General features: G+C 70.9%; 53 protein-coding genes (1 of these 53 cut by a window edge). 27 read left to right on the plus strand and 26 right to left on the minus strand.

Annotated features, from left to right (window positions below; genetic code table 11):
• Window positions 1-130 precede the first annotated feature (130 nt).
• Window positions 131-2803: a D-alanyl-D-alanine carboxypeptidase gene (locus ACIBW9_RS23900; protein ID WP_398958147.1), complete on the minus strand. Its 2673-nt coding sequence runs from the start codon at window positions 2801-2803 to the stop codon at window positions 131-133.
• Window positions 2804-3024: 221 nt separating this feature from the next.
• Here ACIBW9_RS23900 and ACIBW9_RS23905 point away from each other — a divergent pair, with 221 nt between their 5' ends.
• From ACIBW9_RS23905 to ACIBW9_RS23915, 3 genes are all read left to right on the plus strand, one after another.
• Entirely contained in the window at window positions 3025-3783 is a 759-nt protein-coding gene (locus tag ACIBW9_RS23905; protein WP_115907564.1) for a GPP34 family phosphoprotein, read from the plus strand.
• A gap of 352 nt (window positions 3784-4135) precedes the next feature.
• A complete protein-coding gene (locus ACIBW9_RS23910) occupies window positions 4136-4993 on the plus strand; it encodes a helix-turn-helix transcriptional regulator (RefSeq protein ID WP_030940853.1) in 858 nt (285 codons plus the stop codon).
• Between the two features lie 214 nt (window positions 4994-5207).
• Window positions 5208-5399, plus strand: coding sequence for a DUF397 domain-containing protein (locus ACIBW9_RS23915; protein WP_078912651.1), 192 nt, complete (start codon window positions 5208-5210; stop codon window positions 5397-5399).
• A gap of 159 nt (window positions 5400-5558) precedes the next feature.
• Here the strand turns inward: ACIBW9_RS23915 and ACIBW9_RS23920 are convergent, their stop codons facing one another.
• The gene (locus ACIBW9_RS23920; RefSeq protein ID WP_398958151.1) at window positions 5559-6398 is read right to left on the minus strand and encodes a hypothetical protein; all 840 of its coding nucleotides are present in this window, start codon (window positions 6396-6398) and stop codon (window positions 5559-5561) included.
• Between the two features lie 79 nt (window positions 6399-6477).
• Between ACIBW9_RS23920 and ACIBW9_RS23925 the strand changes: the two genes are divergently transcribed.
• Together ACIBW9_RS23925 and ACIBW9_RS23930 are read left to right on the plus strand one after the other, a co-directional pair.
• Entirely contained in the window at window positions 6478-7263 is a 786-nt protein-coding gene (locus ACIBW9_RS23925) for an SDR family oxidoreductase (RefSeq protein WP_398958153.1), read from the plus strand.
• 150 nt (window positions 7264-7413) lie between these two features.
• Window positions 7414-8988 (plus strand): sodium:solute symporter family protein, encoded by a 1575-nt coding sequence (locus ACIBW9_RS23930; protein WP_398958155.1) that lies wholly within the window; start codon window positions 7414-7416, stop codon window positions 8986-8988.
• 10 nt (window positions 8989-8998) lie between these two features.
• On the opposite strand, the gene ACIBW9_RS23935 is transcribed toward ACIBW9_RS23930, so the two are convergent.
• On the minus strand, window positions 8999-10114 hold the full coding sequence (locus ACIBW9_RS23935; RefSeq protein WP_398958158.1) for an ADP-ribosylglycohydrolase family protein: 1116 nt from the start codon (window positions 10112-10114) through the stop codon (window positions 8999-9001).
• A gap of 828 nt (window positions 10115-10942) precedes the next feature.
• On the opposite strand from ACIBW9_RS23935, the gene ACIBW9_RS23940 reads away from it, so the two are divergent.
• Window positions 10943-11449: a DUF2165 domain-containing protein gene (locus tag ACIBW9_RS23940; RefSeq protein ID WP_398958160.1), complete on the plus strand. Its 507-nt coding sequence runs from the start codon at window positions 10943-10945 to the stop codon at window positions 11447-11449.
• 15 nt (window positions 11450-11464) lie between these two features.
• On the opposite strand, the gene ACIBW9_RS23945 is transcribed toward ACIBW9_RS23940, so the two are convergent.
• From ACIBW9_RS23945 to ACIBW9_RS23955, 3 genes are read right to left on the minus strand one after another with little or no spacing between them, the layout of a single operon-like run.
• A complete protein-coding gene (locus ACIBW9_RS23945) occupies window positions 11465-12028 on the minus strand; it encodes a hypothetical protein (protein WP_398958163.1) in 564 nt (187 codons plus the stop codon).
• A gap of 54 nt (window positions 12029-12082) precedes the next feature.
• Window positions 12083-14665: a bifunctional FO biosynthesis protein CofGH gene (locus tag ACIBW9_RS23950; RefSeq protein ID WP_398958165.1), complete on the minus strand. Its 2583-nt coding sequence runs from the start codon at window positions 14663-14665 to the stop codon at window positions 12083-12085.
• A 38-nt stretch (window positions 14666-14703) separates the two neighbouring features.
• Window positions 14704-15552 (minus strand): LLM class F420-dependent oxidoreductase, encoded by an 849-nt coding sequence (locus ACIBW9_RS23955; RefSeq protein WP_398958168.1) that lies wholly within the window; start codon window positions 15550-15552, stop codon window positions 14704-14706.
• A gap of 180 nt (window positions 15553-15732) precedes the next feature.
• Here ACIBW9_RS23955 and ACIBW9_RS23960 point away from each other — a divergent pair, with 180 nt between their 5' ends.
• From ACIBW9_RS23960 to ACIBW9_RS23970, 3 genes are all read left to right on the plus strand, one after another.
• Entirely contained in the window at window positions 15733-17226 is a 1494-nt protein-coding gene (locus ACIBW9_RS23960; RefSeq protein WP_398958171.1) for a CehA/McbA family metallohydrolase, read from the plus strand.
• A 38-nt stretch (window positions 17227-17264) separates the two neighbouring features.
• Window positions 17265-17510: a DUF5302 domain-containing protein gene (locus tag ACIBW9_RS23965; protein ID WP_398958173.1), complete on the plus strand. Its 246-nt coding sequence runs from the start codon at window positions 17265-17267 to the stop codon at window positions 17508-17510.
• A 68-nt stretch (window positions 17511-17578) separates the two neighbouring features.
• The gene (locus tag ACIBW9_RS23970) at window positions 17579-17971 is read left to right on the plus strand and encodes a nitroreductase/quinone reductase family protein (protein WP_398958175.1); all 393 of its coding nucleotides are present in this window, start codon (window positions 17579-17581) and stop codon (window positions 17969-17971) included.
• 2 nt (window positions 17972-17973) lie between these two features.
• Here ACIBW9_RS23970 and ACIBW9_RS23975 read toward each other — a convergent pair whose 3' ends face one another.
• On the minus strand, window positions 17974-19554 hold the full coding sequence (locus ACIBW9_RS23975; protein WP_398958707.1) for a helix-turn-helix domain-containing protein: 1581 nt from the start codon (window positions 19552-19554) through the stop codon (window positions 17974-17976).
• A 138-nt stretch (window positions 19555-19692) separates the two neighbouring features.
• Here ACIBW9_RS23975 and ACIBW9_RS23980 point away from each other — a divergent pair, with 138 nt between their 5' ends.
• Complete coding sequence (locus tag ACIBW9_RS23980; RefSeq protein WP_398958177.1) at window positions 19693-19914, plus strand: hypothetical protein; 222 nt, start codon at window positions 19693-19695, stop codon at window positions 19912-19914.
• Between the two features lie 149 nt (window positions 19915-20063).
• On the opposite strand, the gene ACIBW9_RS23985 is transcribed toward ACIBW9_RS23980, so the two are convergent.
• From ACIBW9_RS23985 to ACIBW9_RS24010, 6 genes are all read right to left on the minus strand, one after another.
• The gene (locus tag ACIBW9_RS23985) at window positions 20064-21524 is read right to left on the minus strand and encodes an aldehyde dehydrogenase family protein (RefSeq protein ID WP_398958179.1); all 1461 of its coding nucleotides are present in this window, start codon (window positions 21522-21524) and stop codon (window positions 20064-20066) included.
• Window positions 21521-23338 (minus strand): amidohydrolase family protein, encoded by a 1818-nt coding sequence (locus ACIBW9_RS23990; protein WP_398958181.1) that lies wholly within the window; start codon window positions 23336-23338, stop codon window positions 21521-21523. Before ACIBW9_RS23990 ends, ACIBW9_RS23985 begins: the two co-directional genes overlap by 4 nt.
• A gap of 6 nt (window positions 23339-23344) precedes the next feature.
• Window positions 23345-24463 (minus strand): LLM class flavin-dependent oxidoreductase, encoded by a 1119-nt coding sequence (locus tag ACIBW9_RS23995; RefSeq protein ID WP_398958183.1) that lies wholly within the window; start codon window positions 24461-24463, stop codon window positions 23345-23347.
• Between the two features lie 98 nt (window positions 24464-24561).
• A complete protein-coding gene (locus ACIBW9_RS24000; RefSeq protein WP_398958186.1) occupies window positions 24562-25332 on the minus strand; it encodes an SDR family NAD(P)-dependent oxidoreductase in 771 nt (256 codons plus the stop codon).
• An 11-nt stretch (window positions 25333-25343) separates the two neighbouring features.
• Window positions 25344-26246, minus strand: coding sequence for an LLM class F420-dependent oxidoreductase (locus ACIBW9_RS24005; RefSeq protein ID WP_398958709.1), 903 nt, complete (start codon window positions 26244-26246; stop codon window positions 25344-25346).
• Between the two features lie 17 nt (window positions 26247-26263).
• Window positions 26264-27496: an amidohydrolase family protein gene (locus ACIBW9_RS24010; protein WP_398958188.1), complete on the minus strand. Its 1233-nt coding sequence runs from the start codon at window positions 27494-27496 to the stop codon at window positions 26264-26266.
• A gap of 197 nt (window positions 27497-27693) precedes the next feature.
• On the opposite strand from ACIBW9_RS24010, the gene ACIBW9_RS24015 reads away from it, so the two are divergent.
• Window positions 27694-30645 carry a BTAD domain-containing putative transcriptional regulator gene (locus ACIBW9_RS24015; RefSeq protein ID WP_398958190.1) on the plus strand — a complete coding sequence of 984 codons (2952 nt, stop codon included), beginning with the start codon at window positions 27694-27696 and terminating at the stop codon, window positions 30643-30645.
• A 204-nt stretch (window positions 30646-30849) separates the two neighbouring features.
• Window positions 30850-31056 carry a hypothetical protein gene (locus ACIBW9_RS24020; RefSeq protein ID WP_398958192.1) on the plus strand — a complete coding sequence of 69 codons (207 nt, stop codon included), beginning with the start codon at window positions 30850-30852 and terminating at the stop codon, window positions 31054-31056.
• 77 nt (window positions 31057-31133) lie between these two features.
• Here ACIBW9_RS24020 and ACIBW9_RS24025 read toward each other — a convergent pair whose 3' ends face one another.
• Window positions 31134-32696 carry a FadD3 family acyl-CoA ligase gene (locus ACIBW9_RS24025; RefSeq protein WP_398958193.1) on the minus strand — a complete coding sequence of 521 codons (1563 nt, stop codon included), beginning with the start codon at window positions 32694-32696 and terminating at the stop codon, window positions 31134-31136.
• A gap of 92 nt (window positions 32697-32788) precedes the next feature.
• Between ACIBW9_RS24025 and ACIBW9_RS24030 the strand changes: the two genes are divergently transcribed.
• The 3 genes from ACIBW9_RS24030 to ACIBW9_RS24040 are packed head-to-tail and all read left to right on the plus strand — an operon-like array spanning window position 32789 to window position 35132.
• On the plus strand, window positions 32789-33946 hold the full coding sequence (locus ACIBW9_RS24030; RefSeq protein WP_398958195.1) for a lipid-transfer protein: 1158 nt from the start codon (window positions 32789-32791) through the stop codon (window positions 33944-33946).
• A 2-nt stretch (window positions 33947-33948) separates the two neighbouring features.
• Window positions 33949-34365: a Zn-ribbon domain-containing OB-fold protein gene (locus tag ACIBW9_RS24035; RefSeq protein WP_398958197.1), complete on the plus strand. Its 417-nt coding sequence runs from the start codon at window positions 33949-33951 to the stop codon at window positions 34363-34365.
• Entirely contained in the window at window positions 34362-35132 is a 771-nt protein-coding gene (locus tag ACIBW9_RS24040; protein ID WP_398958199.1) for an enoyl-CoA hydratase/isomerase family protein, read from the plus strand. The genes ACIBW9_RS24035 and ACIBW9_RS24040 overlap by 4 nt, the downstream gene beginning before the upstream one ends.
• 4 nt (window positions 35133-35136) lie before the next feature.
• Here the strand turns inward: ACIBW9_RS24040 and ACIBW9_RS24045 are convergent, their stop codons facing one another.
• The 3 genes from ACIBW9_RS24045 to ACIBW9_RS24055 form a co-directional block, all read right to left on the minus strand.
• On the minus strand, window positions 35137-35628 hold the full coding sequence (locus ACIBW9_RS24045) for a hypothetical protein (RefSeq protein WP_398958201.1): 492 nt from the start codon (window positions 35626-35628) through the stop codon (window positions 35137-35139).
• Between the two features lie 136 nt (window positions 35629-35764).
• Window positions 35765-38113, minus strand: a complete 2349-nt coding sequence (locus ACIBW9_RS24050) for a PQQ-binding-like beta-propeller repeat protein (RefSeq protein ID WP_398958203.1) — start codon at window positions 38111-38113, stop codon at window positions 35765-35767.
• Between the two features lie 210 nt (window positions 38114-38323).
• Window positions 38324-39070: a VOC family protein gene (locus ACIBW9_RS24055; protein WP_398958205.1), complete on the minus strand. Its 747-nt coding sequence runs from the start codon at window positions 39068-39070 to the stop codon at window positions 38324-38326.
• A gap of 123 nt (window positions 39071-39193) precedes the next feature.
• On the opposite strand from ACIBW9_RS24055, the gene ACIBW9_RS24060 reads away from it, so the two are divergent.
• The gene (locus ACIBW9_RS24060; protein WP_398958207.1) at window positions 39194-39841 is read left to right on the plus strand and encodes a TetR family transcriptional regulator; all 648 of its coding nucleotides are present in this window, start codon (window positions 39194-39196) and stop codon (window positions 39839-39841) included.
• A gap of 75 nt (window positions 39842-39916) precedes the next feature.
• Here the strand turns inward: ACIBW9_RS24060 and ACIBW9_RS24065 are convergent, their stop codons facing one another.
• A complete protein-coding gene (locus tag ACIBW9_RS24065) occupies window positions 39917-40369 on the minus strand; it encodes an Lrp/AsnC family transcriptional regulator (RefSeq protein ID WP_398958209.1) in 453 nt (150 codons plus the stop codon).
• A gap of 82 nt (window positions 40370-40451) precedes the next feature.
• On the opposite strand from ACIBW9_RS24065, the gene ACIBW9_RS24070 reads away from it, so the two are divergent.
• Complete coding sequence (locus ACIBW9_RS24070; RefSeq protein ID WP_398958211.1) at window positions 40452-41072, plus strand: LysE family translocator; 621 nt, start codon at window positions 40452-40454, stop codon at window positions 41070-41072.
• A 67-nt stretch (window positions 41073-41139) separates the two neighbouring features.
• Complete coding sequence (locus ACIBW9_RS24075; protein WP_398958215.1) at window positions 41140-41409, plus strand: hypothetical protein; 270 nt, start codon at window positions 41140-41142, stop codon at window positions 41407-41409.
• Between the two features lie 6 nt (window positions 41410-41415).
• On the opposite strand, the gene ACIBW9_RS24080 is transcribed toward ACIBW9_RS24075, so the two are convergent.
• Window positions 41416-41880, minus strand: coding sequence for a nitroreductase family deazaflavin-dependent oxidoreductase (locus ACIBW9_RS24080; protein ID WP_398958217.1), 465 nt, complete (start codon window positions 41878-41880; stop codon window positions 41416-41418).
• Window positions 41877-43067, minus strand: coding sequence for an acyl-CoA dehydrogenase family protein (locus ACIBW9_RS24085; protein WP_398958711.1), 1191 nt, complete (start codon window positions 43065-43067; stop codon window positions 41877-41879). Before ACIBW9_RS24085 ends, ACIBW9_RS24080 begins: the two co-directional genes overlap by 4 nt.
• A 96-nt stretch (window positions 43068-43163) precedes the next feature.
• Between ACIBW9_RS24085 and ACIBW9_RS24090 the strand changes: the two genes are divergently transcribed.
• Window positions 43164-44333, plus strand: a complete 1170-nt coding sequence (locus ACIBW9_RS24090; protein WP_398958713.1) for a thiolase C-terminal domain-containing protein — start codon at window positions 43164-43166, stop codon at window positions 44331-44333.
• Window positions 44334-44347: 14 nt separating this feature from the next.
• Here ACIBW9_RS24090 and ACIBW9_RS24095 read toward each other — a convergent pair whose 3' ends face one another.
• On the minus strand, window positions 44348-44695 hold the full coding sequence (locus tag ACIBW9_RS24095) for a DUF1330 domain-containing protein (protein WP_398958219.1): 348 nt from the start codon (window positions 44693-44695) through the stop codon (window positions 44348-44350).
• A 225-nt stretch (window positions 44696-44920) separates the two neighbouring features.
• On the opposite strand from ACIBW9_RS24095, the gene ACIBW9_RS24100 reads away from it, so the two are divergent.
• The 6 genes from ACIBW9_RS24100 (at window position 44921) to ACIBW9_RS24125 (ending at window position 50728) form a co-directional block, all read left to right on the plus strand.
• Entirely contained in the window at window positions 44921-45253 is a 333-nt protein-coding gene (locus ACIBW9_RS24100; RefSeq protein WP_398958221.1) for a type VII secretion target, read from the plus strand.
• Complete coding sequence (locus tag ACIBW9_RS24105) at window positions 45250-46386, plus strand: WXG100 family type VII secretion target (RefSeq protein ID WP_398958223.1); 1137 nt, start codon at window positions 45250-45252, stop codon at window positions 46384-46386. Before ACIBW9_RS24100 ends, ACIBW9_RS24105 begins: the two co-directional genes overlap by 4 nt.
• 24 nt (window positions 46387-46410) lie before the next feature.
• Complete coding sequence (locus tag ACIBW9_RS24110) at window positions 46411-46641, plus strand: hypothetical protein (RefSeq protein ID WP_398958225.1); 231 nt, start codon at window positions 46411-46413, stop codon at window positions 46639-46641.
• Window positions 46642-46707: 66 nt separating this feature from the next.
• Complete coding sequence (locus ACIBW9_RS24115) at window positions 46708-46953, plus strand: hypothetical protein (protein WP_398958227.1); 246 nt, start codon at window positions 46708-46710, stop codon at window positions 46951-46953.
• A 138-nt stretch (window positions 46954-47091) separates the two neighbouring features.
• Window positions 47092-47334 (plus strand): hypothetical protein, encoded by a 243-nt coding sequence (locus ACIBW9_RS24120; protein WP_398958229.1) that lies wholly within the window; start codon window positions 47092-47094, stop codon window positions 47332-47334.
• Window positions 47335-47536: 202 nt separating this feature from the next.
• Entirely contained in the window at window positions 47537-50728 is a 3192-nt protein-coding gene (locus tag ACIBW9_RS24125) for an FG-GAP-like repeat-containing protein (protein ID WP_398958231.1), read from the plus strand.
• Window positions 50729-50823: 95 nt separating this feature from the next.
• Here the strand turns inward: ACIBW9_RS24125 and ACIBW9_RS24130 are convergent, their stop codons facing one another.
• A complete protein-coding gene (locus tag ACIBW9_RS24130; RefSeq protein WP_398958233.1) occupies window positions 50824-51141 on the minus strand; it encodes a hypothetical protein in 318 nt (105 codons plus the stop codon).
• A 153-nt stretch (window positions 51142-51294) separates the two neighbouring features.
• On the opposite strand from ACIBW9_RS24130, the gene ACIBW9_RS24135 reads away from it, so the two are divergent.
• On the plus strand, window positions 51295-51960 hold the full coding sequence (locus tag ACIBW9_RS24135; protein WP_398958235.1) for a pyridoxal 5'-phosphate synthase: 666 nt from the start codon (window positions 51295-51297) through the stop codon (window positions 51958-51960).
• 11 nt (window positions 51961-51971) lie between these two features.
• On the opposite strand, the gene ACIBW9_RS24140 is transcribed toward ACIBW9_RS24135, so the two are convergent.
• The 4 genes from ACIBW9_RS24140 to ACIBW9_RS24155 all read right to left on the minus strand — a co-directional run bounded on the left by ACIBW9_RS24140 (window position 51972) and on the right by ACIBW9_RS24155 (window position 54408).
• Window positions 51972-52832, minus strand: a complete 861-nt coding sequence (locus ACIBW9_RS24140) for a GNAT family N-acetyltransferase (RefSeq protein ID WP_398958237.1) — start codon at window positions 52830-52832, stop codon at window positions 51972-51974.
• A gap of 60 nt (window positions 52833-52892) precedes the next feature.
• Window positions 52893-53459 carry a GNAT family N-acetyltransferase gene (locus ACIBW9_RS24145; protein WP_398958239.1) on the minus strand — a complete coding sequence of 189 codons (567 nt, stop codon included), beginning with the start codon at window positions 53457-53459 and terminating at the stop codon, window positions 52893-52895.
• Between the two features lie 107 nt (window positions 53460-53566).
• A complete protein-coding gene (locus ACIBW9_RS24150; protein WP_398958241.1) occupies window positions 53567-53959 on the minus strand; it encodes a Zn-ribbon domain-containing OB-fold protein in 393 nt (130 codons plus the stop codon).
• Entirely contained in the window at window positions 53956-54408 is a 453-nt protein-coding gene (locus ACIBW9_RS24155) for a DoxX family protein (protein WP_398958243.1), read from the minus strand. The genes ACIBW9_RS24150 and ACIBW9_RS24155 overlap by 4 nt, the downstream gene beginning before the upstream one ends.
• A 209-nt stretch (window positions 54409-54617) precedes the next feature.
• On the opposite strand from ACIBW9_RS24155, the gene ACIBW9_RS24160 reads away from it, so the two are divergent.
• Window positions 54618-55650 carry the 5' portion of a flavin-containing monooxygenase gene (locus ACIBW9_RS24160; protein ID WP_398958245.1) on the plus strand. The gene runs 161 nt beyond the window's last position, so 1033 of the gene's 1194 nt are visible here — the first part of the coding sequence; its start codon is at window positions 54618-54620; the stop codon falls past the right edge of the window.

The raw sequence follows: 55650 nt of genomic DNA on the forward strand, positions 1-55650 counted from the left end.
CCGCCCGGGGTAGGCCGCGGGCGCGCCCCGTGCGGGGCGCCCCCCCCCGTTCGGGCCCGCCCCCCCCCCCCCGGGGGGGGGCCCCCGGGGGGCCCCCCCCGACGGGGTGCGTGGGCGTCCGCGGCCGCGGTCAGCCGAGGCGCTTGAGCTTCGCCGTGAAGCCGGGTTCCGTGAGGTCCTTCTGCAGCGCCACCGGGACCTTGACCGCGCCGCTGGTGCCGTCGCCCACGGTGAGGGTGCCCACCTTGGTGCCGGCCTTCGCGGTGTGCGGGACGGCGTCGGAGTCGAAGGACAGGTTCACCTTCAGGCCCGCCCAGCCGACGGCGGCGACGTCCTTGGTGAGCACGATCGGCGTGTGGCCTCCGAGCTGGTCGTCCACGTACCCGACGACGTCGCCCTTCTTCAGTATCTTCGTCGAGGTCAGCGCATCCCGGGCGGCGAGCATCGCCGTCCTGCTGGCGTGGACGACGGTGTCGATGATCGGCGCCGTCTGCTGGTCGAGGATCGCGCCGACCACGGTGACCGTCTCCCCGCCGACCTCCTTGGTGGCGGCGAAGAGGAGATTGCCGCCGGCCTTGGTGGTCGTGCCCGTCTTGATGCCGATGGCGCCGTCGAAGGGGACCAGGCCGTTGTAGTTGTCCCACTTCTTGCCGGACGGGTCGATCCAGGAGGGCAGCTTCGTGATGTCCATCAGGGCCGGGATCTTCACCAGCTCGTGGCCGAGCTTCACCTGGTCCTCGGCGGTGGAGACGGTGGACTCCTTGAGACCGGAGGCATCGGTGTAGGTCGTGTTCTTCATGCCGAGTCCCTTGGCGGTGTCGTTCATCTTCTTGATGAACGCCGCCTCGGAGCCCATGTCCCAACGGGCCAGCAGGCGCGCGATGTTGTTGGCCGAGGGGATCATGATGGCCGACAGCGCCTGCTTCTCGGTGAGGACGTCACCCTCCTTGACGGTGTTGAGGGTGGACTCGTGCTGCTTGTAGTAGCCGCCCTCCTTCTCCGCCAGCGCGTCGACCTTGATCTTCTTGCCCTCCTCGCCCGGCTTCAGCGGGTGGTCCTTGAGGACGATGTACGCGGTCATGGCCTTGGCGACGGAGCCGATGGGGACGGGGGTCTGCTTGCCGAAGTTCCCCATCGTGCCGATGCCGTTGACGTCCATCCAGCCCTGGCCCTCGTTCGGCCAGGGGAGGCCGGCCTTGGTGCCGGCGAAGGTGTACGAGTCGTCGGCGGTGAGCGCGAGGGTGGGGGTGGGCAGCGGGCGCACGGACTGCACGATCGCAAAGACGATCGCGAGGAGCAGGACCAGCGGGGTCCAGATCTTGACCCTGCGGATGATCGTGCGGACCGGGGTCTGCGGCGGTGGCGGGGTGTTCGTCAGCTCGGCCAGCAGGTCCAGCGGCGGCTTCGGGGGCAGCGGCTGCTGGGCGGTGCGCTCGGGGCCGACCTGGGGGACGGGCGCGGTCGCGTCCGCGGGCCTGCGGGGCGTGCGGGGTTCGTCCAGGGGCTTGAGCGCCACGAACTTGCTGGTGCGCTCGGCTTCGGACGGCTCCGCGGTCTTGGCGCCGCCCAGTTTGAGCATGGTGGTGGGCTGGTCGACCTGGGGCTTGGGGCGCTTGAAGATGGCGGTGGGCTGGTCGACGGGCTTGTCCTCGCCCCCGGCGCTCCCACTTTCGTCCTCGGGTGCGGGCGGCCCCTTCGGAGCTTCCTCACCGTCGGCGGCACCGGCCGTCTCGGCTGCGCCGCCGGTTTCGGGCTCGTCGCCCGCCTCGGACTCGGACTGGGGCTGGGGGACGGCGTCCTCCGGTCCGTCTTCCGCTTCCGCCACGCGGGAGTCGGCGGGAGCCCCGTCCTCGACATCGCTGTCGGCGCCGGCCCCGGCTTCCGCCTCCGCCTCCGCGGCACCGTCCTCGTCGGCCTCAGCGGCCGTCTCCGCGCTCTCGGGCTCCTCGGAGTCCTTGGAGTCCCCGGAGCGGACCCAGGCCGCCACAGCAGCCCGAAGCCGGGCGTCGCCGGTCGCGTCACCCTTGCTCGTAGCGGTGGCGTCGGCCGAATCACCGCCCGCAGACGCCGCATCGACACGCCCGGCCGCCGCGTGCTCGCCGTCGGAGTCATCCGCCCCCACAGCCCCGGGCTCCTCGTCCGCGGTCCCCGCGACCGCCGACTCCTCACCCTCAGCCACGCCTCCGGCCCCGGGCTTCCCGACACCCGCCTCCGCGGGCCCCGACTCCTCCGCCGCGGGCCCCTCGCCCACGGATTCCTCGCCTTCGGACCCCGCAGCCGCGCCCCGGGCCCCGGCCACAGCCGCCCCGGCACCCGCCTCCGCAGACCCCGGCTCCTCAGCCCCGGCCCCCTCGGCCCTCGGCCGCGTGACCACGGACTCCGCAGGCGCCGCCTTGCCGACTTCGATCTCCGCAGTCCCAGGCTCCCCGGCCTCAGGGCCCTCAGCCGCGCCCCGGGCCCCGGCCTCAGCCGCCCCGGCAGCCATGCCCCCGGCCCCGGCCTCAGCCGCCCCGGCACCCGCCTCCGCGGTCTCCGGCTGCTCAGCCGTGCTCTCCTCAGCCGCGGTCTCCCCGGCCTTCTCGACCGCGGTCTTCAGATCCCGTACGGAGAACACCCGCGTCGCCGTGTCCACGCCGCCGTGTGCCTCGGACGTGTCGGTGGAGTCGGGCTCCCGGGACACCGAGAGACGGGGATCGCGGGCGGGCTCGGGAACCGGGCCCGTGTTCCCCGACGTCGGTTCTGCCGACGACTCGCGCTGCTTCGACCTGTCGGGGGACTCGCCCGCCACCGATGCCTCCTCCATGCCGCACGCGCTCCGTGCGACCTACCGAACCGTGAACCGCCGCCCGCAACACCGCTCAAACGCGCTGTCCGAACCATGTACCAGTGTCCTGTGTGCGGGCTTAACCCCTGCGGTAGACGAGAACGACATACCTACCGGTTCCCTCACAAACAGGTCACGCACCCTCGACAGACCAATGTGAGAGGGGTCACCCTGTCTTTCATCCACGCGGGGAGGCATGGATGGGCAGGAGCCGCAGAACACTTCCGGAGGAGCTTCTGCTGCTGGCGTTGGACCCGGCCACGGGTACCACTGCACAGCCGCAGTCGCTCGACCTCGGTCTGGCCGGAGCACAGCTAGTGGAGCTGGCGCTGGCCGGACGGATAGCCCCAGACGGGGATCGTATCGCCGTGGTAGCCCCACGGCCGACTGGAGATCCAACATTGGACTGTGCGTTGGAGTTGCTGCGCAGGCGTGGCGCTCCGGTACGTGCAGTGAACTGGATTGGCGGGCCCCGGCTGGGACTGCGCCAGACCTATCTCTCGCATCTGGAGCGGTGCGGCATGGTGCATGCCGTGGCGGGCCAGATGTGCGGAGTGCTGCCGACGACTCGCTACCAGGCGACGGACACCGAGATCAGCCGGGAGATCAGATCCCGACTGGATTCCGCGATCCGCACCGGCGTACCGCCGGACCCGCGGACCGCCGCACTCGCCGCACTGGCACACGCGGTCGGCCTCGGCAAGCACCTGTATCCGGGGAACGAGGGGCGGTCCTCTCGGTCCCGGTTGCGGGATCTGATCAGGCACGACCCCATGGGCGGTCTCGTCGCGCACGCCGTGATGGACGTCCAGAACGGCGTGGGCGCACAGCCACGCCGTAATCCGGCCCCGGCCGGCCGTCAGGCCGCCGCCGGACCGGTCAGGTCCGCACCGGAACCCGCTCGTGGCGTTCCGATGCAGCCGCGCCGCGGTTCCATGGCGCGCGTCGTGGCCCACTGAGCCGCAGTCCCACGACGAGCACCACGCACCGCAGCAGCAGCACGCACCGCAGCACCACGCACCGCCGAGCGCCGCACCGAGCCTGCGAAGGCGCAGTCCCCGAGACCCGGTACGGGAGCCGCTGGTCCGCGCGGGGCAGCGGGGCCGTACGCCGTCCGTCCATACGGATGCCGTAACGGTTCCGCTGCCCCGCGCGGCCGTTTTTCCATGAACCCATGAACTGCCGTCGGCGCAGCGCATATACGCCGTTTCCCAGCGGTACCAAGTCCCTTGGTGGCAGTCTGCTCAACAGCAGATACGCAAAGTGGCAAAGTACAGCTAGTGCAGGCACGCAGCCGGAGGTGCACGTCTCGTGGCGTCCAATGTCAATCCCACCGTCAGGCGACGCCGGCTGGGCCAGGAGCTGCGTCGGCTCCGCGAGCTCAAGGGCATGACGGCCGAAGAGGTGGCCGAGCGGCTGCTGGTGTCGCAGTCGAAGATCAGCCGGCTGGAGAACGGGCGGCGCAGCATCAGCCAGCGCGACGTCCGCGACCTGTGCGGGGTGTACGAGGTGGAGGACCACCGGATCGTCGACTCGCTGATGCAGATGGCCAAGGACAGCCGCCAGCAGGGATGGTGGCATTCCTTCGGTGACATCCCGTACAGCGTCTACATCGGGCTGGAGACGGATGCGGCGAGTCTGCGGGTGTACGACCCCCAGGTCGTCCCGGGGCTGCTGCAGACCCGGCAGTACGCTGAGGCGCTGATCGCGGGGGCGTTGCCGGAGACGGCCGCCACCGACGTGGAGAAGCGCGTGCAGGTGCGCCTGCGTCGGCAGGAACGAATCACCGCCCCGGAGAACCCGCTCCGGCTGTGGACGGTGATGGACGAGGCGGCGGTGCGCCGGGTGGTGGGCAATCGTTCCCTCATGCGCGACCAGCTGGAGTACCTCGTCGAGCAGTCCCAACTCCCGCACGTCACCGTGCAGGTGATCCCCTTCGACATGGGGGCCCACCCGGGGCTCAACGGTCAGTACGCGATCCTCGAGTTCCCCGACGCGGCCGACTCCAGCGTCGTCTACATCGAGGGCGTCACCAGCGACCTGTACCTGGAGAAGGCCAACGACGTGCAGAAATACAGCGTGATGTACGAGCACCTGCGCGCCCAGGCCCTGAATCCGGACCAGTCACGGCAGTTCATCGCGGACATCGCGAAGGAGTACGCGCGCTGAAGCGCCGTAAGGTACACCGTCCCCGGGTCGGACTGGAAGACCCATCTGGAATATGCCACCCGGTCGAGTGAATGGTCACTTCGTACGTCGAGGTTGGCGAGTAGCGTCGATCACGCCACCACACACCAAGGGTTGGCGCAAACCGCGCTGTGGGTTCGGAGTCGGATCCGTCGTGCGGTGACAGCAACTCAACAACTGGCATTCCGGAGCAAAAATGGCAATTCGTCAGGGCGCCACGGACACGTGGACCAAGTCCTCGTACTCCACGGGCAACGGCGCGTGCGTCGAGATCAAGTCGCCGGTCCGCGCGGCCATGGCCGTCCGGGACTCCAAGGTCCCCGAGGGCCCCGTACTGGCCTTCCCGGCCGACGCGTGGAACACCTTCGTCGGCTCGATCAAGGCGTAGGGGGGAGGATCTGCTGATCCTCGACCGCGTCCGCCTTACACAATTTCACAAGCAGCACTTGAAGAGCCCTCTCGTCCAGCTCGCCGTCCTTGCCGAGGGGGCTCGGCTGCGCCCACCACCCGAGCCGGTCCACGCACCTACCCGAGCCGGTCCACGCACCTACCTGAGCTTGTCCACGTACTTGTCCGTGCCCGGCACCGTCGGGACGAACGGTGCCACCAGCTCCACCCTGCCCAGCCCCGCCTCCCGCACCGGCGCCTCCAGGTCCGCGAAGTACGCCTCCCAGCAGTCGCGTGGATCCGCCTCCAGGAACCACAGCAGGGTCAGCCGGGTCTCCACGCCCTCTACCTGCTTGACGTAGGTCATGCGATCGCCGGGCAGGGGCGTCGGGCGGAAGACGGTCACCATCGCGGCCGGTGAGCCCGCCACCCGCTTGGGCAGATGCCGGGAGCGCAGCCACTCCAGCAACTCGGCCCGCTGCGCGGCCGATTCGGTGTCGATCACCTCGACGACCAGACCGGCGTAAGGGTGGTCGAGGGCATGGAAGTCGCGGGGCCCGGCGGCCCCGTCCCGGTAGACCGTCACCTCGTGGTCCTGGAACGCCGTGAAGACATGCGTACGGTCCTGGTAGACCCGGGCGTCCCGGTTGAGGCGCTTGTTGATCGAGACGGTCCAGCGCATGTGGTCGTCGTAGCGGCCGTCCGTGATCCAGTACGTGGAGATGTAGCAGCCGGCGGTGACCGGCTGGGCGATCGCCGACTTCTCGGGACAGCGCAGGAGTTGGAGGTCGCGGGTCGCCACCCAGCGGCGCCCGGCGTACATCCAGGGCATGGCCATCGCGCCGGCGTAGTAGTGGTCGTCCTCGTACCAGCGGTTGTACGCGTACTCGTGGCCGGGGTGCGGCTCGACCATGGTGATCAGCGCATGGCCGGGGCGGACTCCGTACGGCCCCACGGCGGCCAGCTCGGCGTACACGTCGCTGCGGGTTTCCTCGCTCATGTCGCTCCCCTTCCGTCCTCCGCCGGTCGCCCATACTCTGACGCCCCGTCAGGTAATCCGCCATACCCGGGAGGCTTAGATGTCACTGCTCACGGGCAAGACCGTCGTCGTGTCGGGGGTCGGCGCCGGGCTCGGTCATCAGGTCGCGGCGGCGGTCGTGCGCGACGGCGGCAACGCGGTGCTCGGGGCGCGCACGGAGGCCAATCTCGCCAAGAGCGCCGGTGAGATCGATCCGGACGGGGCGCACACGGCGTACCGGGCGACCGACATCAGGGACGAGGGGCAGTGCGAGGCGCTGGCGGCGCTCGCGCGGGAGCGGTTCGGACGGATCGACGCGGTCGTCCATGTGGCCGCGATGGACGGCTACTTCGGCGGCCTTCAGGACGCGGACTTCGTGAGCTGGCAGCAGGTGATCGACGTGAACCTGCTGGGCTCGCTGCGGATGACGCGGGCGTGCCTGCCGGCGCTGAAGGCGTGCGGGGGCTCGGTGGTGTTCATCGGGACGCAGTCGGCGGTGGCGGCCCCCACCCAGGTGAAGCAGGCGGCGTACGCGGCCTCCAAGGGGGCGCTGACGAGCGCGATGTACTCCCTGGCCCGGGAGCTGGGGCCGCATCGTATACGTGTCAACACCGTGCTGCCGGGCTGGATGTGGGGGCCGCCGGTGCAGGCGTACGTCCGGTTCACGGCGCAGACGGAGGGGGTGCCCGAGGTCGACGTACTGGAGCGGCTGACGGGACGGATGGCGCTGCCGGAGCTGGCGACGGACGGGGACGTGGCGGACGCGGCGGTGTTCCTGGCCTCGGACCGGGCGCGGGCCATCACGGGGCAGTCGCTGCTGGTCAACGCTGGGGAGCTGATGCGCTGACCACCTCGAGAGACGGTTCATGTGTATGAACGCAGGTCAACACAAGGAACATTTTTGCTGTCCCTTGACCTGACGCTTGCTTGTCGTGCCCATGTGGGCGCGCCCACGATGAGCGAGCCGTTCACAAGGCGGACCCTGCGGAGGGGACACATGAACAGTCTCGACTGGGCCGTGCTCATCGGCTACTTCGGTGTGATGGTCGCGATCGGCGTCTGGTCGCACAAGCGCGTGGACGACGTCAGCGACTTCTTCACGGCCGGCGGGAAGATGCCGTGGTGGCTGTCCGGCATCTCGCACCACATGTCGGGCTACAGCGCGGTGATGTTCACGGGCTACGCGGGCATCGCCTACACCTACGGCGTGACCTCCTTCGTCACCTGGTCCTTCCCGATCGCGCTGGGCATCGCCATCGGCTCGAAACTGTTCGCGCCGCGCATCAACCGGCTGCGCTCACGACTCCATGTGGCCTCCCCGCTGGAGTACCTGAAGAACCGTTACGACCTGAAGACCCAGCAGGCGCTGGCCTGGTCGGGCATGCTGCTGAAGATCGTGGACGTGGGCGCCAAATGGGCGGCGATCGCGACGCTGCTGTCCGTGTTCACCGGCATCACCCTCAACCAGGGCATCCTCATCACCGGCGCGATCACCGCCGTCTACTGCACCATCGGCGGTCTGTGGGCGGACGCGCTGACCGAACTCGGCCAGTTCGTCATCCAGTTGCTGGCGGGCATCTCGATGTTCGTCGCCGTCGTGCTGAAACTGAACGACAAGGGCATCGGCTTCTTCGGCGCCTGGGACGAACCGGCCCTGCACGGCCACGGAAAGCCACTGGTCGGCCCGTACGGAACCGTCTTCCTTCTCGCCTTCCTCTTCATCAAGCTCTTCGAGTACAACGGCGGCATGCTCAACCAGGCCCAGCGCTACATGGCGACGGGCAGCGCCCGCGAGGCGGAGCGCTCGGCGCGGCTGTCGGCGGCGCTGTGGCTGGTCTGGCCGGTGGTCCTCTTCTTCCCCATGTGGATGTCGCCGCTCCTGGTCCACGCCCAGAAGCCGGACGGCTCCGACTCCTACGGCCTGATGACCGAACAGCTGCTGCCGCACGGTCTGTTGGGCCTGGTCATCGTCGGCTTCTTCTCCCACACCATGGCCATGTGCTCCTCGGACGCCAACGCGATCGCGGCCGTCTTCACCCGGGACGCGGCGCCGGTGCTGTCCAGGCGGGCCCGGGAGTGGGGGCCGCGCACGGGTCTGATCGCGGCCCGTGTGACCACGGTGGTCTTCCTGGCCCTGTCGATGGCGGTGGCGACACAGGTCAACTCCCCCACCTTCAAGGACATCATCACGGTGGTCATCAAGTGGGTCGCCGGACTGATGGGCCCGATCGCCATCCCGATGATGCTGGGTCTGCTGCGCCCGTTCCGCCGCTCCGGCCCCACGGCCGCGCTGACCAGCTGGTCCATGGGCCTGCTCGCCTTCTGGCTGGTCAACTACCCCATCAACTGGAACGTCGACGGCGGTGTCCCGCTCCAGTACCAGGTCTCGATCCCGCTCGCGGTCTCCCTGCTCCTCTACGTCCTCATCGGCTACCTCAAGCCCGAGGACACCCCGGAGCGCCTCGCCGTCATCGAACGCATCAACACGGACGACGACGGCACGGCCGCGGCGGCGATCCCCACTCCGGCGGGTCCGGCGGAGGACGCCGTGGGCACGGCGGTGAAGGAGTAGCGCCGCAGAGCTAGGCCCGCGGATAGCGGGCGAGCCACCCGGGGGACGACCCCGCCGGGCCGTGCAGTGCGGGCCCCTGGGTCATCTCCATGGCGAAGTCGTCGGCCAGCTCCAGCAGCGTCGGGCGGCCTTCCAGTTCGGCCAGCCAGGCCGGCGGGAGGGCCGTCTCGCCGTGCAGGGCGCCGAGGAGGCCGCCGGTGAGGGCGGCCGTTGCGCCCGAGGGGCCGTCCTGGTTCACGGCGAGGCACAGCCCGTGCCGGAAGTCCTCCCCCACCAGTGCGCAGTACACGGCGGCGGCCAGCACGCCCTCCGCCGACCCGTCCCCGGCCAGTTCCTCGACCCGCACGGGAGTCGGCATCCCCTGCCGTACGGCGCCCAGCGCATGCTGCAGGGCGTCCGAGACCGGCTGGTGCCCCGGCCGGGCGGCGAGCAGCGCGAGCGCCCGCTGCACGGCCCCGTCGAGGGACTCGCCACGGGCCAGGCCGTGCACGATCACGGCGTACGCGCCCGCCGACAGATAGGCCACCGGATGCCCGTGGGTCTGCGCCGCGCACTCCACCGCCAGCTGGGCCACCAGCTGCGGTTCCCAGCCGACGAGCAGCCCGAAGGGCGCGGACCGCGCGGCCGCCTCGGGCCCGGTCTCACCGGGGCTCTTGGGCGCGTCCAGGGTCCCCATGTGCTCGTCCCCGAACCCGAGCAGCAGCGAGCGCGCCGGGTCCCGCCGGGCGTAGAGCCACTCCTCCCGCGCCAGCCAGCCGTCGTCCTTACGACGCTCGTCGGGCCCCCAGTCGCGCTGGGTGGCCGCCCAGCGCAGATACGCCCGGTGCAGATCGGTCGGCGGATGCCAGGCACCGGTGTCGCGGCGCACCTGCGCCCGTATCAGCCCGTCGACGGTGAACAGGGTCAGCTGTGTGATGTGGGTGACGGCACCGCGTCTGCCGTACGCAAAGGCGAAGTCCGCGAGGCCCTCGGCCCCGTACGCCTCCCGGATCCCGTCGAGATCCAGCCCGTCGACGGGCGCCCCCAGCGCATCCCCCACGGCGGCCCCGAGCAGCGTCCCCCGCACCCGGCTCCGAAAGTCCTGCTGCTCGACACGGCCCCAGATGGCCCCGGCTGGCGCACTCACCAAGACCTCCCCAATGGCTCCGCCCGACGCATGACAGTTCAGCACTGTAATCGAACGGGAACGGTCGGTTTAGGGGGCGGAGGGGTATGCGAGACATGACAGGAGTGGTCCTGAGTGCTCAGTTATCGGCTGATGCGGTGCCCTGGCCGGCCGGCTCTTTCCGGGCAGCCGAGTCCTGGGTCACGACCGCACACACGCCGTACGCGAGCGGGCCGACCACGCAGGCGATTCCGAGGATCAGGCCCAGAAGCACAGCCGAGCCGAGCCTGCGGGGTCCGGTGTCCTTCGTGGCGCCTGTGCTCATTCCGTCCGAACCGTTCGTCCCGATCATCCGAAGTCGTCCACAGACTCGTGTTCTTCGTGTGCTCGCGGAGCCGTTGGGCCGTCTTCTGCCGGCCTTCCGCCAGATCGTCCTCGAGGCTGTCCGCCTCTTTGAGCCGGTTTCCGGCCGCACCCGTCTCGGCGCCCGCTCGGCTGTTGGTGGCCTCGTCACGCAGCGTGTTCCGCTGCTCCTGTGTCAGACCCTCGGCAGCGGCTCCCCCGTCGGGCGTCGCCTGGTCCCACCGCCACCGTCGCTCGCGCCGGCAGCTCCGTCTGCGCCACCCGCGTCCGCGGCTCCGTCGACTCCCGAGCCGTGTGTCAGTCCGCCTCCGATGCCGCCGCCCGCAGCTCCCGCTCCGGCCCCGATCAGCGACTGCGACCAGTCGAACTCGTCATCCTTGTCCGCCCACGGACCGTAGGAGTTGGCGGCATCCCCGAGCAAGGGCCGGTCTGATTCTGGTCCGAATCGATCTCGAACTCGCCGCCCCGTGAGGGAAGATGGCCGTCATGGCATCGACACCCCCACGCAGCGCACTCCACCTCACCGCCGCCCTGCTCACCGGCAGCGTCGCGCTCTACATCGCCCTCGTGGCCTTCGGCAACATCACCGACTTCGGTACCAATCAGGCGTTCGTGCAGCATGTGCTGGCCATGGACACGACGTTCAAGGACGACGACCTGATGTGGAGAGCCATCACCAACAAGGGACTTCAGAACACGGCGTACGTCGCGATCATCATCTGGGAGACCCTCGCCGCACTCGTCCTCATATACGGCACCTGGCTCTGGGCCCGCCGCGACTACGCCCGCGCGCGCAGCATCTCCACCTACGGTCTGCTGATGCTCCTGCTGCTCTTCGGCGCCGGGTTCATCGCGATCGGCGGTGAGTGGTTCTCCATGTGGCAGTCGAAGACCTGGAACGGGCTGGAGGCGGCGACCCGCGTGATCGTGTTCACCGGGCTCGCGCTGCTGGTCGTGCAGCTGACGGACCGGCGGACCGACTCGGCCGCCTGACCAGGACCGCCCCGGCTACTTGACCACCGTCACCTTCGTCCCCGCCGAGGCGAACGTCCACAGTGCCGTCCCGTCGGCGACCCGCATCCGGATGCCGCCCGTCTGCACCCCCGAGGCGGGCGGCGGTGAAGCCCCGTCCACCGCGTTGGAGAAGGCGATGTTCACGCCGGACTTCACCGAGAAGTACACGATGTGTTCGATCTTCACGCCGTCGGAGCCGGTGATGGAGCCCCGGGTGCGGGCGCCCACCGTGTACGTGCCCGGTTCCGGGCTCACCGTGCCCGGCCACACCGCGAAGGTGCGGCGGGTCGCATCGCTCGCGTCGACCAGCCACACCGTCTTCTTCCCGAGGGAGTAGACGACGCGCCGCCCGGTCCCGGAGCCGGCCGGCACCGCCGCCGGTGCCGCGGACTTCGTGGGCGTGGGATGCGCGCCGGCCGACGCCGAAGCGCTCGGCCGGGCGGCGACCGCGTGGGGCTTCGGCCCCTTGTCGGCCTGTACGGCCAGGACGACGACAGCGGCGATCGCTCCCACCGTCAGACCGGTCACCCAGACCTTCGGGGCTGGCACGGCACGCATCTCCTCAGCTCCACATCCCCAAGTCCTCGTGGAACAGGGGTCGGATCATCGTACTCAGTCCAGGACCGGCAAAAGTTCCGGCAAGTGTCCGTCCGAGACCGCCGCCGCCTGTTGCCGTTCCTCCGGTACGTCCCCGTACAGCGTCGTCCGCGGCTTCGCCGGGCGACCGGCCGCGTCCGCCACCGCGATCAGGTCCTTGACCGACTTGTACGAGCCGTAGGAGGAACCCGCCATGCGGGAGATCGTCTCCTCCATGAGGGTGCCGCCCAGGTCGTTGGCCCCGGAGCGGAGCATCTCGGCCGCGCCCTCCGTGCCCAGCTTCACCCAGCTGGTCTGGATGTTGGGGATGTACGGGTGCAGCAGCAGACGCGCCATCGCCGTCACCGCGCGGTTGTCGCGCGTCGTCGGGCCGGGGCGGGCGATGCCCGCCAGGTACACGGGCGCGTTGGTGTGGATGAAGGGGAGCGTCACGAACTCCGTGAAGCCGCCCGTCTGCTGCTGGATGCGGGCCAGGGTCCGCAGATGGCCGAGCCAGTGCCGCGGCTGGTCCACATGGCCGTACATCATCGTCGACGAGGACCGGATGCCCAGTTCGTGCGCGGTCGTGACGACCTCGATCCAGGTCGCCGTCGGCAGCTTGCCCTTGGTCAGGACCCAGCGGACCTCGTCGTCGAGGATCTCGGCGGCCGTGCCGGGGATGGTGTCCAGACCGGCTTCCTTGGCGGCCGTGAGCCATTCGCGGATGGACATCCCCGTCCGCGTCGCGCCGTTGACGACCTCCATGGGTGAGAAGGCGTGGACGTGCATGCCGGGGACGCGGGACTTCACCGCCTTCGCGATGTCGAAGTACGCCGTCCCGGGCAGGTCGGGGTGGATGCCGCCCTGCATGCAGACCTCCACCGCGCCCACGTCCCAGGCCTGCTGGGCGCGGTCCGCGACCTGCTCCAGGGAGAGCGTGTAGGCGTCCGCGTCCGTCCGCCGCTGCGCGAACGCGCAGAAGCGGCAGCCCGTGTAGCAGACGTTGGTGAAGTTGATGTTGCGGGTGACGATGTACGTCACGTCGTCGCCGACGGCCGCCTTCCGTACGTCGTCCGCGATGCGCGTGAGGGCGTCCAGCGCGGGGCCGTCGGCGTGCAGCAGGGCGAGGGCCTCCGCGTCCGTGAGGCGCGTCGGATCGTCCGCCGCCGTCGCCAGAGCGGCTCGTACGTCGGTGTCGATGCGCTCCGGCACCATGCCGGGCGCGGCCGCCTCGCGCAGGGCCGCCCAGTCGCCGTACACCTCGTCGAAGTCGTCGCGGCGGTCGGACGTACGGCCCTCGGTGTCGATGGAGGAGTGCAGGTCGGTGCGGCCGGAGGCGACGAACGCCTCCTCGGGCTCCTGCCACGGGTGGCCCTCGACGGTCGCGTCCGGTCGCGCGAGGCCGGTCTCCGGGTCGGCGAGGGCGCGGACGTGCGGGCGCAGCCGCGGGTCCAGCCAGGGCTCGCCGCGCTGGACGAACTCCGGGTAGACGCAGAGGCGTTCACGCAGTTCGAAGCCGGCGGCGCGGGAGCGCTCGGTGAGTTCCTCGATCTGCGGCCAGGGGCGTTCCGGGTTCACATGGTCGATCGTCAGGGGGGACACTCCGCCCCAGTCGTCGATGCCGGCTCCTATCAGCCGCTCGTACTCGGAGTCGACGAGGTTGGGCGGGGCCTGCAGGTTGGCGGCCGGGCCCATGATGTGGCGGGCGACGGCCACCGTGGCCACCAGTTCGTCCAGCTCCGCGTCCGGCATGCCGCGCATCGCGGTGTCCGGCTTGGCGCGGAAGTTCTGGATGATCAGTTCCTGGATGGAGTGGTAGGCGCGGGAGATCCTGCGCAGCGCGAAGAGGGACTCCGCCCGCTCCTCGTACGTCTCTCCGATGCCGATCAGGAGGCCGGACGTGAAGGGGACCGAGGAGCGGCCCGCGTCCTCCAGGACCCGCAGCCGTACGGCGGGCTCCTTGTCCGGGGAGCCGTAGTGCGGGCCGCCCGGTTCGGACCACAGGCGGGTCGCGGTCGTCTCCAGCATCATGCCCATGGAGGGGGCGACGGGCTTGAGCCGCTGGAAGTCCGTCCAGGACATCACGCCGGGGTTGAGGTGGGGCAGCAGGCCCGTCTCCTCCAGGATGCGGATGGAGATGGCGCGCACGTAGGCGATGGTGTCGTCGTAGCCGTGCGCGTCGAGCCACTCGCGCGCCTCCGGCCAGCGGTCCTCGGGCTTGTCGCCCAGGGTGATCAGGGCTTCCTTGCAGCCGAGGGCCGCGCCCTTGCGGGCGATGTCGAGGACCTCGTCCGGGGACATGAACATCCCGTGGCCGGCCCGGCGCAGCTTGCCGGGGACCGTGACGAAGGTGCAGTAGTGGCATTTGTCCCGGCACAGCCGGGTGAGGGGGATGAAGACGCTCTTCGAGTACGTGATGACGCCCGGACGCCCCGCCTGTTCGAGGCCGGCGTCCCGTACCCGGGCGGCGGACGCGACGAGGTCGGTGAGGGCCTCGCCGCGGGCCTGGAGGAGGACGGCGGCTTCGGTGACGTCCAGGGCGACGCCGTCACGGGCGCGTTTGAGGGCGCGACGCATGGAGTTGTCGGTGGGGCCGGTTCCGGTCGCGGATGTCGTCATTCTTCGAGCATACGGTCGAGCCGATCAGTGCCCGCTGGTCAGCCCAGCAGGTTCCCGTACTCGTCCAGCACCCGAAGCACCTCTGCCTCCCCTGCCGGGGGCAGCTGTACGACGACCTCCTCGATGCCCAGCTCCGCGTAGTGCGCGAGCTTGCCCGGGGTGGGGAAGACCGCGTACGGAACGACCTGCAGCACCGCCGGGTCACGGCCCGCGTCCGCCCACGCGGCCCGCAGCACCGGCAGTGACTCCGTCAGCCCGCGGCCGCCGATCGGGAGCCAGCCGTCGGCGTACTCGCAGATGTGGGAGAAGAGCTTGGGACCGGCCGCCCCGCCGACGAGGGTGCGCGGGCCGACGACCGGACCGCGCGGGTTCTGCACCGGCTTGGGGTGGGCGTACGAGGCCCGTACGCTCCCGAACTCCCCCTCGTACGCGGCAGGTTCGTCACTCCACAGCGCCCTCATCAACGCCATCCGGTCCCGCACCAGCTCCCGCCGCGTACGCCACTCCACCCCGTGGTCGGCGGCCTCCTCCACGTTCCAGCCGAAGCCGAGGCCGAGCGTGAAGCGGCCGCCGGAGAGGTGGTCGAGGGTCGCGATCTGCTTGGCGAGGTCGATCGGATCGTGCTGGGCGACCAGCGTGACGCCAGTGCCGAGGCCGAGCCGCTCGGTCACCGCGGCCGCCTGGCCGAGCGCGACGAAGGGGTCGAGCGTGCGGCCGTACTCGGGCGGCAGGTCGCCGCCCGCCGGGTACGGGGTGGTCCGCTCGGCCGGGATGTGCGTGTGCTCGGGGAGGTACAGGCCGGCGAAGCCGCGCGCTTCCAGCTCCCGCGCGAGCCGGGTGGGGGTGACGGTCTCGTCGGTGAGGAAGATCGTTACGGCGATTCGCATGGGTCATCTGTACCGGGTGCGACCTCATATGTCGATACCGACCGGTCGGGATTTACGCATGAGGTAGGGGCTGGTTGATCACCGTCGGCGGGTGCGGGTCTGTGGGGGCTGGTCGCGCCCACGCGGCGGAGCCGCAAATTGATACTGCCCCGCGCCCCCAGGGAGGTTTACGTTGAGGGAGTGACAACGATCCGCGGCTCCCTGCCCCCGGGCTCCCCGGACTACGTCTACGTACCCGTCGAAGTCCCGCCTGGTGTGAGCGAGTTGAAGGTCTCCTACACCTACGACCGGCCCTCCCTACCGCCCGGTGCCCCCGGCAACGCGCTCGACATCGGCCTCTTCGACGAGCGCGGGACCGGGCTGGGCGGGGAGGGGTTCCGGGGGTGGTCGGGCGGGGCGCGTACGGAGTTCTTCGTACGGGCGGACGACGCGACGCCCGGATACATCCCCGGTCCGATACGGCCCGGCACCTGGCACGTGGTGCTGGGCCCGTACACGGTGGCGCCGCAGGGCCTGTCGTACGAGCTCACGGTCACGCTCACGCACGGGGAGCAGGGCGGGACACCCGAGCCGGTGTATCCACCCGAGCGGGCGAAGGGCCGGGGACGCGCCTGGTACCGCGGCGACTGCCACCTGCACTCCTGGTACTCCGACGGCCGCCGCACCCCGGCCGAGATCGCGGCCCTGGCGCGGGCGGCCGGCCTGGACTTCATCAACTCCTCGGACCACAACACCCATTCCTCGCATCCGCATTGGGCCGCGGAGGCGGGTGAGGACCTGCTGATCATGCTCGGCGAGGAGGTGACGACGAGGAACGGCCATGTCCTCGCCCTCGGCACCGATCCCGGCACCTTCGTCGACTGGCGATACCGGGCCCGGGACCATCGCTTCGGCCGCTTCGCCGACCGGATCCGCGAGACGGGCGGCCTGGTCGTCCCCGCCCATCCGCACGGCACCTGTGTCGGCTGCGGCTGGAAGTTCGGCTTCGGCAAGGCGGACGCGGTGGAGGTGTGGAACGGGCCGTGGACGCCGGACGACGAGGTGACGCTCGCGGAGTGGGACAACCTGCTGGTCGCATCCGTGCGGGAGGGCGGCCGGGACTGGCTCCCGGCGATGGGCAACAGCGACGCTCACCGGGATCCGGACGTGGTGGGCCGCCCCCAGACGGTCGTCCTCGCCGACGACCTGACGCGGGAGGCGATTCAGGAGGGCATTCGGGCGGGGCGGTCGTATGTCGCCGAGTCGCGGAATGTCTCGCTGACCTTCACGGCGTCCGCCGCTGATCAGGTCGCGGGTCCCGGCGAGCGGTTGGAGATCGTCGATCACGAGACGCCGGTGACCGTACGCCTGGAAGCGGCCGGCGCCCCGCGCTGCACGATCCGCTTCGTGACCGACCAGGGCGTGCTGTTCACGAGCGATCCGCTGCCGGTGGCGGGCTCCGGCACGGTGGAGTGGCGTACAACCGCCTCGTACGCGGCTTACGTGCGGGCGGAGTTGCGGCATGAAACGGCGTTGGGGCCACTGCCGGGGGTGATGGCGGGGTTCACGAATCCGGTGTTCCTGGGTCCACGCGCTGAAGACCTGCGCTCCCGTGGCTCCCGTCACTGGACGATGACCTGCGGCTGCAGCTTGCTCGACGCCGGACGCGGGCGCCCAGCGGAGGACCCGGCATGACAAGCTGTGCTCACACTGCCCGAACCCAGGAGGTCACCATGACTGCAGAGTCTCCACGGCAAGAAGGTTCGGAGCCGGATGAGGCCGAGAGCCCTGCCCTGGCGCCCGACGAGGACGGCCAGTACGACCTGAAGGGCAAGTTCCGCGAGGCCCTGGCGCGCAAGCGCGGCAAACAGGAGGAGGCCGCGGCGGCCCTGTCTGCGAACGCCGACGCGTCGAAGATTCGGGGCGCGCACGGCCCGGCCGCGAGCCAGCGGTCGTTCCGGCGAAAGAGCGGCGGCTGAGTCTGCTCCTTCGGCTCCTCCCGCGGACGCGGGAGGAGCCGCTTCACCCAACAGGAGATCCGGAAACGATGCCCCGTCGCGCCGAGAGCAAGTACCGAGCCGTCACGGCCTTCCAGCGCAAGCTCAACGCGGTCATGCGCCGCCTTCCGCTCCAGACCCTGCTGGAGACCACAGGACGCAGCTCCGGGCTGGCCCGCCGTACCCCGGTCGGCGGGCGCCGGGTCGGGGACTCGTTCTGGCTGGTGTCGGAGTTCGGGGAGCGGTCGCAGTACGTGCGCAACATCAAGGCCGACCCGCGGGTACGGGTCCGGATCCGGGGTCGGTGGCACACCGGCACGGCTCATCTCCTGCCGGACGACGACCCGATCGCCCGCCTGCGCGCGCTGCGGTCGCTGAACAGCGTGGCGGTGCGGGTGATCGGAGCGGAGTTGCTGACGGTGCGGGTGGATCTGGAGGACTGAGGTCAGGTGCGGATTCGGGTCGCCGCGTAGGCACGAAGTTCGCGGCTCACGCTGTCGGGATACTCCTGGGCGAGTTGCACGAAAATCGGCCACAGTGTTTCCAGCATCAGGTCGAGCAGCCTCAGGTCGCCCTGTTTCTCCGCCACTCGTTCGACCGTGGCGAAAAGACGCCCCGTCACCCGGAGGTTCGGCCGCGCTGCGCCGAGTGAGAACAGAGCGCGAAGACCACGCTCGTCCAGAACGCCGAGGCCCTGGTGAATCGCCTGGATCTCGTCATTGGAGATCCTCGCCCCGGCGCCAAGGGACAGGCTGAGAATTCGGCTACCGACATCAGTGAGTCCGGCCTCCGCCAGTCCGAGCGCGACGACGAACGGAAATCCCTCCCGAACGTACCTGCGCGCCACCGCGCGAGCCGTGTCCTGGAGCAGTCTGGGCCGTTCGGAACCGGCCACGGCCCGGCTGATCAGCTCGATCGCATCCGACGGGGTGACGACACGTCGCACGACCGAGCCCAGCACCATGTCGTTCAGCTGGAAGAAACCGCGGCCCAAACCGTCCAGACCCTGGTGGAAGAAGGCGGCATTGCGCACGGTGAGACGGGTGGCGATCGCCCTGACCAGCGCAGCCCTGACCGGCCGGGTGTCCCGGAGTTCCGGACCCATCCCCCGAGCCACGGACACCACATCCTCCGCCGGCCGGAGACGGCAGACGTCCGTCACGAAAGCGGCGAGCATCTCCTCGTCGCCCCGCTCTGCCAACCACCCCGCCAGATCGAGCACTTCCGCCACCGGCCGCGCCCACGCCGCCTCGGTGAAGTCCCGGGTGGCTTCGGGGAAGTTCTCCTCCTCCCACATCCGCTCCAGCTGCGCCTTGAAGGCCTCCAGCGGGACACCCTCCGCGGGCCCGCGTTCGGCCAGTTCCGCCTCCAGCCTCAGAACACGTTCGCGCAGTTCACGGCTGTGACACTCGGCCTCCGCGCGGAGGCGCTCCGCCTCCCGCAGATCGTTCCTCAGCCGTTCGATCTCGAGCCGCAGGGCCTCCTGTGAGTCGGAGAGGGATTCCCGTTCCCGGCGCAGCTCGATCTGCGCGCGTGTGGCGTCGGCCCGTTCGGCTGACCAGTCGAGCTGCAGACGCGCTAGGTCCTCACCGGCCTCCCGGACCTGTGCCTCCTTCTGCTCCAGTAGAAGATGCAGCGCCTCGACGCTGCGGTGGGCACGCTCCGCCTCCCGCTTGGCCCTGGCCAACTCACCGCGCAGACTCTCCAGTTGGAACTCGTCAGGATCGCAGGCCCTCAGTGCCGTGAGCCAGCTGGTGCGGATCGCCTCCTTTGCGTGCACGGTGACGGAATCGCCCCGCTCCTCCTCTACCTCGGAAATGAGGCGCTCGACGAACTGCCGTGTCGGGAGCCGCTGCCCGGCGAGGTAGCGCGAGACAGCCGACGGATCGAGAGAGATCCGCCTTGCGTACTGGCGCTGGCTGATGCCCAGCGTGTTGAACAGCTCCCTCAACACGTTGCTGAGCGTGGCAAGTTCGGCTACCTCACCGCGTTCGATCTCGGACGAACTGGCGGAAGCACGGGCCACCGAGGCCAAGGCGGTCCCCCCTGATGTGTTGACTCGGCATTGGCACCATGGTGCGCCTTCCGCAACATACCGAAACGGCCGGAGAGTTCGGGCGGTAATCCCTCGGCCCACGCACCCTTCCGGAAGGACCCCTCGCTCATGACCACCCGCTGGACCGCCCTGCTCGCCCGCGCCCGCTGGGCGCAGCGCGTTCTCATCGTTCTGTTCGCGCTCGTGCCCGTCCTGGTGGTCACGCTGGCCTTCGTGCCCGCCCTCCTCGTCCTGCCGTTCCTGCGCTCCCGCAGCGCCCACACACTGACGCTGGTCCGTCAGCTGACCAACTGGACCCGGACGGTTCTGCTGTCGAGCCGGGAGCGTTGACCGGTACGGCGGACGGGTCAGCCGACCGCTCGCGCGTACAGCTCCAGGACCGGATCGCAGGCGGCTTCCGGGGCGCGCAGCGTGGGCAGGTCGTCGCAGTCCGCGCGCCGCACCAGACGGCATCCGGGGATGGCGTCGGTCGGCCAGGTTCACCCCGGCCAGACGATCGCCTGCACCTCGCTGTACGCGTGCAGGGCGTACACACCGACGTCCCGCCCCACCCCGCTCTTCTTGAACCCCCCGAAGGGCGCCTCCATGTTGCGGCCCACCGTGTTGACTCCCACTCCGCCCGCCCGCAGCTGCCGGGCTACGCGGAAGGCCCGTGCCACATCGCCCGACCAGACGTAGTCGATGAGGCCGTAGTCGGTGTCATTCGCGAGGGCGATGCCCTCTTCCTCCTCCTCGAAGGGGATGACGGACACCACCGGGCCGAAGATCTCCTCCCGGGCCACCCGCATGTCGTTCGTGCAGTCCGCGAGGAGGGTCGGTGCGACGTAGAAACCCCGGTCGGACGGCGGGCGTTCGCCGCCCGTCACGACCGTCGCGCCTTCCTTCCGGCCCAGTTCGACGTACGACTCCACCCGGTCGCGATGGGCGGCCGAGATCACCGGGCCGACCACCGTGTTCGGAGCACGGGGGTCGCCGACCGTCAACCGGCCCGCGTACCCGGCCAGTTGCTCGACCAGGCGGTCGTACACGCCCCGCTGCGCCAGCACCCGCGTCGGCGCCGTGCAGATCTGCCCGCTGTAGAAGGAGAACGTCGTCCCGATCCCGGCCACCGCGGAGCCCACATCCGCGTCGTCGAAGACGACCGCCGCCCCCTTCCCGCCCAGCTCCATCAGCTGCCGTTTCATGGAACGGCCGCACACCTCACCGATCCGCTGCCCCACCGCCGTCGACCCGGTGAAGCTCACCATGTCGACGTCGGCCGAATCCACCGCCGCCTCGCCGACCGCGGCCGACTGCCCGGAGACCACGTTCACCACACCCGCCGGGACTCCCGCCGCCTCCAGTGCCTCCGCCATCCGGTACACGGACAAGGGGTCCTGCGGGGCGGGCTTCACCACCACCGTGTTGCCCATGGCCAGCGCCGGGGCGATCTTGCCCGCCGGGTTGGCCCACGGGTTGTTGTACGAGGTGATGCAGGTGACGACGCCGACCGGCTGGCGGACGGCCAGCGCGCCCATCACGCCCGCCTTCCCCATCGGCCCGGCCTCGTTGATCTGCGGCGGGACCGCCCACTCCGCGGGCTCCACGCGCGCGTACCGCCGGAAACGGGCCACGCCCACCCCGACCTGCATCGCCCGCGCCGTCCCCGTGGTCGCCCCGGTCTCCGCCTGCGCCAGCTCGGCGTACGGCAGGAACCGGCTCGCGATGATGTCCGCCGCGCGGCCGAGCACCGCCGCCCTTTCCTCCGGCGCCGTACGAGACCACGGCCCGAAGGCCTCGCGGGCCGCGGCACAGGCCGCGTGCACCTGATCCCGCGAGGCCTCCGGAGCCCACCCGATGGTCTCCTCGGTCGCCGGGTCGACGACCTCGTAGTGGCCGCCGTCCGGCTCGACCCACCGGCCATCGACGAACAGCCGCTGCCCGTCCGCCCCTTGGTTCACCTCGTGCTCACCGTCCGGGTGTCCCGCCCCGACCGCAGCACCTTCCCGGGCACTGCGCCGCTCACCATGTCGTCCCGGATCGCCTCGACCCCGTTGACCCACACGGCGCGCACCCCGATCGCCTTGGCGTCCAGCCGCGGACTGTCACCCGGCAGGTCGTGCACCAGGGTGGCCGTACCCGCGTCGATCCGCTCCGGGTCGAAGAGGACCAGATCCGCGTGGAAGCCCTCCTCCACCCGGCCCCGCTCGCGGAGCCCGAACAGCCGCGCCGGATCGTCGGTCAGCATCTTCACCGCCTGCTCCAGACCGACCAGCTTCCGCCTGCGCAGACAGTCGCCCAGGAACCGGGTGGTGTACGGGGCTCCGCACATGCGGTCCAGATGCGCACCGGCGTCGGACCCGCCGAGCAGCACGTCCTCGTGCTGCCAGGTCTCGGCGCGCAGCGCCCAGGACGCGGGATCGTTGTCGGTGGGCATGGGCCACAGCACCGTACGCAGCTCGTCGGCCACACAGATCTCGACCAGGCACTGGAACGGATCCTGCCCCCGCTCCTGCGCGATCTCCTCGACGACCCTGCCCGTCAGCCCCTCGTTCGCCTCGCTGTACGTGTCCCCGATGACGTACCGCCCGAAGTTCGTGAGCCGCCGGAAGACACCGGCCTCCTTGGACGTGGCGTGCTCCAGCATCTGCGCGCGTACGGCCGGGTCGCGCAGCCGGGCGATCCGCTCCGGCACCGGCAGCCCGAGGACCGGGCCCCAGCCCGGTATCAGGTTCAGCGCGCAGAAGGTGCCCAGGGACATGTTCATCGGCGTCAGGATCGGCATGGTCAGCGCGACCACCCTGCCGCCCGCCTTCCGCGCCCGCTCACTCGCGTACAACTGCCGGGGCACGCGTTCGGGCACGGAGGCGTCGATGGTGAGGACGTTCCAGTTCAGGGGGCGTCCGGCCGTGGCGCTCATCTCCGCGAACAGGTCGATCTCCGCGTCGCTGAACTGGTCGAGGCAGCCGGCGACGATCGCCTCGATCTGCGTGCCCTCGTGCTCGCCGACGGCACGCGAGAGCGCCAGCAGCTCGGCCGGCTTCGCATGCCGGGAGGCGACCGGCTTCCCGTCGCCGTCCGAGTGGGTGGACGACTGGGTGGTCGAGAACCCCCAGGCCCCGGCATCCATGGCCTCGTGCAGCAGCCGCACGATCTCCGCCAGCTGTTCCTCACTGGGCTGCCCGCCGACCGCATCCGGTCCCATCACATACCGGCGAAGGGCACAGTGCCCGACCATGAACCCCGCGTTGACGGCGATCCGCCCTTCAAGGGCGTCCAGATACTCACCGAAGGAGTGCCAGCTCCACGGCGCCCCCTCCTCCAGCGCAACCAGCGACATGCCCTCGACCTTGGACATCATGCGCCGCGTGTAGTCGGCGTCCTCGGGCCGGGAGGGGTTCAAAGGCGCGAGCGTGAAACCGCAGTTCCCGGCAGCGACGGTGGTGACCCCGTGGTTGAGGGACGGGGTCGCATACGGGTCCCAGAACAACTGGGCGTCGTAGTGCGTGTGCGGGTCGACGAAGCCGGGGGCGAGGACGAGCCCGGTTGCGTCTTCGCTGCTCCGGGCCGCTTCGGTGACGATGCCGATGGCCGCGATACGGCCATCCCGGATCCCGACGTCAGCGGTGTAGGCGGGCGCACCCGTCCCGTCGACGACGGTCGCCCCCTTGATGACATGATCAAGCATGCGGTGACTCCTTGGGTTGCGTTGGGCATGCCTCCCTAGGGGCGCGGGGAACTGCGCGACAAGCCACAACGCGCCCGCACCCCGCAACGGCGATCAAGAAGCAGCCCGGAACCGGGAAGTCCGATGCACCGGATCCGTGTCGATCTTGGGGATGACGTGATCGCCGATCAACCGAATCGTCTGCAACGTCTCCTCCTTCGGCACCCCCACCGGCAACCCGAAGCTCAGCTGGTCCGCCCCCGCCTGCTCCCACCGCTTGCACTGCGTGAGCACCTCGTCCGGGTCCCCGCAGATCAACAGCTCCTCCTCGATGAGGACTTCGACGAACTCGGGCGTGTACTCCGGCAGCGTCTCCGGCCACACCGGGAAGCCCTCGGGCCGCGGGAAGGTGTCGTGGTACCGGAACACCAGCGACGGCAGGTAGTGCAGCCCGCCGTTCACCGCGATCTCGATCGCCTCGGCGTGCGTCGGCGCGCAGATGGCCGTCGTGGTGACCATCACGTTGTCGTTGACGAAGTCCCCGACCGGCTCGGCGTTCACGATCTCCGTCTTGTACTGCTCCAGCACCCACTCCATGTCGGAGACCTTCTGGATGCTGAACCCGAGCACCCCGAGGCCCTTGCGGGCGGCCATGGCGTACGAGGGCGGCGACCCGGCGGCGTACCACATCGCCGGATGCGACTTCCCGTACGGCTTCGGCAGGACCTTGCGCGGGGGCAGCTGCCAGTGCTTGCCCTGGAAGCCGGCGTACTCGTCCTGGAGCCACATCTTCGGGAACTCGGCGATCGTCTCCTCCCAGATCTCCTTGGTGTAGTTCATGTCGGTCACACCAGGGATGAACCCGAGGATCTCGTGCGAACCGGCGCCGCGACCGCTGCCGAACTCGAACCGGTTCCCGGTCAGGTGGTCGAGCATCGCGACCTTCTCGGCCACCTTCACCGGGTGGTTGACCTGGGCGAGGGGATTGAAGATCCCCGATCCCAGATGGATCCGCTCCGTCGCGTGCGCCAGGTAGCCCAGGAACACGTCGTTGGCGGAGAGGTGCGAGTACTCCTCGAGGAAGTGGTGCTCCGACGCCCACGCGTACTTGAAGCCTGACTTGTCCGCCTGGATGACGTACTCGGTCTCCTCCATCAGCGCCTTGTGCTCCGCGAGCGGATCTGTCTCGGCGCGTTTGCCCACGTATCCCTGTACAAAGAGCCCGAATTCCAAGGCGGTTCACCGTCCCCGGTTCCGAAGTTTTCTGACGCACCGTCAGTTTTGATGCACTGTGGCACCACCCACCTGGAGGGTCAATACCTGACGGGCAGTCAGATGACGCTGACCCCGGCCAGCCAGCCCCCGTCGATCACGAACGGCTGCCCGGTGATGTACGAGGAGTCGTCGGAGGTCAGGAACAGGGCCAGCCGTGCGACCTCCTCCGGCTTCCCGATCCGGCCGAGCGGCACCAGCTTGCGGTACAGCTCGTCCAGGGCCCGGCCGGTCTCCGCCGCGTCCGCCGTCGGGTCCAGCCGGGCCGGGTTGGACATGGCGGTGTCGATGGCCCCGGGGCACATGGCGTTGACGCGGATGCGCCGGCCCGCCAGTTCCAGGGCGGCGACACGGGTGAGGCCGAGGACGGCGTGCTTGGTGGCGGCGTACGTCCCGACGGCCGCCATGCCGGTCACGGCCGTGTAGGAGGCGGTGTTGACGATCGTGCCGCCGTCCTCCAGCACCGGCGCGACGGTCTTGATGCCGAGGAAGCAGCCGACCTGGTTGACCTGTACGACCTGCATGAACTCGTCGAGGGGGGTGTCGAGCAGGGAGTTGAAGCGCAGAATGCCGGCGTTGTTGACCAGGCCGTCCACCCGCCCGAGGGAGTTCTTCACGGCGCTGACGGCCGACCGCCACTGGTCCTCCTGGCTCACGTCCAGGTGGACATAGCGCGCGCCCAGTTCCTCCGCGAGGGCGGCGCCCTGCTCGTCGAGGACGTCGGCGATCACGACCTCGGCCCCCTCCGCTCTGAACAGGCGGGCCTCCTGCTCCCCCTGTCCGCGCGCCGCCCCGGTGACGATCACGACGCGTCCGTCCAGCTTGCCCATGCCGTAACTCCTCAGAGAAGGGGCGCCACGTCGGCGCCGAAGGCCGCCATCTGGTCGGTGAGTTCGGTGCGGCTGCGGCTGCGGAACCGCACCTGGATCTGGTGCACGCCCATCGCGCGGTACGCCCGCAGGGACTCCGCGAGCGCGTCCGGGGGGCCGGTCAGGGTGCGGCGGCCGACGTCCCAGGCGGGCGTGCCGAGGTAAAGCGGCTCGGTGATGGCGCCGATCGTGAACGGCCCGTCGAGGGCCGCCTCGTCCCGCAGCCGCCGTATCCGCTCGATCTGCGCGGGCAGCCGGTCCCGCGGGTCGCCCTGCGGCAGCCAGCCGTCGCTCTTGAGGGCGGCCCGGCGTACGGCGGCCGGGGACGATCCGCCGACCCACACCGGCACGTACTCCTGGGCCGGTCGCGGCTGCTGCCCGAGTCCCTCGAAGTCGTAGACCTTGCCGTGGTGTTCGGGGAACTCGTCGGGGCCGAGGGCGGCGCGCAGGGCGTCGATCGACTCGTCGAGCACGGCCCCGCGCCGGTCGAAGTCGACGCCGAGCACCTCGAACTCCTCCCGGACGTGCCCGGCGCCGACGCCCAGGATCAGGCGGCCGCCCGCCAGGTGGTCGACGGTGGCGTACTGCTTGGCCGTCAGCAGCGGATGCCGCAGGCCCACGACGGCGACATGGCTGAGCAGCCGCACCTGCTCGGTCACACCCGCCAGGAAGCCGAGGGTGGCGACGGGGTCGTACCAGACCGTGCTCATGGCGGGGGCCAGCCGGCGCGGGATCGCGACGTGGTCGCAGCTCGCGAGGTAGCCGAAGCCGGCGCGGTCGGCGCTGCGGGCGATCTCCAGCAGGTCCTCGGGACCGGCAGCGGCCTCCCAGCCCTCGGCGTAGATCGTGCTCTGGGACTGGACGGGAAGCTGCATCCCGTACGAGAAGGTGGTCACCGCCAGAGTCCCTCAGGGGTGAGGCCCAGCAGCTCGATGGCGTTCCCGCGCACGATCCGCTCCACCACCTCCGGGTCCAGGTGGCCCATCTGCGCCTCGCCGACCTGCCGGGACTTCGGCCAGGTGGAGTCGGAGTGGGGGTAGTCGGTCTCGTAGAGGACGTTGCCGACGCCGATCGCTTCGAGGTTCTTCAGCCCGAAGGCGTCGTCGAAGAAGCAGCCGTAGATGTGCTCGGCGAAGAGTTCGGACGGCGGGCGGTGGACCTTGTCGGCGACTCCGCCCCAGCCGCGGTTCTCCTCCCAGACGACGTCGGCACGTTCGAGGATGTACGGGATCCAGCCGATCTGACCCTCCGCGTACATGATCCTGAGGTTCGGGAAGCGTTCGAACTTGCCGCTCATCAGCCAGTCGACCATCGAGAAGCAGCAGTTGGCGAAGGTGATGGTGGAACCCACGGCGGGCGGGGCGTCCTTGGAGGTCGAGGGCATACGGCTGCTGGAGCCGATGTGCATGGCGATGACCGTGCCGGTCTCGTCGCAGGCCTCGAGGAAGGGGTCCCAGTCGTCGGAGTGGATGGACGGGAGGCCCAGGTGCGGGGGTATCTCGGAGAAGGCGACGGCACGGACCCCGCGGGCGGCGTTGCGCCGGACCTCCGCCGCCGCGAGCCCGGCGTCCCACAGGGGGATGAGGGTGAGGGGTATGAGCCGGCCCTGCGCCTGCGGTCCGCACCACTCCTCCACCATCCAGTCGTTGTAGGCCTGGACGCAGAGCAGGGCCAGCTCCTTGTCCTCGGCCTCGGTGAAGGTCTGGCCGCAGAAGCGCGGGAAGCTGGGGAAGCAGACCGAGGACTGGACGTGGTTGACGTCCATGTCGGCGAGGCGCTGCGGGACGTCGTACGAGCCCGGGCGCATCTGCTCGTAGGTGATGACCTCCAGCTTGATCTCGTCCCTGCTGTAGCCGACGGCGGTGTCCAGGCGGGTGAGGGGCCGCTGGAGGCCCTCGTACAGCCACCAGTCGCCGAGGGGCCCGTCGTCGCCGGGGGCGCCCATCACCGGGCGGAAGCGGCCGCCGAGGAAGGAGATCTCCTTCAGCGGCGCGCGGACTATGCGGGGGCCGGTGTCGAGGTACTTCTTCGGCAGGCGGCTCTGCCAGACGTCGGCGGGCTCCACGGTGTGGTCGTCGACGGAGATGATCAGCGGGAAGTCCGGGAAGTCCTTCGTGGTCTCCATGGCGGTCACGGTAGCGCCGATCTGACGACCCGTCAGCTATGCGGGAGCCACCAGCGGTTCCGCCGCGGGTGCGAAGAGGAGGTGAGGGCCTTGTGATATCCCGCGCGTCTGCCCGTACAAGCCCTCTCCGCAGCTGACGCATCCGCCATGAACAAGGCAAACTGACGTGGTTGCCCACTGTGTCTAGGGAGACGGCGATGGACGGTGTACCGCGAGTGCCGGAACAGAGGCGGGCCGGCTCCTGCGCGGAGCCTGCCCCGCTGAGCTTCGGCGTGCTCGGTCCGGTACGAGCCCGGCGCGGATCGGAGCAGCTGAGCACCGGCTCCCCGCAGCAACGTGCCCTGCTCGCCGCCCTGCTGCTGCGCGAGGGCCGTACGGCCACCGCGGGCGAGCTGATCGACGCCGTGTGGGGCGACGAACCGCCCTCGCAGGCCCTGGCGGCGCTGCGGACGTACGCCTCCCGGCTGCGGAAGGTGCTGGACCCCGGGGTCCTGGTGAGCGAGTCCGGCGGGTACGCGGTGCGCGGACTGGCCGAGGGCGCCCTCGACCTGGCGGTGGCGCAGGACCTGGCCGCCGAGGCGGAGAAGGCGAAGAGCGCCGGGGACCTGGGCCGGGCCCGTGAGCTGCTCGGCCGCGCGCTGGCGCTGTGGGACGGGGAGGTGCTGGCCGGCGTGCCCGGCCCGTACGCGGAGGCACAGCGGGCCCGCCTGGAGGAGTGGCGGCTGCAACTCCTGGAGTCCCGCCTGGACATGGACCTGGAACAGGGCTGCCACGGGGAGGCCGTGTCGGAGCTGACCGCCCTCACCGCCGCCCACCCGCTGCGCGAGCGGCTGCGCGAACTGCTGATGCTGGCCCTGTACCGCAGCGGCCGCCAGGCGGAGGCGCTGGCGGTGTACACGGACACCCGCCGGCTGCTGGCGGACGAGCTGGGGGTGGACCCGCGGCCGGGGCTGCGGGAGCTGCAGCAGCGGATCCTGCAGGCCGACCCGGGGCTCGCGGAGCCGGCGTCCCCGCAGGCCGAACCGGCCGCCGCCCCGGTCCGCCCGGCCCAACTGCCCGCCACCGTCCCCGACTTCACGGGCCGCGCGGCCTTCGTCCAGGAGCTCGGCGAGGTGCTGTCCTCGGCCGAGGGCCGGGTGATGGCGGTGTCCGCGGTGGCGGGCATCGGCGGCGTCGGCAAGACCACGCTGGCCGTGCACGTCGCCCACCAGGCGCGGACGACCTTCCCGGACGGCCAGTTGTACGTCGACCTGCAGGGCGCGGGGGCACGGGCGGCGGAGCCGGAGACCGTCCTGGGGTCCTTCCTGCGGGCCCTGGGCACGGCCGACTCGGCGATCCCGGACTCCCTCGAGGAGCGGGCGGCGCTGTACCGGTCGGTCCTGGACGGCCGCCGGGTGCTGGTCCTGCTCGACAACGCACGGGACGCGGCGCAGGTACGGCCGCTGCTGCCCGGCACGGAGGGCTGCGCGGCGCTGGTGACCTCGCGGGTGCGGATGGTCGACCTCGCCGGGGCCCATCTGGTGGACCTGGACGTGATGTCCCCCGAAGAGGCGCTGGCGCTGTTCACGAAGATCGTGGGCGAGGAAAGGGTGGCGAGCGAGCGCGAGGCCGCCCTGGACGTGGTCGCGGCCTGCGGCTTCCTGCCGCTGGCGATCCGCATCGCCGCATCCCGGCTGGCGGCCCGCCGCACCTGGACGGTCTCCGTGCTGGCCGCGAAGCTCGCGGACGAGCGCAGACGCCTGGATGAACTGCAGGCGGGCGATCTGGCGGTCAAGGCCACCTTCGAACTCGGCTACGGCGCGTTGGAACCGGCCCAGGCCCGCGCGTTCCGGCTGCTGGGCCTCGCGGACGGCCCGGACATCTCGCTGGCGGCCGCCGCGGCGGTCCTCGACCTGCCGGTGGAGGAGACGGAGGACCTGCTGGAGGCCCTCGTCGACACCTCGCTGCTGGAGTCGGCGGCCCCCGGCCGCTACCGGTACCACGATCTCGTACGCCTCTACGCGCGTGCATGCGCGGAGCGGGACGAGTGGCCGCCGAGCGAGCGCGACGCGGCGATGTCGCGGTTGCTGGACTTCTATCTGGCCACGGCGGCCGGGGTGTACGCGATCGAACGGCCCGGGGACCGCTTGGTGGACCACCTGGAGCCCACCGACTACCCCGGGCTGCGGTTCACCGAACGCCACGCCGCCCAGGACTGGCTGTACGCCGAGGCCAACTGCCTGCTGGCCTGCGTACACCAGTCCCTGGAGGGAAACAGGTTGCGCCGGGCGGTCGACCTCCTGTGGGCCGCGAAGGATCTCGCCGAGTCCGGTGCGAACGCCCGTGACTACGGCGCGAACGCGGTGACGGCACGCGATGCCGCCGCCGAGGCGGGCGACGCCCGCGCCGAGGGGCGGGCGCGCACCGCCCTCACGGATGCCCACCTCGCCGCGGGACGCTTCGACCAGGCGGCCGAGGAGGCGGAGCGGGCGGCGGCCCTGGGCCACGGGCTCGACGACGCCGCGCTCAACTGCTGGGTGCCCAACCACCGCGGCGTCATCGCCGTCTACGGCACCCGCCACGCGGAGGGCGCGGCGCACCTGCAGGAAGCGATCGACAACTTCCGGGCCGACCGGAACCTGGCGGGCGAGGCGAGCGCCCTGTGCAATCTGTCCCGCGCGCACCTGGCGATGGGCCGCACCGAAAGCGCCGTGGAACTGGCCCAGCAGGGCATCAGCATCTACGACCGTCTCGGCCACACCCTGCGCGGCGCCAACGGCCGCTACGCCCTTGGGCTCGCGCTCGCCCAGACCGGCGAACTCGACCAGGCGGTCGCCCAGTTCACGGAGGCACTCGAGGTCTTCCGGGACAGCCGGCAGCGCCTGTGGGAGGGCATGGCCATCTTCCGCATCGCCGAAGTGCGCCTGACCGAACGGAAACCCGCGCAGGCCGCCGCCCTCGCCGAGCAGTCCCTCGCCGTACTGCGGGGCATCGGCGGCGAATGGCGTCGCGGGAACGTGCTGACCGTCCTGGGCCGGGCCCTCGACGGCATCGGGCAGCCCGGCCGCGCCCAGGCCTGCTGGCGCGAGGCACTGTCCATCTACGAGGAACTGGGCTCGGCCGAAGCCGCGGAGGTGCGCTCCCTCATCTCCCCGCTGGCCGCCGCCTGACGCGCCTGCGCGGGCGTTCATCGTTCGTTTATCGCGCTCCGACACTCTGAACGTGTCGATGCGTCGCGTCGGGGGGCAGACGGATCGGCGATGCGGCCCATCACTTATGGTGAACGGCCCGTTCAGTCCGTCCGGCGGTCCTCGGGGGAGTCGCCGGGCGGACTTTGTCAGCACTGTCCCAGGACGTTTCAGGAGTGGAACACCATGGCTGAACCGAAGAAGACCGACGGCACCGTCAAGCCGCTCGACACGCACATCACGGACGCCAAGGCCGGCACCGTCAACCCGCTCGACACCCACATCACGGATGCCGACGCGGGCACGGTCACGCCGCTCGACACGCACATCACGGACGCCAAGGCCGGGACCGTCGGCCCGCTCGACACCCACATCACCGACGAGAAGGCCTGAGGACTCCTCACGGACTCCTCGCAACGGGGATCGGCCGCGGTGGCTCGGAGGGGGAGCCACCGCGGCCGCGGTGTGTTTCAGGATCTGCGCAGTTCCCCCTTCACGACCTTCCCGCTGGCGTTCCGCGGAAGCTCCCCCACGAACTCCACCCGCCTCGGCACCTTGTAGTTGGCCATCTCCCGCCGGGCCCAGGCGATCAGGTCGTCCGAGGTCATCGAGGAGCCCGGACGGCGCACCACATACGCCTTGCCGACCTCGCCCAACCGCGGATCCGGCACGCCGATCACCGCGACGTCGGCCACATCCGGGTGGAGGCCGAGGAGTTGCTCTATCTCCGCCGGGTAGGCGTTGAAGCCGCCGACGATGAACATGTCCTTGATCCGGTCGGTGATCCGCAGGTTCCCGTCGGCGTCGAGGACGCCCACGTCCCCGGTCCGCAGCCAGCCGTCCTCCGTCAGGACCTCCGCCGTGCCCGCCTCGTCCTCGTAGTAGCCGCACATGACGTTGAAGCCGCGGACCAGGACCTCGCCGGGCTCGCCGACCGGCGCCTCGACCCGTACCTCCGTGCCGGGGATCGCGCGTCCTGACGTCGAGGCGATCACCGTGGGGTCGTCGCCGCGCCGGCACATCGTGACGATGCCGCTGGCCTCCGAGAGGCCGTAGGCCGTCAGGACGGTCTCCACGCCCAGTTCCCCGCGCAGCCGTTCCACCAGTTGCAGCGGCACCACCGCCGCGCCCGTCACCACCAGCCGCAGCGCCGAGAGGTCGTGGGCGTCACGGGCGGGGTGGTCCAGCAGGGACTGGTGCAGGGTCGGCGGGCCCGGCAGTACCGAGACCCGTTCCGCCGCGATGTTGGCGAGGGCCGTGTCGATGTTGAACACCGGCTGGGGGATCATCGTCGCGCCGCGCATCAGACAGGCCAGGACCCCGGCCTTGTAACCGAAGGTGTGGAAGAACGGGTTCACGATCAGATAGCGGTCGCCCTGCCGCAACCCCGCGAGGTCGCACCAGATCTCGTACGCCCGCAGCGTCTGCGCATGCGTGATCACCGCACCCTTGGGGCGGCCGGTCGTGCCGGAGGTGAAGACGATGTCCGACGGCCAGGAACCCTCCACCGCCGCCGAGCGCGCCCGCACCTCGGCCGGTCCGAGGCCGTCCCCGCCCGCGAGGAAGTCCTTCCAGGTACGGAAGTCCTCGGGCGCGTCGTCCGACAGCACCACCACCTGGTCGAGATCCGGCAGCCCGGGCCCCCGGTCGACCGCCCGCCGCAGCGAGGCAACGTACGACGTGCCCAGGAACGTGCCCGTGATGAACAGCAGCCGCGCCCCGCTCCTGCGCAGGACGTCCGCCGCCTCCGCCCCCTTGAAGCGCGTGTTGACCGGCACGAGCACCGCACCGGCCGACACCGCGCCCAGCGCCGCCACGATCCAGTCCAGTGAGTTCGGGGCCCAGATCGCGACCCGGTCGCCCGGCGAGACGCCCGCCGCGACACAGGCCGCCGCCGATCGTTCGACGCGGGCGCCCAGTTCGGCGTACGAGATCCGGGTACGGCCCTCCACCACCGCCTCGGCGTCGGCGTACCGCTCGGCCGCCGACCGGACGAGTCCCGGAATGCTGCCCCACTCCACGTCACCGCGCACAACGGCCCCCTACTACTAGCTGACTACCCGTCAGATTAGCTGTAGCCTGACGCCCTGTCAGCTGAGGGGACAGCATGCGGAGGTGCACCAGCATGGCCGGAATCACCGGGATGAAGGACGCCACCGCGATCGCGGGCATCGGGCAGACCCCGTTCGCCAAACGCCTCGACGAGGACGAGCGGACCCTCGCCTGCCGTGCCGTCCTCGCCGCCCTGGACGACGCGGGTATCGCACCCGGCGAGGTCGACGCGCTCGCCTCCTACACCATGGAGGAGACCGACGAGGTGGAGCTGGCGAAGGCCGTCGGCTTCGGGGACCTCACCTTCTTCAGCAAGGTCGGCTACGGCGGCGGCGGTTCCTGCGCCACCGTCGCCCATCTCGCCGCCGCCATCGCCGCCGGCCAGGCCACGGTCGGCGTCGCCTGGCGGTCCCGCAAACGCGGCAGCGGCCCCCGCCCGTGGAAGAACACCACCGTCCAACTGCCCACCCCCGCCCAGTGGACCCGCCCCTTCGGCCTGCTCCGCCCGGCCGACGAGATCGCCATGCTGACCCGCCGCTACATGCACGAGTACGGCGCGACCCGCGACCACCTCTTCAACGTCGCCCTCGCCTGCCGCAACCGCGCCAACCAGAACCCGGCCGCGGTGATGTACGAGCGGCCCCTGACCCGCGAGATGTACATGACCTCCCGCTGGATCAGCGAGCCGCTCTGCCTCTTCGACAACTGCCTGGAGACGGACGGCGCGTTGGCGTGCGTGGTCGTGTCGGCCGAGCGGGCGCGCGACTGCCGGCACCGGCCCGTCTACGTCCACTCCGCCGCCCAGGGCCTGCCCGCCCAGCACCACGGCATGGTCAACTACTGGAACGACGACCCGCTCACCGGCCCCGCCTGGACCGCCGCCCGGCACTTGTGGAAACACGCCGACTTCACGCCTCAGGACGTCGACGTCGCCCAGATCTACGACGCGTTCACCGCGCTCATACCGCTCTCCCTGGAGGGCTACGGCTTCTGCGGCCGCGGCGAGGGCGGGGCCTTCACCGAGCAGGGCGCCCTGGAGATCGGCGGGCGGCTGCCCCTCAACACCGGCGGCGGCGGGCTCAGCGAGGCCTATGTCCACGGCTTCAACCTCATCAACGAAGGCGTACGGCAGCTCCGCGGCACCAGCACCGCCCAGGTCCCGGACGCGGCCACCTGCCTCGTCACGGCGGGGGAAGGTGTCCCCACCTCCGCTCTCCTCCTGAGGAGCTGACCATGCTCGATCCCGTCATCGACTCCGACGGCGCCCCCTTCTGGGGCTACGCCCGCCAGGGCGAACTCCGCGTCCAGGCCTGCGCCGACTGCGGAGAGCCCCGCTTCCCGCCCCGGCCCTGCTGCCCGCACTGCCAGTCCTTCGCGAGCGCGTGGCGGGAGGTCGCCGGTCACGGCCGTATCTGGTCGTACGTCGTGCCCCACCCGCCGCTCCTGCCCGACTACGCGGACCAGGCCCCGTACAACGTGATCGTCGTGGAGCTCACCGACGCGCCACGGATCCGACTCGTCGGCAACCTCGTCGCCGAGGCCGGTGCGCGGCTCGACTCGGTGCCGGCCGGGCGCATCCGGATCGGTGCCAGGGTGCAGGTGGTGTTCACCGGCGAGGGTCTTCCGCAGTGGGTTCTGGAGCGCCCATGAACGTGCAGGTGCTGACCGACAAGGACACCGGCGTCGCGGTCGTCACCCTCGACCGGCCCGAGCGGCTCAACGCCGTCGACCTCACCATGCGGGACGAACTGCGGGCGATCTGGCGGGGGTTGCGGTTCGACGACTCGGTGCGCGCGGTCGTCCTCACGGGCGCCGGGGAGCGCGCCTTCTGCACGGGCCTGGACCGGAGCGCCGTCGTCCCGCAGCCCGACTCCCCCTACATGGCCGACGATCCGCTCCTCCACGTCGGCCCCAAGGCGAACGACCTGTGGAAGCCGGTCATCGCCGCCGTACGGGGAATGGCCTGCGGGGGCGCCTTCTATCTCCTCGGCGAGTCGGACTTCGTCGTCGCCGACACCACCGCCGCCTTCTTCGACCCGCACACCACATACGGCATGGTCAGCGCGTACGAGTCCGTGCTCATGGCACAGCGGATGCCGTACGGGGAAGTGGCGCGGATGATGCTGATGGGGACGGCGGAGCGGATGTCCGCGGAACGGGCGTACGACATCGGGCTCGTCTCCGAACTCACCGAGCCGGGTGGGGCGTTGGCGGCCGCTACGGAGTGCGCGACCGTGATCGCGGGGTATCCGGCCGAGGGCGTCCAGGGGACCGTGCGGGCCCTGTGGGCGGCGAGGGAGGGCGCCGTCGCCGCCGGGTTCGCGCAGGCGGCGCACCTGGTCGCGCTCGGGAACCTCCCGGACGAGCGGCAGGCGGAGCTGTTCGCCGGGCGGCGGAGGGATTTCCGGACGCGATAGGACGTCAGCTCGCGGCCGGCGCCTGGTCGGCCACCTCGCAGTGCTTGATGCGCGCGACAAGGTCGTTGCTGCCGCCCACGTTCACCCTCACCGTCGCCGTCCCGTGCGCGGGCACGTTCGCCATGTCGACCCGGCTTCCGGCGGCACCACCCTTCGCGTCCCGGAAGGTGACGGTGACCTCGAAGGTGCCCGCGGTGTCGTTCGGGTTGCTGACCTCGACGGTCGCGTACGGCTGCTGCACGGTCGCGCACTTCAGCAGGACCGCCATGGCGGGCGACAGCGAAGCGGCCGTGGACGGGGACGCGTACGAACCGCTGCCCCCGGTGGTGGTCGTCGTGTGCGACGACGTGTCGTGGTCCTGCGACGAACTGCTGCATCCGCCGCTGCTGTGATGGTGCTTGCCGATGCCGTGGTGCCGCCCCGAGAAGCCGGTCAGCGACAGGACCACGAACCCGATGACGGCCGTGTACTTGAGTGTGCGCCCCCGTGTATTCACGCCATTACTCTAGCGAACTGCTGTCACGGCCATGTCACCGCGTGGCGACCGCCGCGTACCCGGCGTAGCGTCTAGGTGGGACGGCCGCCGTCCACACCCTTCCGTGACACCGGTACGACGGCCGTCACCCCACAGCTCAGGCAGACCGCGCGGTCCCCGTCCCCTTCTCCGCGTCCAGCGCGTACACACAGCGGTCCTTGCTGCACGCGTACACCACGCCGTCCTTCACGACGGGGGAGCCGGTGATCTCGCCACCGGTGGCGAGTTTCCAGCGCAGCCGCCCGTCGTCGGCCTTCAGGGTGTAGAGCAGGTGGTCCGTGGACCCGAAGTGGATGCGGCCCTCCGCCACCGCGGGGGCACCCACGATGTCGCCGCCCGCCTGGAAGCGCCACTTGGGGGTGCCGGTGACCGCATCCAGGGTGTACAGGCCCTTGCCGCTGCCCACGTGGACGTGCCCGGCGGCCACCAGAACGGGGTCGATCGACGCCCGGGACTCGGTGGCGATGCGCCAGCGGTCGCGGCCGTCGGCGGCATCGAGGGCGTAGACCGTGCCGAGGTAGTCGACCAGGTAGATGCCGCCGCCGGTGACCGCGGGGCCGGGCGCGAAGGTGGGCGGGCACAGGAAGACCGCGGGGGCCTCGAAGTGCCACTTCACATGGCCGCTCGCCACGTCGACCGCCAGGACCCGGGTGCCGGCGGAGACATACACGTACCCGTCCGGGGCGGGCGTCACCCGTACCGGGACGCCGCCGCAGGAGGCCGCGTCGCCGATCGGGTAGGACCAGCGCTCCTTGCCGGTGCGGGCGTCCAGGGCGCGCAGCCGGGCGTCCTGCCAGACGTAGACCGTGCCCTCGTGGACGGTGGGCCCGGCCTCCGGGGACTCGAAGTCGGTCTGCGCCCCGGTGAGTTCCCACAGTTTCTGGCCGTTGGACGCATCCCAGGCCTGGACGCCGCCACCGCGCGTGCCGGTGACGACGGTGCCCCGGTCGGCCTTGAGGGAGTACACCCACGCGTCCGTGGACAGCCGCCACAGGTCGGCGCCCTCACGGCAGTCCAGGGCGAACAGCGTCGGTCCGTCGGAGGCGTGGATACGGCCGTCGGCGACCGCCATCGTCCAGGCCACGTCCCGCGTCTTGAAGCGCCGGCGGCCGGTGGCCACGTCCAGGGCGTGCACCTCGAAGGAGGTGACGTAGACGAGGTCGCCGGAGACCGACGGGGTGCCCCATACGTCGTTCGACATGCGGAAACGCCAGGGGCGCCAGCCTGCCGCGGCCTCCGGGGGCGCGGGCAGCGCGGCGGGTGCCACGGGGTCCGCGCCGTTGACTCCGGGGCGCGGCTTGGACCAGGAGGCGGCCAGGGCGGCCTCCGGAGGAGGTGCCTTCACGGCGGCGGCGCGGACGTCGGCGACCCGCGGCCCCGGCCCGATGGGCACCTGGGCGCCGGCCAGCCGGACGGGGCCGGTGTCGGGGGCGCCGGCGAACACGGGGGACGCCGGTACGACGGGGTCGTGCGGGGGCGGGGGCGGCACGGGGGCGGGGCGGGCGCCGCCGCCGCTGCGGCCGCCGCCCTGGCCCGGCTTGGCCGCCGGGCGGCCGTTGCGGCGCGCCTCGATCAGGCTCACCGCCCGCTCGGGCAGCCAGGCCGAGGCCGTACCGCTGTCGTCGGTGCCGGAGCCGAAGAGGTGCGGGGCCAGCTGGGCCTGGAGGTCGGCCGGGTTGGGGCGGGCGGTGGCCTCCATCTGCATGCAGGACTCGATGAGCGGGCGCAGCTCGTCCGGGAGGCCCTCCAGGTCAGGGCCCTCCCGCAGCAGCATGAAGACCGTCTCGACCGGGTTGGCGCCGTGGAAGGGCGGATGCCCGGTGGCGGCGAAGACAAGCATCGAACCGAGCGAGAAGACGTCGCTCGCGCCGGTCACGGACCGCGAGTCCTTCGCCTGCTCCGGCGACATGTAGGCGGGCGTACCCACCGCCACGTTCGTCATCGTCAAACGCGTGTTCGAAACGCCGGAGGCGATACCGAAGTCGATCACCCGGGGGCCGTCCTCGACGACGAGGACGTTCGAGGGCTTCAGGTCCCGGTGCACCAGACCGGCGCCGTGGATCGACTGCAGCGCCTCGGCCACACCCGCCGCCAGCCAGCGCACCGCCTGGGCCGGGAGCGGCCCGCACTCGTTCACTATCTCTTCGAGGGAGGGCGCGGGCACATACGCGGTGGCCAGCCACGGCACGGCGGCGCGTGCGTCGGCGTCGACCACGGCCGCCGTGTAGAAGCCGGAGACCGCCCGGGCGGCCTCGACCTCGCGCGAGAAGCGGACGCGGAACAGCTGGTCCTCGGCGAGCTCCGTACGGACCGTCTTGATCGCCACGCGCCGGCCGGACGCCGAGCGTGCGAGATAGACCAGCCCCATGCCGCCGGCACCGAGCCGCCCCAGCACTTCGAACGGACCGATACGCCGCGGATCGTGCTGTGTCAGCTGATCCACCACTTGCCTGCCACCTCCCCGTACGGGCCGCGCCGGCCACATCTCTACGCGACCCCGTGCAGCGTCTCACCACCGCACCGCCATGGCGGCACGCACCCTGATTCTTCCTGTCCCGGGCACTGGTTGCGAACCCGGGACCGAGTCGGGATGCCTCACCCCAAAACGGTACGTTTCACCGCACGATCTGTTTCAGTCGGTCTATTTCAGCAGTTTTCAGTCGGTCTGCCTGCGTGATTCCAGCACGGCGAACGACGCCCCCTGATTGTCGGTGACGACGGCCACCCTGCCGTACGACGTCTCGAATACTGGCGCCCAGATCCGGCCCCCGAGACGGCTCACCGTCCCGAGTGCCGCGTCACAGTCCTCGACGCCGAAGTGCACCAGGAAGTGGGGTGGCATCTCGGCCGGGAAGACCTCCGAGACGGCCGCCCGCCCGAAGTCGGGCCTGGCCTCCGGCCCGAACAGGGCGTCATGGAAGAGATCGCCGTAGAAGGTGTTGGCGACCTCCACGTCCCGGGCGTACAGCTCGGCCCATGCGAAGGTGCCGGGCTCGTGCCGTCGGCCGAAGCCGGGGTGGCTGCCCGGCTCCCAGAGCCCGAAGACGGCGCCCTCGGGGTCGGTGACCAGCGCGGCCGTGCCCAGCTCCGCGACCGGCGCGGGCGCCGTGACGACCTGCCCGCCGGCCGCCCAGATCCGGTCGGCCAGTGCCTCGGCGTCCGGCGTCGCGAAGTACACCGTCCACACGGTGGGCAGCCGCCCGTCCGTCTTACGGGCGAGCGCGGCTACCGGCTCCCCCTCCTTACGGGCCCACACGAAGCCGCCGGGCGCCTCCGGCCGGTCCTCGAAGATCCACCCGAAGAGCTCGCCGTAGAACCGCTTCCCCGCCTCCACATCGGGAAGCTGCGCGTCCACCCAGCACGGGACGCCCTCTCCGTACGCGGATGCCCTGTTTTCGGCCATACCGCCAAACTAACGGCGACTCACGCACCCCGCAGGACCAGGCACACCTGTCTCCACCCTCTCGCACACCCCATTTGCAGTCGGCCGAATCGCGCTCCCATCACCCCTCGGTAAGCTGACGACATGACAGGACAAGTGCGTACCGTCGACGGCCGCGTGGCCGGCCGGCGTGGGCAGGCGACCCGGCAGAAGCTGCTCGACTGCCTCAGCGAGATGCTCAGCTCCTCCCCTTACCGGGACGTCAAAGTCATCGATGTCGCCCGGAAAGCGGGGACTTCGCCCGCGACCTTCTACCAGTACTTCCCGGACGTCGAGGGCGCCGTCCTGGAGATCGCCGAGCAAATGGCCGCCGAGGGCGGGCAGTTGACCACCCTCCTGGAGGGCCGCTCCTGGGTCGGCAAGGCCGGCTGGCAGGCCGCGCAGGAACTCGTGGACGGGTTCCTCGAGTTCTGGCGCAAGAACGACGCGATTCTGCGTGTCGTCGACCTCGGTGCGGCCGAGGGCGACAAACGCTTCTACAAGATCCGCATGAAGATCCTCAACTCGGTGAACAACTCCCTCACCGACTCGATCACCGAACTGCAGTCCAAGGGAAGGGTCGACAAGGACGTGAACCCGGCGGCGGTCGCCGGTTCGCTGGTCGCGATGCTCGCGGCGGTCGCCTCGCACCAGAAGGGATTCCAGACCTGGGGCGTCAAGCAGGCCGAACTCAAGCCGAATCTGGCCCTGTTGGTGCACCTGGGTGTGACTGGCAAGAAGCCGACGAAATAGAGCTCCCTTTTTTCCAGGCCCAAGTCCTGTCTGGCAGGCGGTGGTTCACCCGACGGTGAGCCGCCGCCTGCTGCGCTATGCGGGGAGTGGACGGTCCCGCACCACGTGCTTCATCACCAGCGTCGACGTCAGCCGCTGCACTCCAGGCAGCGTCGCCAGCCGCTCGTCGTACAGCCGCTGGAAGGCGGCGAGGTCGGCGGTGGCCACCCGCAGCAGATAGTCGGGCTCACCGAACAGCCGCTGCGCGTCCAGGACATGGGGGATGTCCGCGAGCGCCCGCTCGAACCCGGCGACCGTGTCCCGGTCCTCCTGCCGCATGGAGACGAAGACCAGCGCCTCGAAGGTCAGCCCCACCGCGGCCGGCTCCACCACCGCCCGGTACCCGCTGATCGCCCCCGACCGCTCCAGCTCCCGCAGTCGCCGATGACACGGCGAGACACTCAGCCGCACCCGCCCGGCCAGCTCGGTGACGGTCAGCCGCCCGTCCTGCTGCAGCTCGGCAAGGATTTTCCGATCCACGTCGTCCATGGAGTAGTTCCTTCCATGAATCCGGGCCCGGTGAGCAAAATGCGGCAACACTTTCGGGACATTCGGGCCTAATGTCGCCCTCATGAACACCGGACTGCTGCTTTCCTTCCTCGCCCTCGACCTCCTGCTGGTGTGCGTGCCGGGCGCAGACTGGGCGTACGCGATCACGGCCGGCCTGCGCGGGCGTTCCGTCGGCTGGGCGGTGGGCGGTCTGGTGGCGGGGTACGCGGTGCACACGGCGCTGGCGGTGGCGGGACTCGCGGTGCTGGTGGCGGGCGAGCCGCGGCTGCTGACCGCGCTGACCGTCGCGGGGGCCGGGTACCTGGTGTGGCTGGGCTGGGGAGTGCTGCGCCACCCGGGCACCCCCGGCACGACGGACGAACCCGCCGGGACCTCCCGCGCCCGCGTCTTCCTGCGCGGCGCGACGATCAGCGGTCTGAACCCCAAGGGCCTGCTGCTGTACCTGTCGGTCCTGCCGCAGTTCCTGACCGCCCACGGGAGCCTGCCGGTCCCGGTCCAGACCGCCACCCTCGGCCTGCTCCACATGGCGTGCTGCGCCGCCGTCTACCTCACGGTCGGCCTCGGCGCCCGAGCCGTCCTGGGCACCCGCCCGTCCGCGGCCCGCGCGGTGACGCGGACGTCAGGGGCGGCGATGCTGGGGATCGGGGCGTTTTTGCTGGTGCAGCGGTTGGCGACGTTGTAGCTCATTGAACACTTCCCGCCCGGTTTACGTACGTATGGGCACGTACTCCGCGAAAGGAGAGGCGATCATGAACCTCCTGAAGCGAGCAGCCGTGGCGGTGGCTTCGGCTGCGCTGGTCACCGGAGGCGCGGGCATCGCTTTCGCGGCCCAGCCCGGCGCGTCCTGCGAGGACACCCCCAATCCTCCGGGGAACTCGGTCAGTGCGCCCGGCTCTGCCTTCAACCCCGCCGGCAACGCCGGCACCCACTACGCCGGCGAACAGCCGCAGAACTCCAAGAACGCACACTCGGTCTCCCAGTACGACGTGGCCTGCACCCATAACCAGTCGTCGCACTGACACCGACTACCTCCGCACCACCCTGAACACCCGTATCTCCCGCTCCACCCGAGCCTGATACGTCGCATACGGCGGCCAGAAGGCCAGCAACGCCTTCCAGGCCGCCGCCCTCTCCTCACCCTCCAGCAGCCGGGCCCTGACCGGGATGTCCTGGCCCTTCCAGCTGATCTCGGCGTCGGGGCGGGCGAGGAGGTTGTGGGTCCAGGCCGGATGGTCGGTGCGGCCGAAGTTGGAGCCGATGACGAGCCAGCCGCCCTCCTCCGGCATACAGGCCAGCGGCGTACGACGTGGGAGGCCGCTGCGCGCACCCGTGGTCGTCAGGATCACTCCGGGCAGCATCTGCGCGCTGAGCAGGTACTTTCCGCGCGTCAGGCGGTGTACGGCCCTGTCGAGCCTCGGCACCACGTGTGGCGCCACCTTCGCGAAGCCCCTCGTGGAGGACACCTTCTGCACCAGCCGTTCGCCGATCACACCGCCACCTCGCGACCCTGCTCGAAGAGATGCGCCGCGTCGGCGGCGTGCGCCCGCAGCCGGTGGACCGGCCCGAACAGCAGCTCGTCGCCCGCGGCGCGCTTGAAGTACAGATGAGCCTCGTGCTCCCAGGTGAAACCGATGCCGCCGTGCAGCTGGATCCCTTCGGCGGCGGCGCCGCGCAGCGCCTCAAGGGCCTGCGCAAGGGCGAGCCCGCCCACCCGCTCGCCGTGGGCGGCGGCCCAGGCGGCGTAGTAGGCGGCCGAGCGTGCCGCCTGCACCTGGACGTACACGTCGGCCAGCCGGTGCTTCACGGCCTGGAAGGAGCCGATCGCCCGGCCGAACTGCTCGCGTTGCTTCACGTATGCGACGGTCCGCTCCAGCGCGTGGTCGGCGGCCCCGACGGCTTCGCAGGCCAGCACGGCGGCGGCCGTGTCCCCCACGGCGGAGAGGGCGTCGAGGACGTCATCCCCGTCTTCCGCACCCAGCAACTCGGCTCCCACGTCCCGCAGTTGGACACCCGCCAGCGGACGGGTCGCGTCGAGCGCGGTCCGGCGTATGCGTACGAGCCCGGGCGCCTCCCCCGTCACGAGGAAGAGGAGGGTGCGCGAGCGGGCGTAGCCGCCGGTGTGTGCGGCGACCAGCAGGAGCTGCGCGCTGTGGCCGTCCAGCACCTGGTCGACCTGCCCGTACAGCCGCCAGCCGTCGCCCGCCCGCCGGGCCTGGACGCCTCCCGCGCGCCCCCCGCCCGACCAGTCGCCGTCGCCCGTGCCGGTGAGGGCGAGGGCGGTGGCGAGGGCGGCGCCCGGGACGGCGAGGGCGGCCGTGAGGGTGCCGTCGGCGATGCGGGGCAGCAGGGCGGCTCGCTGCGTTTCGGTGCCGAGGGCGAGGATCAGGGGTGCGGTGAGCACACAGGTCGCGAGGAGCGGGGAGGGGGCGAGGGCCCTGCCCGACTCCTCTGCCACCAGGGCGAGTTCGGTCGTCGAGCAGCCGATTCCGCCGTACGCCTCCGGGAGGGCGAGTCCGGGCAGGCCGAGCCGGTCGGCGAGGGTGGTCCACAGGGCCGGGTCGTGTCCGGCGGGGGTGTCGAGGGCGGCGCGCAGTTCCGCGGGACCGCAGCGTTTGCGGAGCAGTTCGCGCAGGGTGCGGCGGATCCCGTCCTGCTCCGCCGTGAAGCCGGCGTCCATGGCTGTCCCCACTCTCTTCCCTCCAGATCTGACGGTCCGTCATATTAGGAGCGGTGGAACGATATGCACAGAGGCAGGAGGCCTCGCATGACGCAGATGACTTCCCGGAGCCGGAAGGTCGCCGTGGTCGGCGTGGCCCTCTCCGACTGCGGCCGCGTGGACGACGCGACCCCGTACACCCTGCACGCCCAGGCGGCCCGCCGGGCGCTGGCCGACGCGGGGCTGGGCCGTGAGGTGGTGGACGGCTTCGCTTCGGCGGGCACGGGCACCCTCGCTCCCGTCGAGGTGGCGGAGTACCTGGGCCTGCGCCCCACCTGGGTCGACTCCACCGCGGTCGGCGGTTCGACCTGGGAGGTGATGGCGGCCCACGCTGCGGACGCGATAGCGGCGGGCCACGCGAACGCGGTCCTGCTGGCGTACGGCTCGACGGCCCGCGCGGACATCAAGGCGGGCCGCCGCACCGGCGACCTCTCCTTCGGCGCGCGCGGCCCGCTGCAGTTCGAGGTGCCGTACGGCCACACGCTGATCGCCAAGTACGCGATGGCGGCCCGCCGCCACATGATCGAACACGGCACGACCGTCGAGCAGTTGGCGTCCGTCGCCGTACAGGCGAGGGCGAACGCCGCGCTGAACCCGGACGCGATGTTCCGCACCCCGGTCACCGTGGACGAGGTCCTCTCCGGCCCGATGATCGCGGACCCCTTCACCAAGCTGCACTGCTGCATACGTTCCGACGGCGGGGCGGCGGTGCTGCTGGCCGCCGAGGAGTACGTACGCGACTGCCGTACCGCTCCGGTCTGGGTGCTCGGCACCGGGGAGCACGTCTCGCACGCCGCGATGTCCGAGTGGCCCGACTTCACGGTGTCGCCGGCGGCGGTGAGCGGGCGGCTGGCGTTCGAGCGGGCCGGGGTCGGGCCTTCGGAAATGGACTTCGCGCAGATCTACGACGCCTTCACCTACATGACGCTGGTGACACTGGAGGATCTCGGGTTCTGCGGGAAGGGTGAGGGCGGGGCGTACGTGGAGAAGGGGCGGCTGAGGGTCGAGGGCGGGGAGCTGCCGGTGAACACGGACGGCGGCGGGCTGTCGGCCCAACACCCCGGGATGCGGGGGTTGTTTCTGCTGGTGGAGGCGGTACGGCAGTTGCGCGGAGAGGCGGGGGCGCGGCAGGTGCGGGCGTCGGACGGGGAGTTGCCCCGGCTGGGGGTGGCCTCGGGCACCGGGGGCTGGTTCTGCTCCTCGGGGACGGTGGTGCTGGGCAGGTGACCGGCTCGCGGGGGCTACTGGGCAGCCAGGGCCTCGCGCATCGCACGCGCGGTGGAGGCGGGGTCGTAGCCCGCGGGGACACCCTCGACCAGGATGATGTCGCCGTCGATGTGCCGCGAGCGCAGCGGCGCGATCTCCTGATACGCGGGCGAGTCCCACCAGGCCCGCGCCTCGGTGATCCCGGGAAAACCGATCACCACGACATGCCCGGGCCAACTGCCCTCCTTCACCTCGTGCTGCGTGGCGTGCACCAGGAAACGGCCGCCGTACGGCTCGAAGGTGCCGGATACGCGCTCGATGTACTCGGCGATCTCCGGGTGCGGGGCGGCCTCCCGCAGGTGGGCTATGGCGTAGGCGGTCATGGCGTGTTGCCGTCCTTCCGGTCGGTCGGGGTCCGTATGCCGACGATCGTGGCAGGGCCGGCGTGGTGGGGTCGATGACCTGAGAGGTAAGGGGCCAAGGGAGCGTCATCATCGCGTCTTGAACCCGCAAACAGTCCTTTTGAACCCGCAAACAGCCCTTCCCGGCGGATCACAGCCTCCGGTACTGCTGGTCTCTGCTCATGTACCAACAACGGGGGAGCGGGAATGAGCCAGTTCGGTGTCGACCCGGACACGCTGAACGAACTCGCCGGGAAGTTCGACAGGGAAGCGAAGGACCTGGCGAAGCCGATCGACGCCTTCGCGGCGTCCGCGTCCCAGATCGGAGAGGCCTTCGGCCTGCTCGGCGCCTGCGACGGTGCGGCGCAGAAGTACCAGACGCTGCTGACCAGCACTCTCAAGGCACTCGGGCAGCTGCCCGGCGTGCTCACCAGCGACGGCGACCGCCTGCGCCTGAACGCCACCAACTACCAGAACTCGGACCAGACAGCCGTGGACCATCTGCGCGCCGCGACCCAGCCCGCGGGAGGCCCGGCGTGAGCATCAACAGCTGGATCGACGGCAAGGTTCTGGACATCCTGCAGGCCTGCGGGGTGGAGCTCCCGGGTGGCAACGGCGACACGCTCCGCACGATCGCCGGTGCCTGGGACACCATGGGCAACGAGCTGACCGAGGTCGCGCACGCCCTCGACGTGCAGATCCAGGGCATCGACAAGCAGGGCTGGCACGGCGAGGCCCACGATGCCTTCGAGAAGCACTGGGCGGAGCAGAAGCGCGTCATCGACGATGTCGCCCACAACTTCCACCAGGTGGCCGACGGGCTGCGGGCGTACGCCGACGAGATCGACAAGATCAACGAGGAGATCATCGACATCTGTGTCGAGATCGCCGAGATGGAGATCGCGGGCGCCGCGCTGTCCTTCTTCACCGGCTTCCTCTCCGACCTCGTCGCGAACACGGCCGTGGCCACCCGGGTCGCCAGGATCGTCGACCTGGTGAAGCTGTTCAGCTCGGCGGCGGAGAAGGTGGCGGCTCTGCTGGAGCGGTTCGGTGCGCTCAGCGAGGCCGGGGCGGCGAGGCTGGCGAAGGTGGCCGAGTTCGCCGCGAAGTTCCTCAAGAAGGGGGCGGAGAGTTTCGTCACCAATTTCGTGGCGGACTCGGGCAGCGCGATGCTCAACCAGGCGGTCACCGGGCAGCCGATCACGGTGGGCAAGGATTTCTCCACCGGCGGCAAGGAGGCCCTGGGCACGGCCGCATTCACCGCAGGCGGCGGGGCACTGGCCGAGGGCGCCGACCTGACGGGCGCGGTCGGCAAGGTCCTCAGCGGCGAGGGCAGGGTCGGCAGCGCGGTCAACGGCTCGCTGGGCAACATCAGCGGCGGCCTCACGGCTGACGTGTGGAACCGCCAGGACGGCGCGACGATCGGATGGGACGCGGCGACGAACGCGCTGACCGGAGCGACCGGGAACGCCGCCAACGACGCCCACTTCCACCACATGGAGGAAGGCGGCAGCCTCGGTGGCGAACACCTCAGCGACCGGGGCAGGCTCGCCGACGCCGCATACAAGAACTCCGCCGGCACCGGCCTCAACACGGCGGTCTACGCGGCGGGCTCGGGCATCGAGTCGGATGCCCAGGAACTGGTCAAGGACGCCAAGAAAGCGAGCGAGTGATTCGTGCACGGTGAGTTGGGGGGCGTGATCCTGGCAGGGGTCGCGCACAACAACCCCCACTACGACCCCGGCTGGCTCCCCTTCTTCGCAGCGCTCGTCATGCTCGCGGGGTTCGTGATCGTCCTTGTCGGTGGAGCCATGTCCATCGGTGTGCGGGACCTCGTAGGCCGGAGGAAGTGGGCCGGTTACGCGATCGGGCCGGTGACCATCACGATCGGTCTTGCCGTCGTCGCCCTTGGCGTGTGGCTGTGGTGACCGCGTGACGTCGGGCGATCCGGGCCCAGTGCCTCTCCCTTACCGGACGAGCGAGGTGGGGGCGACATGAGACTTGCGGCCACCTGGACCCCGAACCCGAACCACCCCGCCACCTGGGGCGGCTTCTTCGCGATGCTCATCGTCATGGCCGGGTGCGCGGTCATCTTCGTCGGTCTGCTCGCATCATTCGCTACGTGGCGCAGCACCGAACAGCCGCGTTACCCCGGGCAGTGGCGTGTTCTCCTCGCCACGACGGGGTGCTTCGGGGTCGTGGGCCTTGCGATCATCGCCTTCGGCGTGTGGCTGTTCTGAGCGGCACCACCGACAACGGCGCAGTGGGCAAGGTGGGCGGCGGGCTCACGGCCGACGCACCGCCTTGCACACGGGCGTCCACGCTGCCGGCTCCGGTATCGAGGCGGATGTACAGGATCTGGCGAAGGACGCGTAAGCATGATCGACGACGTGAGGCTTGCGGCCGTTTCGGACCCCAACCCGGACCACCCCGCCACCTGGGCCGGCTTCTTCTGGGCGCTCCTCGGGGTTGGCGGGTGCCTGATCGTCGTCATCGGCGCCGCCCTGACCATCGCTCTCTGGAGCGTCAGCGATCAGAAGAAGTGGGGCAACTACGTTCTCGGGCCGGTGATGCTCGTGTTCGGTCTTGCAGTCGCCGGCTGGAGCTTCGGGCTGTGGTGACCGTGCACGACGGGCCGGCGACATGATCCTTGCGGGGGTCGCGCACAACAACCCGAACGGTCTGACCCGACCACCTGGCACCTTGCCATGCCCATGCTGTTAGTCTCCCCTCACTCGCGTGGGGGGAGCGGCCGGGGGGCCGGGAGGCGACCAGGGTGTCGCCGTGGTCCCGCCATGCTTCTTCTTGCCTTCCGGAGGAACCGTGGCCCAACCTGGCCGACACAGACCCTCTGCCCGTACGGCGGTCGTCCTGGCGGCGGCGCTGACGCTGAGCCTCCCGCTCGCCGCGCTGCCGTCACCGTCCGTCGCCGCCACGGCCGGGGAGGTCGTCGTACCGGCCGCCGCGCGGGCCGTGCCCCGGGCCACGCAGATCCTCAACGCGGGGACCAGCGGGTTCCTCTGGACGCAGGAGGGCGACGACCGGCTGCTGTGGACGGACTACGCCTCCGGCACCACCACGGCACTGGAGCAGCGGCTGGATGTGCCGGTCCAGTACGACATCGACACCGGCTCCTACCAGTCGTCCCCGTCCTTCCAGATGGGCTACTACGGGCGCGGTTCCGACACCGTGGCCCTCTACTCCGACGAGGACGACCAGGTCACCCTCCTCAAGGGCGGCGGCTCGACGGTCGTACCGGTGTCGGAGTACGACGATTACCTGGGCACCTTCGGAGACACGGTCCTCACCGCGAGCAAGAGCACCGGTGCGCTGCGGTTGCGGCGCGCCCAGGACGGTGGCGGAGTCGCCGAGTCTCCGGCGACCGGCCTGCCGGAGGGACAGCGGTCCTTCTCGGTCGAGGACGGCGACGCACGGTCCGTCATCCTCCGCTACGAGACGGACGGGGACGAAGGGGTCCAGCAGCACTGGGGCATCGTCGACCTCACCACGGGCGTGTTCAGCGCGCTGCCCGACCGGGTGAACGACACGGACCACTGGGAGGTGACCGGCTTCCGGCTGTCGAAGGGCTCGGTGCTGCGGCTCCGGCCCGGGCGCGGCAAGGCCGACCTGTACGACCGTGACGACCTGTCGGCCGCGCCGCGGACCTTCGACACGTCGTCCCTGACCTACGAGGCGTCGTACGGCGTCGTCGGCGACAAGCTGATCGGCCTGGCACCGATCGCCCCCGGCGACAACCAGTACCGGGGCCAGCCGCTGTTCGCCTTCAGCACCGACGGCACGGACACCGACATGGCCAAGGTCATGGACCCGGCCGCGCACGGCGTGGTCCAGACACCGGACGGCTCCCTCCTCGTGGCGGGCGCAGCGCAGTACGTCGAGCGCGGCGACCTCGACTGGGGCATCTACCGCATCGCGCAGGGCGACGACGGCTCCCTCACCCGCACCCGCGTGACCTCCGTCGACCCGATGCCCGCGCAGATCCACGGCCTCTCCCTCGGCAGCGGCATCCTCACCACGGCCGACGACAGCACGCTGTACGAGCCGCACACGATCCTCGGCGCCTACCGCAGCACCTGGCTCACCGGCAGCGGGATCGCCAAGTCCACGGTGGACGGTCTCGTCAGGGGATGGGACGGCGACTGCTCCCCGTACCGCCCCCGCTGCATCCAGATGTTCGCCGACGGCACCGGCTTCCACGGCCGCAGGGACGCCACCGAGTCCGACCTGACCATGCTGCGCGCCAACGGCGCCACCGACTGGGGCCCGACCGTCGACACCGGCGACAGCACCCCGCGGTTGAAGGACCTCTCCGGGCGGTACGGCGTCGTCGACGGTGCCTCCTCGGGCAAGCAGTACGTCGTCGACTTCACCGGCACGGGCAAGGTGCTCCAGAAGCGCGACCGGGTCGCCGCGGCCGTCTGGGGCGACACCCTGTGGAGCGGCGCGGCGAGCGGCGGCAAGGTGACGGCGACGACGCTTCCCGCCGGCACCGCCGGGGAGACCTTCACCACCCGCAACGGCTGCACCCCGTCCGATCTCCAGGCCGTGGGCCGCTGGGTGTACTGGGTGTGCGAGGACAACTGGGGTGACGTCCAGGGTTCGGGCGTCTACGACCGTACGACCAAGAAGACGGCCACCGCCCCGGACGGCCAGGTCCTGCTCGGCGACGGCTACCTCGTCGAGGCCCTCGCCGGCATCGAATCGGACAGCGGGCTGACCCTCTTCGACCTCCACAACGGCCTTCCGGCGAGCGGGAGCCACGCCGATCTGCCGCACCACAAGCTCGCCGGCTGGACCGACCTCGGCCGGGACAACGTCGGGGCGCGCACGAGTTGGACCGTGGACCGCTTCGGCGGCCAGGTCGCCTACGCCGACCGGGAGCAGCGCATCCACATCGTCCCGACCGGCGTCCCCACCTCCGCGCTCACCGCCATCGACGCGGCCGTCGCCCCCAAGCCGGCGGGCTGGTCCGGAACTTGGTGGCTTTCCAAGCCTGCCGCCGGCTGGCAGGTGACGATCCGCTCGGCGTCCGGCGCCACGGTCCGCTCCCTGTCCGGCTCCGCCGCTCGCGGCCTCCTGACGGCCACCTGGGACGGCAAGGACTCCACCGGCCGCCTCGTCCCGAACGGCACCTACACCTGGACCCTCACCGCCGCCCCCGCCGACGGCACCGGCACGCCCCTCACCCGCTCCGGCACCACCAAGGTGACGGAAGGCTCGGCGGCGCTCCACGACCACGCCGGCAACGACGGCATCGGCGACCTGCTCACCCTCGACTCCTCCGGCGGACTCACCGTCCAACGGGGCACCGGCACGGGAACCTTCTCCGGCAAGGTCACCGGCAGCGGCTGGCCGACGAGCGCGAAGTTCGTGTCCTACGGCGATCTGAGCGGCGACCGCTGCAACGACGTGCTGGTGCGGCTGAGCTCCGGAGCGCTGCGGCGGTACACGCCGGGCTGCGGCAAGGCGGTCACCCCGTCGACGCCGTACACCACCCTCGGCACCAGCGGCTGGACGCAGTACGACGTCCTGACCTCTCCCGGTGACGTGACCAAGGACGGCCGCCCGGACCTGCTCGCCCGCAACGCCGCCACCGGTGCCGTGTACCTCTACAGGGGGACCAGCACGGGCAAGCTGTCGGCGCGGGTGAAGCTCTACGACAACTGGAAGACGTACAAGAAGGTCGTCGGCACCGGTGACCTCAACGGCGACGGCGTCGGGGATCTGCTCGCCCAGGACAAGTCCAACACCCTGTACCGGTACGACGGCAAGGGCGACGGCACCTTCAAGGCGCCGGTGAAGCTCTTCAGCGACTGGGGCGGCTCGTACGACGTGATCGTCGGCGTCGGGGACATCACCGGTGACGGCAAGGCCGACCTCGTGTCCCGGGACTCCAGCGGCACCCTGTGGCGCAACAACGGCAACGGCACGGGCTCCTTCGGCGGACGCACGAAGATCGCCACCGGCTGGGGCGGGTACAAGTCGGTGATCTGAGCCAGGAGTTCTACGCCGCATGAACGGGCGGATGACGCCGCGGCCGACCCTTAGGAGTAAGGGGCGGCCGCGGTCGTTTTCGGTGGGCGGCCGTGTCAGCCGACGGTGTACGTGTACGGGATGCCGATGATCTCGGAGCCGTTCGCGCCGCCCATCGCCGTGTCGTTGTCCACGTGGAGGATCCCGTGGACGACCGTGCCGACGGGGGCCGCCGGGGCGAGGGTGAGGGTCATCGTGCCCGTCCTGCCCGCGGCCACCGGGAGGGAATCGTGCTTGGCGCTGTAGCCCCAGAACGCTCCCGTCGAGGCCGTGGCGCCGGGGTCGACCGGCTCGGTGGTGGCCGTCATCGTGATCTCGGCGGTGGTCTCGGGGGCGGGGGTGTCCTGGAAGGGGCCGGGTGAGGAGACGCCCACGGTCCAGACGCCGGCAGCCGGCTGGTCGGCGGTGGTCGCTCGCGCTGTTCCCCGGCCCCCAAGACCGTTCGGGGGGCCACCGTACCGCGCGTCCGGATGACGGCGAGTTGGCCGGTACCGGCCAACCACCCTAGGAACGGTGATACTCGACCCATGGGAACGGATCTTCATGAACTGCTGAGGTCGCTGCGGGTCTGGGACCCGGAGGTCACGCAGCTGCGCCCGTTCGACCCGGCGAACGCCCCCGCCGAACCACTGCCCCTCTTCACGGCGTGGTTCGCCGAGGCGGTGGCAGCCGGCCAGAAGGAGCCGCACACCATGTCGTTGGCCACGGCGGACGCGGACGGAACCCCGGACGTACGGATCGTGATGCTGCACGGCGCGGACGCGGACGGTTGGGCCTTCGCGACGCATGCGACGAGCCGCAAGGGCGGACAGCTGGCGGCCCGGCCGTATGCGGCCCTCTGTTTCTACTGGCCGGCGCTGGGCCGGCAGGTCCGGCTGCGCGGCCCGGTCACCGCCGCCCCGGCCCAGGAGTCCCAGGGAGACCTGCACGCCCGCTCGACCGGCGCCCTCGCCGCCGCCCTCACCGGACGCCAGAGCGAAGTCCTGGGCGCCGTGGAGGAGTTGGCACAGGCCTCCGAGGCCGCCTGGGAACGGGCCCAGCAGGAACCCGACGCCCCGGTGCCGACCTGGACCCTGTACCGGCTCCGCCCGGACGAGGTGGAGTTCTTCCAGGGTGACGAGCGCCGACAGCATGTACGGCTGAACTACCGTCGGGACGAGAGCGGTTGGGCCAAAGAGCTGCTGTGGCCGTAGGCCGCGGCCCCTCATGCCCTGAAGTCGTACACCGTGAAGTCCGCCACCGCCCGGTACCCGATCCGCTGGTACAGCGCGTTGCTGGTCGGGTTGGCGAGGTCCGTGAACAGCAGCACCTCGGTCGCGCCCGCCGCGAGGGCCGCCCGGCTGACCTCGGCCGTGACCGCCCCGGCGTATCCGCGGCCGCGCAGATGGGCCGGGGTGTAGACGGGGGCGACCCGGATCTGTCCGGCGACCATCGGTGTCACACCCGCCATGGCCACGGGGGTCCCGTCGTGGGCCTCCCAGAACGTCGTCCCGCCGTAGGAGATGCGCGAGTCGGCCCACCCCTCCGCACGCTCCGCGCCGCTCTCGCCGATGGCCTCCATGAACTCGCCGTACCACCGCACCAGTTGCTCCCGGTCCGTCGCGTCGGCGATTCTCGGTCGCCCCTCTGGGACCGGCTGCGGGACCGTCAACGTGCCCAGCCGGTACAGCCGCTGCCGCTGGTGCAGCGTCGTCGCCGCGCCGGTGTGCCGCTCCCAGGAGCGTGCCACGGCCTCGACCGTGGAGCGCTCACCCGTGACTCCCGGGACCGGGCGGCCCAGACCGGCGAGGTGAGCGGCGAGGGAGTCGGCCTCGTCGGGTGTGAGGGAGGTGACGCACAGCCGGTAGGGAGGCGTGCGGAAGTAGACCGCCCTGACTGCGCCTTCCGACTCCAGTACGCCGAAGTAGGGGGCCTCGGCGCCGTAGTACCGCGAGCCGCGCGTCCGCAGCCCCTCGGTCACCGTGAGCGGGACGGTGTGCAGGGCGGGGCGGGAGCGGAGGAAGCCCCCGGCGCGCGTCAGGAAGGTGTCCAGGTCGTCGGTGAGGTACCAGTCATCGGGACGCATGCCCCATGATCCCGCGCGCCTTCGCCCCGACGCCTCCGAATTACGGGCCCACGGCTCCCGTCACCGAATGGGCGGCTCCGGATCCGTGGCGATCCGCCCGTGCAGATGCACGTCCCGGAACGCGTCGTACCGCCCCGCCTCGAACATCGCGCCGCGCAACGTCCCCTCGTAGCGGAACCCGCACCGCTCGGCGATACGGCACGAGGCCTCATGACCGAGGGCATGGCCGAGCTCCAGCCGGTGTATCCCCAGATCGTTCAGCGCCCAGCGGGAGACCACCGCCAGAGCGCGGACGGCGACTCCCCGCCCCCGGGCCTCGGGCAGCACCCAGTACCCGACCCGGGCAACGCTCAGGAGGGAGTCGATCGCATTGACGCCGATGTGCCCCAGCACCGCACCGCTCGCCGCGTCGGTCACGCAGTACGGCGCCTCCGAACCGTCCGCCGAGGCCAGCACCTTGCCCCGCAGCGACTCGCGCGCGCCGGCCAGGTCGTCGACCTGCTTGAGCGGGGTGTTCCAGCGCCGGAACTCCGGGTCCGTGAGCCCACGCAGCCAGGCCGCGGCATCGGCGTCCGACTCCGCGTCCCACGGGCGCAGACGGATGCCATGACCGTGCAGATCGGGCATGGAGAAGGAGGAGGATGACGAGGAGGAAGAGGAAGAAGGGGCTGGCGAACGCCGTTCGATGTGCTGCGCGTCTGCAGAGCTCATCAGCCCATTCAAACCCCTACGCCTCACTTGCGCGGCCGGAATACCGGCACCCCTTCCCGGAACGCCACCTCCAGCTCGGCCCCCGCCCGCAGCTCACCCGCCCCGCACCCCACCACCTCCGTCATCATCCGCGGCCCCTCCGCCAGGTCGACGACCGCGGCCACGTAGGGCGTCCGCTCGCCGAAGGGCGGCAGCTCGTTCCGGTGGACGACGGACCAGGTGTAGAGCACCGCCCGGCCGCTCGCCCGCTCCCACTGCACGTCCTCGCTCCAACAGTGCGGGCAGAACTCGCGCGGGTAGTGATGGGCCCGCCCGCACGCCCCGCAGCGCCGGATCAGCAGCCTGCCCTCGGCGGCCGCGTCCCAGTAGGTCCGTGTGAAGGCGTCGGTCTCGGGGACGTCCTGGCGCGTGGTCACCCGAACCACCCCACCACGGCGTCCAGCGACCACGTCTGCCACGACATCCCGAACAGCGCGACCACCGACATCAGCGCCATCATCGAGTTCTGCCCCTGCTCGGCCACGTCGTGGATCATGAGCGTGAAGTAGAGGACGTTCAGGAGCAGCCCTCCGACCAGCGCGATCGGACTCAGGAACCCGACGACCAGCCCCAGCCCGATCGCGAGCTCCGCGTACACCACGACGTACGCCATCGTCCGCGGGCGCGGCGCCACCATGACCTCGAAGCCGGACCGGACCGCGTTCCAGCGGTGCTTCGCGGCGATGCCCGCCGCCCACGCGATCCCGGTCCCGCGCTCGAACCAGGCCTTGCGGTCCTTGTGCCGCCAGCTCTCCAGCCACCACAGCCCGAGTCCTATGCGCAGCACGGCCAGCCATTCCGCGCCCGTGAGCCAGATCGCATCCATGAATCTGACGGTACGTCAGATCGCGCGATCCGGGAAGCGCCGTGCATCCCACCCCGGCAACCCCGCCCCGGGCGCACTCGCCGAATGATCACAACCGAGTGGCCTACGTCACCAGTCCCACCCACCCCTCCTACAGGCGTGATCAATCCGCAACCAATTCCGGGCTTGACCGAGACCCATCAACCCGGTGCGTGATTACGCTCGCGCTCATGGCCGACTCCTCTCCGTCCGCAAGCGCACCGGACCGCCGGCGCCCCGTCTACGTCATCGGCGGCGGCCCGGCCGGGCTCTCCGTCGCGTATGCGCTGCGGGCCCGGGGGATACGGGCCGTCGTCCTGGAGAAGTCCGACGGGGTGGGTGCGGCCTGGCGGCGGCACTACGACCGGCTCCACCTGCACACCACCCGCCGTCTGTCGGCCCTGCCCGGACTGCCGATGCCGCGCCGCTTCGGGCGATGGGTGGCACGGGACGACGTGGTGCGGTACCTGGAGAAGTACGCCGAGGTGCACGCACTGGAGATCGTCACCGGCGTCGAAGTCTCCCGCGTCGAGCGCACCCCCGACGGCGAGGGCTGGCTGCTGCACGCCACGGGCGGCCGCGAACTGACCGGCGCCGCGGTGGTCGTCGCCACCGGCTACAACCACACCCCGTACGTCCCCGACTGGCCCGGCCTCGACGCCTACACCGGTGAGTTCCTACACGCCGGCGAGTACCGCAGTCCCGCGCCCTACGCCGACCGTGACGTCCTGGTCGTCGGCGTCGGCAACACCGGCGCCGAGATCGCCGTGGACCTGGTGGAGGGCGGCGCCTCGCGGGTGCGGCTGTCGGTGCGGACGGCCCCGCACATCGTGCGCCGCTCGACCGCCGGATGGGCCGCCCAGTACACAGGCGTGCTGGTACGGCGGCTGCCGACCGGGCTGGTCGACCGGCTCGCGCGGCCGATGGCGAAGCTCAGCGTCCCCGACCTCTCCGCACAGGGGCTGCCCCGGCCCGACACCGGCCTGTACAGCCGGGTCAAGGAGGGCGCCATCCCGGTGCAGGACGTCGGTCTCATCGACGCCGTCCGCAAGGGGCGGGTCGAGGTCGTCGCCGCCGTCGACGGCTTCGAGGACGGCAAGGTCGTCCTCGCCGACGGCACCCGCGTCTCCCCGGAGGCCGTCATCGCCGCCACCGGATACGTCCGCGCCCTGGAAGGCCTCGTCGGTCACCTCGACGTGCTCGACGCGCGGGGCAGACCCGTGG

It is taken from the genome of Streptomyces sp. NPDC049541 (assembly GCF_044465725.1).
Lineage (GTDB): Bacteria > Actinomycetota > Actinomycetes > Streptomycetales > Streptomycetaceae > Streptomyces.

What these genes read in the sequence shown, in the direction of transcription:
- ACIBW9_RS24095 (WP_398958219.1), bottom strand. Translation starts at nt 44,695, where the DNA reads ATGACCGCCTACGCCATAGCCCACCTGCGGGAGGCCGCCCCGCACCCG.
- ACIBW9_RS24055 (WP_398958205.1), bottom strand. Translation starts at nt 39,070, where the DNA reads ATGGCCGAAAACAGGGCATCCGCGTACGGAGAGGGCGTCCCGTGCTGG.
- ACIBW9_RS24090 (WP_398958713.1), top strand. Translation starts at nt 43,164, where the DNA reads ATGACTTCCCGGAGCCGGAAGGTCGCCGTGGTCGGCGTGGCCCTCTCC.
- ACIBW9_RS24020 (WP_398958192.1), top strand. Translation starts at nt 30,850, where the DNA reads ATGGCTGAACCGAAGAAGACCGACGGCACCGTCAAGCCGCTCGACACG.
- ACIBW9_RS23965 (WP_398958173.1), top strand. Translation starts at nt 17,265, where the DNA reads ATGACTGCAGAGTCTCCACGGCAAGAAGGTTCGGAGCCGGATGAGGCC.
- ACIBW9_RS23955 (WP_398958168.1), bottom strand. Translation starts at nt 15,552, where the DNA reads ATGCGAATCGCCGTAACGATCTTCCTCACCGACGAGACCGTCACCCCC.
- ACIBW9_RS24030 (WP_398958195.1), top strand. Translation starts at nt 32,789, where the DNA reads ATGGCCGGAATCACCGGGATGAAGGACGCCACCGCGATCGCGGGCATC.
- ACIBW9_RS24010 (WP_398958188.1), bottom strand. Translation starts at nt 27,496, where the DNA reads ATGGAGACCACGAAGGACTTCCCGGACTTCCCGCTGATCATCTCCGTC.
- ACIBW9_RS24000 (WP_398958186.1), bottom strand. Translation starts at nt 25,332, where the DNA reads ATGGGCAAGCTGGACGGACGCGTCGTGATCGTCACCGGGGCGGCGCGC.
- ACIBW9_RS23945 (WP_398958163.1), bottom strand. Translation starts at nt 12,028, where the DNA reads ATGCGTGCCGTGCCAGCCCCGAAGGTCTGGGTGACCGGTCTGACGGTG.
- ACIBW9_RS24060 (WP_398958207.1), top strand. Translation starts at nt 39,194, where the DNA reads ATGACAGGACAAGTGCGTACCGTCGACGGCCGCGTGGCCGGCCGGCGT.
- ACIBW9_RS23940 (WP_398958160.1), top strand. Translation starts at nt 10,943, where the DNA reads ATGGCATCGACACCCCCACGCAGCGCACTCCACCTCACCGCCGCCCTG.
- ACIBW9_RS24075 (WP_398958215.1), top strand. Translation starts at nt 41,140, where the DNA reads ATGAACCTCCTGAAGCGAGCAGCCGTGGCGGTGGCTTCGGCTGCGCTG.
- ACIBW9_RS24015 (WP_398958190.1), top strand. Translation starts at nt 27,694, where the DNA reads ATGGACGGTGTACCGCGAGTGCCGGAACAGAGGCGGGCCGGCTCCTGC.
- ACIBW9_RS23980 (WP_398958177.1), top strand. Translation starts at nt 19,693, where the DNA reads ATGACCACCCGCTGGACCGCCCTGCTCGCCCGCGCCCGCTGGGCGCAG.
- ACIBW9_RS24145 (WP_398958239.1), bottom strand. Translation starts at nt 53,459, where the DNA reads ATGCCCGATCTGCACGGTCATGGCATCCGTCTGCGCCCGTGGGACGCG.
- ACIBW9_RS24085 (WP_398958711.1), bottom strand. Translation starts at nt 43,067, where the DNA reads ATGGACGCCGGCTTCACGGCGGAGCAGGACGGGATCCGCCGCACCCTG.
- ACIBW9_RS24115 (WP_398958227.1), top strand. Translation starts at nt 46,708, where the DNA reads ATGAGACTTGCGGCCACCTGGACCCCGAACCCGAACCACCCCGCCACC.
- ACIBW9_RS24140 (WP_398958237.1), bottom strand. Translation starts at nt 52,832, where the DNA reads ATGCGTCCCGATGACTGGTACCTCACCGACGACCTGGACACCTTCCTG.
- ACIBW9_RS23900 (WP_398958147.1), bottom strand. Translation starts at nt 2,803, where the DNA reads ATGGAGGAGGCATCGGTGGCGGGCGAGTCCCCCGACAGGTCGAAGCAG.
- ACIBW9_RS23970 (WP_398958175.1), top strand. Translation starts at nt 17,579, where the DNA reads ATGCCCCGTCGCGCCGAGAGCAAGTACCGAGCCGTCACGGCCTTCCAG.
- ACIBW9_RS23915 (WP_078912651.1), top strand. Translation starts at nt 5,208, where the DNA reads ATGGCAATTCGTCAGGGCGCCACGGACACGTGGACCAAGTCCTCGTAC.
- ACIBW9_RS24040 (WP_398958199.1), top strand. Translation starts at nt 34,362, where the DNA reads ATGAACGTGCAGGTGCTGACCGACAAGGACACCGGCGTCGCGGTCGTC.
- ACIBW9_RS24005 (WP_398958709.1), bottom strand. Translation starts at nt 26,246, where the DNA reads ATGCAGCTTCCCGTCCAGTCCCAGAGCACGATCTACGCCGAGGGCTGG.
- ACIBW9_RS24070 (WP_398958211.1), top strand. Translation starts at nt 40,452, where the DNA reads ATGAACACCGGACTGCTGCTTTCCTTCCTCGCCCTCGACCTCCTGCTG.
- ACIBW9_RS23950 (WP_398958165.1), bottom strand. Translation starts at nt 14,665, where the DNA reads ATGACGACATCCGCGACCGGAACCGGCCCCACCGACAACTCCATGCGT.
- ACIBW9_RS24065 (WP_398958209.1), bottom strand. Translation starts at nt 40,369, where the DNA reads ATGGACGACGTGGATCGGAAAATCCTTGCCGAGCTGCAGCAGGACGGG.
- ACIBW9_RS23920 (WP_398958151.1), bottom strand. Translation starts at nt 6,398, where the DNA reads ATGAGCGAGGAAACCCGCAGCGACGTGTACGCCGAGCTGGCCGCCGTG.
- ACIBW9_RS23905 (WP_115907564.1), top strand. Translation starts at nt 3,025, where the DNA reads ATGGGCAGGAGCCGCAGAACACTTCCGGAGGAGCTTCTGCTGCTGGCG.
- ACIBW9_RS24120 (WP_398958229.1), top strand. Translation starts at nt 47,092, where the DNA reads ATGATCGACGACGTGAGGCTTGCGGCCGTTTCGGACCCCAACCCGGAC.
- ACIBW9_RS24135 (WP_398958235.1), top strand. Translation starts at nt 51,295, where the DNA reads ATGGGAACGGATCTTCATGAACTGCTGAGGTCGCTGCGGGTCTGGGAC.
- ACIBW9_RS23925 (WP_398958153.1), top strand. Translation starts at nt 6,478, where the DNA reads ATGTCACTGCTCACGGGCAAGACCGTCGTCGTGTCGGGGGTCGGCGCC.
- ACIBW9_RS24035 (WP_398958197.1), top strand. Translation starts at nt 33,949, where the DNA reads ATGCTCGATCCCGTCATCGACTCCGACGGCGCCCCCTTCTGGGGCTAC.
- ACIBW9_RS24155 (WP_398958243.1), bottom strand. Translation starts at nt 54,408, where the DNA reads ATGGATGCGATCTGGCTCACGGGCGCGGAATGGCTGGCCGTGCTGCGC.
- ACIBW9_RS23930 (WP_398958155.1), top strand. Translation starts at nt 7,414, where the DNA reads ATGAACAGTCTCGACTGGGCCGTGCTCATCGGCTACTTCGGTGTGATG.
- ACIBW9_RS24100 (WP_398958221.1), top strand. Translation starts at nt 44,921, where the DNA reads ATGAGCCAGTTCGGTGTCGACCCGGACACGCTGAACGAACTCGCCGGG.